This window comes from Dyella choica, from assembly GCF_003977665.1.
Taxonomy (GTDB): domain Bacteria; phylum Pseudomonadota; class Gammaproteobacteria; order Xanthomonadales; family Rhodanobacteraceae; genus Dyella_B; species Dyella_B choica.
The window spans coordinates 115,344-173,014 of sequence record NZ_RYYV01000010.1 but is presented as its reverse complement, the minus strand read 5'-3'; the positions used below and the strand labels follow the sequence as shown (position 1 = coordinate 173,014).

Here is a 57,671-nt window from a genome sequence, read left to right as displayed (position 1 = left end):
CTCTTCCATCAGCGCCACATGGGCATTGATCTGCGCAATCAGCGCTGCACAATCATCATCGGGGCACTGCTTGGAATCACCGGTGAGTCCTGCAGCGGCAGCACCGAGGGCTGCGCCACCTATCGCACCCGCGGCTTTCGAGCCACCTGAAGCAGCCGTTTGGCCATTACCTACCGCATCAGCGCAGGCTTCCGCACCGTATCGTACGCAATAGGCATCAACGGTGTTGTTGTCCTGCAATCCCAACGGATCAACATAAGTGAGTGGATTTCCGCTGGCGTAAAGGAACGTGCTTACCCCCGCTTGCAATCCCTTTGGATCACTCTCTATGTATCTCCCGGTAGCCGAATCGTAGTCTCGATGTAGGTTATAGCTAAGACCACTCTCGACATCATAGTACTGACCAGGAAATCGGAGGTTGTATGTGTAGCTATTGCTGGTCGGCTGAAGCTCTCCCCACTGATTTCCTTGATAGGGCCATGTCCATAATGTAGTTCCGCGCCCATCTGTCACGACTCGAGGAGTGCCCGAGTGGTCTGCACTAACATAAGCAATGGAAGTGAATGTTCCGTTGGTATCAATGTTGGCCACCGGAAGACCATCAAAATAAACGTACTCTCGATTGGTGGCACCATATTCGCTTAGCAACTGCCCGCCTGGGCCATAGTTGTAGCGCTCTGTAGAGTTACTTGAAATCTTTGCAACTCGTTCACCGTGTGCGTTGTACGTATATGCAGCAACTGTGCTCTGGTTAAGCTGCGTCACAACCATCCGGTTACGATCGTTGTAGCCAAACCCGTACGTGCTTCCGGCCTGGCTTATTGCGGTCGTATTGCCATTGGCATCCACGCTTCGCGCCGCATTGTCCGTCGCGATCAGCTGGTGCGTGCTGGGGTTATAGCTGTAGGTGCCCGTAGCCAGGCCACCGCCCGTCTTGCTGAGACGATCGCCTGTTTGGTTGTAGGTCACACTTTCCAGCGTGCTGCCATTGGCCTCAGTGATACTCGTGAGGCGGTACAGCGGGTCATAGCTGTAGGCCTCGGTTGCAGGGTTTGCTCCGGGACTATTGCCGATGCCCGTGATATCGCCCATCGCATCCCGTGCGACGTGCAAGGTAAACGCCGGGCTGGCGAGATCGGTCATCCGGTAATTGGCGTCGTACGTGCGTGTGATCGCCTGGCCGTTACCCAGCGTGTAACCGCTGATCGGCCCGAACGGCAGATAGGTCGCGTTGCTGACCAGAGTGGTCGTGCCACTTGAGGTGGCGGCGGTGACGCTGCTGATGCGGCCGTCGGCATCGTAGCTATAGCTGACTTGATTGCCGCTAGGATGCGTGATGCTGAGGATCTTGCCGCCGGGGCTGCGCGAGTAGCTCGTCACATCCGTGTGGCCGCTGACCGTTTGGCTCTTCTGGATCACATAGCCCTGGGCGTTGTAGCAGAACACCGTGGTGACGGCGTTTTCGACAACACGAGTCAGATGGCCGATGGGGTACGAGGTAGTGCAGCCGGTGACTGTGCCGGGCTCATCGTAGGTGTAGGCGATGTTCTGGGTGCTGTCGGCGTAGCTGGCGCTTAGGCGACGGTCCTGGGCATCGTAAGTGTAAGTAACCGTGTTGCCGTTGGCGTCGAGGGCGGTCAGCACGTTGCCAGCCGCGTCATAAGTCTTGGCTGTGATGCCGGTATCGGGACTGGTGAGTTTCGTCTCGTCCGACAAGCCGTCGTACTGGTAAGTCGTGTTGAGACCGCTGGGATCGGTGACCTGAGTCAGGCGGTCCAGGGCGTCATAGGTGTAGATGGTCTTGGTGTTGGCGGTCTGGGCCGCGACCGGTGCGGCAACGATGGCCATCGCCATACCAAGCGCAAGGCCGGCCAGCGGCTTCCTGATCATCATCATGCGCGCCCCTATCTCCGTCGCCTTTCCTAGTACCGTATTCGTGATTGCAATCACACCGGCCGAGCCGTTCACTGCTTGTCCTTGCTTCATGGCTGGCTCCCGGTCAGTTCGTGCCGTTGTAGTTGTCGAGGGTCTGAACCAAGCGATTCAGGGCGTCGTAGCCCTGCTGGCGCTGGATACCCAAGCCGTCGGCGCTTTGCACCAGGTTGCCGTTGGCGTCGTAGCTGTTGCTGGCGCTGGCATCGAACACGGTGTGACTGAGGCCGTCCATGACCTTAGTGAGCTGACCCAGGGGGTTGAAAGTACGGCTCAGGCTCTTGTGCAGCGTGCCCGTCGAGTCATAGACCTGCTCGGCGGTTTTGTTGCCGGCGTTATCCAGGGTGTATTGGAGGTAGTTGCCTTGCGCATCGGTGATCTTCACCAGGCGGTGCGCGGCGTCGTAGCCGTAGGTGGTGGTGACGCCATCGGGATCGGTGACTGTTTGCACTGCGCCGTAAGCCGTGTAGGTGAACTTGCTGGTGGCTCCACCGACGTTGCGCGAGGCGACCCAACCGCGCGGGGTGTAGGTCGTATCCGTGTTGAGGCCGTTGGCATCGGTCAGGCGGGTGACGCGGCCATCGGCGTCGTAGGAGGCAATGGTGGTGACGTGGCCAGCGGGGTCGGTGATGGTGTGCAGGTCGCCGGCCTGGTAGCAGGCGGCGCCTGGGGTACCGCAGCTGGTCGCGCTGCTGGTCAGGTAATAGCTGTAGGTGGTGGTCTGGGTGGTGTCGGTGCGCGGGCCGGTGGCCGTGAGCATCAAGCCCACGATCGGGCACTGCGTCGTATCGACCGCGGCGCAGTAGGTAGTGGTCCAGCGGCGCACGCCGGCGGGGACGGTGCCGGTGTTACTGCAGGTATAGCCGGTAGCGGCGCTGTTGCTGGGATCGATCTCGCAGCGCACCAGTGTTTGACCACCGCTGTTGTAGACCCACTGGCTGTTGCTCACCGTGTTGCCGTTGGCATCCAGGACCGTGCGCGTCAGCGGCACACGCAAGGTGGTATTCCAGGTGGTGTTGGTGGTGCGCTGACTGGTCGTACCCGATGCGTCGATTTGCTGATTGAGCAAGCCATGGACGTCATAGCTGGTCTTGGTCACGTTGCCGTTGAAGTCGGTGGCAACCGCCGGGTACCCATTGGCGTCCAGCGTCTGCGATTGGTACTGCTGATCGCATTGCGCACCGCAACGGGCACTCATATTGCTGATGACGGCCGTGCCTTGTGGCGCAATGAATGTGGCCGTGGCTTGCTGGCCGAGCGGATAGGTGACGGTGGAGGCCGTACCGCTGCTGGCGTAGCTGATCGTAAGCAGACCGGCGCCATTGCCTTGCTGGGTGGAGATGGCGCGACCGTCGGCCTGGTAGCCAAAGGTGTTATAGCGGGTACTGCTCTCGTCGATGGTGCCGGTGAGTTTGCCTTGGTTGCTACCCGCCGCGCTATACGCGGACTCGTCATAGAGGTACTGGCGCTGCTTGCCATCCGGATAGGTGACGCCGATCAAGTTACCGGACGTGTCGTAGCCATAGCCCAACACGCCGCCATCGGGCTCGGTCACGGATACCAGGTTCAACTGGCTGTCGTAACCGAAGGTCAAGCTCCGACCTCTGGCGTCGGTGACTTTCCGCAGCAAACCACCCGGCAGTACTGTACCTGTCGAAGATTGTTGCGTGGTGCCATCGGTGTACGTCAGCGTAAGAAGGGTGTGCGCGCCATCGCTAACCGAGAGCAGTGAACCCATTGGCGAATAGGTTTCGTACTGTCGCGTGGCCGAGACGAACAAGGTCCAGGACAGCACGTAGCCGCTGCCGTCGTCCGTCTCCGTTAAAACGTTGCTGACATCCGCATCGCCTTGCCAAACCCCATTGGCCTTGTTGAATGTCAACTCCTGACCGTTCTGGCGTTGCACCGTCACCTTGGTCGGCGAGCTTGGACGACCGCTGAGGGCATCGATTCCCGACGAGTTAAACGAAAGACTCCTGTCATAGTTCGTCAGCCACTGCACCCCATTATGGCCGCCGCGTACATTAGGGTCGCTGTTGTAATAGCGAGTCAGTGCAAGGTCGCCCTGCGTGAAATCGTCTTGCTCTGCATAGGTGTTTCCGGTTATCAGATTAACCGGGTCGCCATCCATGGGCTTATTGGCGCCTTGCGTGCAACTACAGCCCAAATTTTTAGGTGGATTGTATTTGCCACATGACGCTGGTGGATTGGCCACTGAACAGGGAAGCAAGTATGAAACATCAAACACCCGCATCGATACGTAACTGGTTTGCGAATAGGGCGGATTACCAGGCGCCACGATGACAACCGCGGGGCTTACATCCACAAGATTGGGATTTTCTAAGGGATCGATTCTTTCCTCACAATACGTTCTAATGACGTAGTCCGGAGGCGGAAAGGGGCGGTTGGTGCCAGTAAAATATTCGACGGCAGATTGCATATTTGCCTCGCAGGCATGAAACGCCACCGCGCGGCTAGGGTAGTTGGTAGATGGGTACGGTGGTGTAATCGTTTGAGCTTGCACGGACGCGCAAGAAACGACACACAAAAAGATGCACAGCTTCAGCACAGAAGCACTGATACGACTCATTCCCCTTTCCCCTGCAATAGCGTTTTTCATCGTCATATTCCCTTTTCTATTTTCTCCGTGATGCCTAAGCGACGAGACACCTGTGTCAGTTCGTGCCGTTTTAGATGTCGAGGGCTTGTACCAAACGATTGAACGCTCAGAGACTCAACAGCTGTTGAGTGCCCAATTCATAGGCACATGGCCTCAGATCGCCGCTGATATTGCGACTGTCGCTCATGTCAGCACCGAAGAGATGTGATTGAGACTGCTTTTGACCTTGGCGCGCCGGATCAGCGCGTCGAATCTGCACGCTAAGCTTTTGAGCAGCGATATAGCTTGCAGCATGAACCTGCTCAACGGCTTGCCGGCTGGCAGCATCCGGGGCATCACCGCGCCGGACACATTGAGAGAGGCAGTCATCCATGCAATTCCCCTGATCTTCCCTGTGAGGTATTAACCCAGAACGATGCTAGCGCCGCAAGTACCTACTGCGATGTGTCGTAGTCGACGAACTGCAAGAAGGTGCAAGATTCCGCAAAGACGGTACCGAGTACCTCAAACAGCCCGTCCCATAAGTCACTAACATCCCTACCCGGCGAGACGGCCAAACCGGTGAAGATGCAAGCATGAAAACATGAGGGCGTCTCAAACTCTGAGCCAGCTTGGCTTGGACAGCATAAACACCGGAACCGAGAAGCTTTTCGACAGCCAGCCCGCTGACCTTGTGCCGTCTGCCTGTTGTGATTCTTCAATGTGACTGGCGATCGCTTTCTTTAAGGCGGCAAGCGTGTCCTGTATCGCTTCCGGCTCCCAAAGCAGGTTACCTCTTGCCGCCTACTCCGGGCGATTGGCCAGCTCAGCCGCACAATGCGCACCCAGCACGAACGCCACGCCCTGCACGCGATGCGCAAAGTGGGCCATCGAAAGCTTGTCATGCTCGGCCAAGGCTTGCTCAAACGCCTGGGTTTCCTTCACCAGGCAGGCCTGGCTGGCTTGGTACCACGGGTCCGAACCGTACCGAGCGGTCGCCGCGGGCCGGACCTACTTCAGCCGAAACCTGACCGACCCTACCTGCCCTATCAACCCCGTTCATTGGAGTAACGAGCTCGGCAAGGATCTCGGCGACGAGTGGTCGGACGCCTTCAAGCTTTCCGCAGGGGAACATGAGGTGCTGCGCTGCATGCTCGATAGCATGTCCATCACGGCCATCGCCAAAAAAATTTTCCCGATCAGTCACCACCATCAGCGCGCAGAAGCATTCGGCCTTCCGTAAGCTGGGGCTATGTAACGACCACGAATTGTTTAAGGTGCGGCATCAGCGCGGGTGAGCAGGCTCAGCATAGGCTCAAAAACAGTGGGGTGTTGGGGGCTCGCCCCCAATCTATGCTGTGCGATACGGTGCCAACAACATAGGATCGTCAAACAGACCCGCCGGCAGCAAATAGCGCGGATCACGCCCCGCCGCCAACAACTCGCGAATGCGCGTAGCGGAAACCTCCAGCGGCGTCACCACCAGCTCGATCACCTTCCCCGCCGGCTGCGAACGAATTACGCCGGGATCATCCGTACGCCGTGCCGCAACTGCGCGCTCCACTTCCGCCGGCATGCACGCGTCGATACCAGGGCGGTTGATCACGCCGATATGCGCGACATCGAACAGCTCACGCCAGCGATGCCAGCTGCGCAAACCCGCGAAGGCATCCGCGCCCAGTAGCAGCACCAGCGGCCGCTCGCCGACTTCGCGGCGCAACTCTGCCAGCGTATCGAAGGTATAGGACGGGCCATTGCGTTCCAATTCGCGCGTATCGAGCGTAAGGCGCGATTGACCGCGCAGGGCCGCACGCAGCATCTCCACACGCTGTACTGCGGTGGCCGTCGGCGACGGCCGATGCGGCGGTACGTTGGCGGGCAGCAGGCGCACTTCGGCGTCGAGCAGTTCCGAAGCTTCCCAGGCCACGCTGAGGTGACCGATGTGAATCGGGTCGAAGGTGCCGCCAAAGAGGGCCAGCGGTCTCATGGTTCTTCTCGCTTAGATCAACGCCTGCGCCGCGCGCGGCTCCGCGATCGCGGCAATCAGGCGCTGCGTTTCCAGCCAGGCATCGCCGGCTTCACGGCCCTTGGCGATGCGGTCGATGCGCGCCGCGCGGGCCAGGCATTGCATCCAATGCTCGCGTGGCGCACGGCGCAATGCCTTGCGGAACAACTGCTCGCGCGCAGGCCACAAACGTTCCGTCCGCACCTGCGCGGCGAAGTCCTGCGCATTGGCCAGGCGCAACGCCAGCTGCAATTGATTCACCAGCCAGCCCATCAGCGCGATCAGCTCGTCGCCTTCCGCGCGCAGGCCTTCGAGGATGCGCAATGCGCGCGCGCCGTCACCGCCCAGCGCGGCATCGGTGAGCTTGAAAGCGTCATAACGGGCGCTATCGGCCACCAGATTTTCCATCTCGGCCGCATCGATCTTGCCCTGCCCATGCAGGACCGCCAGCTTGTCGATTTCCTGCGCGGCGGCAAGCAGGTTGCCCTCCACGCGTTCGGCCAGCAGGGCCGCGGCATCCGACGTGGCGGCCAGCCCACGCGAGGCGAGGCGGGCGCCGATCCAGGCTTGCCATTCATTCGGGCGCGGTGCGTTGAAGACCACCAGGCAACCGGCGCTGTCGACCTGTTTGGTCCATGCGCCTTCGTGTTTGTTGCTCCATTCCACCGCTGTGATTAGCAAGCTCACGTCCGGCGGCGGATTGGCGCAGAACTCTGTGATCGCCTTGGCGCCTTCCACGCCCGGCCGCCCGGTGGGCAGGCGCAAATCGAGCAGGCGACGTGAAGCGAACAGCGACATGCCAGCCGCCGCGCGCGCCAGTTCATCCCAGTCGAAATGCGCGCCTACGTCCAGGACCTGGCGCTCGCTGTAGCCAAGCTTGCGCGCTTGCGCACGCAAGGCATCGGCGGCTTCCAGCACCAGCAATTCTTCCCCGGCCAGCAGATAGACCGGGCTGAGGCGATCCGCAGCCAGCGCCTTCTGCCACTGGACGTGATTGAGCGGCATGGTCTTGGGCCCGGCTCTAAGGCCTCAGTTGCCGACCGGCGCCGACATGGACTGCGGCGGCTGCTGGGTGCTGCTGGCATTGGCCGGCATGGGGCCGACGGCCTTCGCCGCTGCGGCCTCACCGTTGCGGGCTACGGCCTGCAGGCGGAACAGCATGGATTGGATGGCATCGTCGATCAGGCTGCCCTCGATCTGCTCCATCTGCGATTGCGTACCCACCGGCTGGCTGGCGTCGTAGCTGAATTCACGCTGCAGGTCGATGCTCTGTTCCGGCACGATGACCTTGCCGTCCGGAGCCACCGCAGTGAACGCCGCGTGGAAACGCACGGCAAATTCCGTCACCTGCGCGGCACCGTTGATGGTGAGCGATTGCACATTGAAGGTCTGCGCCGGTACTCGCAGCTCGGCAATATCAGGACCAGACTGGTCTTCCAGCGTGACATTGGAAGCGAGCAAGGCGCGCGCCAGTTTGCGCTGGAAATCACCGCTACCGCTGACCGAGAGATGCACGCGCTGCATGCCTTGCGGCATGGCGGCGCTGCCACGCAGATGGAAGCCGCAAGCCGCCAGGGCGAGCATCGGCAGCAGCGCAATCAGTTTCAGCAGAGGGTGGTTCATGAACTCATCCTGCGACGATGTTGACGATCTTGCCGGGCACCACGATCACCTTGCGCACCGCCTGCCCTTCCAGGAAGGCTGCCACATGGGGATGTGCGCGCGCCAGCGCTTCGGCTTCCTCCTTGGGGGCGCTGGCGGACACTTCGATCGTGCCGCGCAGCTTGCCGTTCACCTGAACGGCCAGGGTGAGCGTGTCGCGCACCAGGGCGGCCGGGTCCGCCTTCGGCCAGGGCTGGTCGTCCAGCACGGCCTGGCGGTGGCCCAGGGCCTGCCATAGCGCGTGGCTCACGTGCGGCACCACCGGATTGAGCAGCAGCACCATGGTTTCCAGCGCTTCGTGACGCACGGCGCGGCCCTGCTCACTCTGGTCGGTGAACTTGCCGAGCGCGTTGAGCAGTTCCATCAGCGCTGCAATCGCGGTGTTGAACGCATGCCGGCGGCCGAAGTCGTCGCTCACCTTCTGGATCGTTTCATGCAACTGGCGGCGCAACGTCTTCTGCCCCGCATCCAGCTGGGACGGATCGGCTTGCGGGTGATCCGGCTGGCCGACGTGCGTGATCACTTCACGCCAGAAGCGGCGCAGGAAGCGCGCCATGCCTTCCACGCCGGCTTCGCTCCACTCCAGCGACTGTTCCGGCGGCGCGGCGAACATGGAGAACAGGCGCACGGTGTCGGCGCCGAATTTCTCCACCATCGCCTGCGGATCGACACCGTTGTTCTTGGACTTGGACATCTTCTCGGTGCCGCCGATCAGCACCGGCTTGCCGTCGGCCTTCAGCACCGCGCCGACCACGCGCGCCTTTTCGTCGCGCTGGATTTCCACGTCGGCCGGGTTGATCCAATCCTTCGAGCCGTTCGGGTTGTCACGGTAGAAGGTTTCGGCGATCACCATGCCCTGGCACAGCAGGTTGGTGGCCGGTTCGTCCGACTGCACCAGCCCCGCGTCGCGCATCAGCTTGTGATAGAAGCGGAAGTACAGCAGGTGCAGGATCGCGTGCTCGATACCGCCGATGTACTGGTCGACCGGCAGCCAATAGTTGGCGCGTTCGTCCACCAGGCCATTCGCGCCGGGACTGGTGTAGCGCGCGTAGTACCAGCTCGATTCCATGAAGGTATCGAAGGTGTCGGTTTCGCGTTCGGCCGGGCCGCCGCAATGCGGGCAGCTGGTCTTGCGCCACTGAAGGTCGGCCTTGATCGGCGATTGCACGCCCGAGAAGGCCACATCTTCGGGCAGAACCACCGGCAGCTGGTCTTCCGGCACCGGCAAGGCGCCGCATTTCGCGCAATAGATCACCGGAATCGGGCAACCCCAATAGCGCTGGCGGCTCACGCCCCAGTCGCGCAGGCGCCAGTTGACGCGGCGATGCCCCTTGCCGGCCGTCTCCAGCTTGCCGGCGATGAAATCGAATGCCTCGCGGTAGTTCCTGCCGTCGAGATCGCCCGAGTTGACCACGCGCATGTCCGAGCGCGTCTTGTCGGCGTACCACTCTTTCCAATGCTGCGCATCGTAGGCGGCATCGTCGCCGCCCACCGCGATCACCTGCTTGATCGGCAGCTGGTACTTGTGCGCGAATTCGAAGTCGCGCTCATCGTGACCGGGCACCGCCATCACCGCGCCGGTGCCGTAGCCCATCAGCACGAAGTTGGCCACCCATACCGGCACTTTGTCGCCGGTGACCGGATGGAGCGCGTTGAGGCCGGTGGGCATGCCGCGCTTTTCCTGCGTTTCGAGCTCAGCCTCGGATACACCGCCGTGGCGCAGCTCCTCCAGGAACGCGGCCAGCTGCGGGTTGCTTGCCGCAGCTTTCTGCGCCAGCGGATGTTCGCCGGCGATCGAAACGAAGGTGACGCCCAGCAAGGTATCCGGGCGCGTAGTGAACACGGTGAGCGGCTCCACCTCGCCTTCCACTGCGAAATGGATGTCCACGCCCTCGCTGCGCCCGATCCAGTTGCGCTGCATGGTCTTCACCGCATCCGGCCAGCCGGGCAACCGGTCCAGGCCGTCCAGCAGCTCTTGCGCGTAATCGGTGATCTTCAGGAACCACTGCGGAATCTCGCGCTTTTCCACCGGCACACCGGAGCGCCAGCCGCAGCCGTCGATCACCTGTTCGTTGGCCAGCACGGTCTGGTCGACCGGGTCCCAGTTCACCACCGCATTCTTGCGGTAGGCCAGGCCCTTGCGCATTAGCCGGGTGAACATCAGCTGTTCCCAGCGGTAGTACTCCGGCCGGCAGGTGGCGAACTCGCGGGTCCAGTCGATGGCGTAACCCAGCGACTTGAGCTGCTCGCGCATGTGGTCGATGTTCTTGTACGTCCACTTGGCCGGCGCGGTGGCGTTCTTGATCGCGGCGTTCTCGGCCGGCAGGCCGAACGCGTCCCAGCCCATCGGCTGCAACACGTTCCTGCCGTTCATGCGCTGGTAGCGGCTGATCACGTCGCCGATGGTGTAGTTGCGCACATGCCCCATGTGCAGCGCCCCGGAGGGGTACGGCAGCATGGCCAGGCAATAGAACTTCGGGCGGGAGGGATCCTCCTTCACCTCGTACGCGCGCTGCGCGGTCCAATACTGCTGGGCGGCGGCTTCCACCACCTGCGGGCTGTAGTCGTTGGGAGAACCTTCGGTCTGATTGTCCTGCATGATCCGGTGCCGTTATCCGTTGCGGGCGCACCGGAAAGCAAATCCGGGCACCGCGTTGAACCCGGCAGACTAGCAGAAATGGCCACCGCGCTTCCTCTCCCTGTGGCAGGAAACGCGTAGGCTGGGATGACAATCGTAGGCTGGGTTGCAAAACCCAGCATTGCCATGCAGCAGTACGCGCGATGCTGGGATTGTCATCCCAGCCTACATCCTCATCCGCGCGGGCACTCCGGCACACGCCCGTCCGCCATGGCCGGCGCGACGCCGGCAATCTGCCCGGCCAGTGTCGCCAGCGCCTGTTGATGCCCGGCCACCAAAGCGGCGTAGCCCGGTCCTGCGCTTTCGCTCACGCGGCTGCTGCAGGTGAGCACGGCCTGGCTGCTGAGTTCGCGGATCGTCCAGGTGGCGTCGATCAGCGCGTAGCTGCCGGGCGCGGAGTCGAAACGGCGCAGGTCGACCTTGATGCGCAACACCGGCTTGCCATGGGTGGGAGCGGCGCCGCTAATGTCCTGCGCGTGGGTGCGTTGCGCAAGCTCGACCGCCAAGGCGCCACGCACTTCGTCCGCCAGAGGAGCAGCCCAGCGTTCGCCATTGAGCAAGGTCACGGCCTGGCCGCCTTCGCGCACAACCAGTTGCGGTACGTCATCCTGGGCCGGAACGCCGACCGGCATCAGCTCGAACTGAAAGTTCGGTGGCGTCGAAGCGGTTTCTGCTGGCGTTTCAGGCGCCGGAACCAGGGTGTAGTAATGCACGGGTGCCGACGCGCAAGCCGCGAGCGCTGCCGCGCCGCCTATCGCCATCAGGTGTCGCATACGAATCATGGCTTGCTCCCTTGCTGCGTCGGGGCGCTGGACGGACCGGTGTCCGTCGGCGCTGCATCCCTCCCGCGTCCACGGATCAATGAGCTGGGCTGGGTGTTCAGGTAATCGGTGAGCGCGCGCAGCGAGCGGGCCATGCGCTGCAGTTCCTGCAACGTGCCGGCGAGGTTCTGCTGCAACGGCGAATCAGACGCGAGCGCGTTGTTTGCCGTACCCAGCGTCTGGTTGGCGCCCTTGAGCGTTTCATGGACCTCGGGCAGCACGCTGCCGTTGATCTGCTTGAGGGTGCCGTCCAGGTCGGCCAGCGTGTGGTTGAGGTTGTTGCCGATCGCATCGAACGGAATCTTGTTGATCTTGTCGACGATCTCGGCCATCTGCTCCTGCAGTTTGTCGAAGCTGCCGGGGATGGTGGGAATTTCCAGCGGGCGCGCGTCGGGGTTGTACGGCACCTTGGGCGCATTCGGCACAATGTCCAGCGAGATGAACAACTGGCCGCTAAGCAGGTTGCCGACCTTGGCCTGCGCGCGCAGGCCCTGCTGGACCATGCCGGCCACCACCTGCTCCACGTCTTCGCCCCCCCTGGACTTGGCGATGGCCTGCAGCTTGGAGTGCGCCCTTCCCAGGCGCTCCGGATAGATCAGCGCGCCCACATAGATCGGGAAACGGTTGGTCTTCTCGTCGTAGTCCATGCGGATGGAGACGACGTGACCGAAGTTGATGCCACGGAATTCCACCGGCGAGTCCACCGCCAGGCCGCGCACCGGCTGGTCGAAGCGCATCACGATGTAATGCGGTTCGCCGTTCGGCGGCGCCATGGCGTTGCTTTCGCTGTCGAACAGCGTGAACCTGGCGTTCTCATCGGCCGGCTTTTCGTTGGGATGCGGCCCGGGCGCATCATTGAAGGCCACGCCCCCGGCCAGCACCGTGGCCAGCGATTGCGTATTGAGCTTGAGGCCTTCGGCGCCGATCGATACGTCCACGCCGCTGGCATTCCAGAAGCGCCCTTCCGTGGTCACGAACTGATCGTACGGGCTGTCCACGAAAATCTGCAGCGTGACGCCCTTGCCGTCGTTGTCCAGCTTGTAGGAAGCCACGCGCCCCACCTGCAGACGGCGGTAATAGACCGGCGAGCCGATATCCAGCGAACCCAGGTCGCCGGCATGCAGGGTATAGCTCCTGCCGCGCGAGTCGTGCAGCACCGAAGGCGGGGTCTCCAGGCCGACGAAATCGTTTTGCGGCTGCTCGGACTTGCCCACGTCCACCCCGATGAAGGAGCCGGACAGCAGGGTATCGATGCCCGATACGCCACCCAGCCCGATGCGCGGACGCACCACCCAGAAACGCGAGTCGGATACCGCGATATCGGCCGCGCTCTTGTCCAGCGACACCTTCACGATCACCTTGCTGTGATCCTGGCTCAGGCGAATGCCGGTGACCTTGCCGATCACCACGTCCTTGTATTTGACCACCGTCTTGCCCGATTCCAGGCCCTGGGCGGTCTGGAAGCTGAGGGCGATGGTGGGGCCTTGTTCCCGCCACGCGTTGATCACCAGCGACAGGCCGATCAGCGCCGCCACCGCGGGGACCAGCCAGATCCAGGACGCGTTGACGCGACGGCGCTTGACTACCGGCTCGGGCAGATTGCCGCCCGCGTTGGGGGTGTTCTGATCAGTCATCTTCGTCCTGGCAATCCCATATCAGGCGGGGGTCGAAACTCTGTGAAGCCAGCATGGTAAGTATCACGGTAAGGCCGAAGTACACCACTCCGGGCAAAGGCGCCACCTCGCTGAAGAAGCCGAATTGCACCAGCGCGGTCAGCAGCGCCACCACGAACACGTCCAGCATGGACCAGTAACCGATGAATTCCACCAGCCGGTACAGCATGGCCCGCTGCCGGCGCGCCCAGTTGCTACCCCGGTGTGCGCTCAACAGCAGCGTAGTCATCACCAGGAACTTCATCATCGGCACCATGATGCTGGCGGTGAACACGATGATGGCCAGGTCCGGCGAACCCTTCACCCACAGCTCGACCACACCGCTGAGAATGGTGTTGTCATCCACGTCGCCCAAGCTGGCCGTACGCATGATCGGCAGCACATTGGCCGGGATGTAGAACAGGAAGGCGGCGATCAACAGCGCCCAGGTGCGCGCGCAGCTTTGGGGTTTGCGCCGGTGCAAGGCACTGCCGCAGCGTGGGCAGGCCGGGTCCTCCACCTGGTTGTCGCGGCAGACCAGGCCGCAGACATGGCAACCGATCAAGCCCAGCTCATGCGCCCGGGGCAGCGCGCTCATGGCGAGGGCTCCGCCGGGATCTCGTCCCACAGCTGGCGCAGGTCGATGCTTGAAAAGACGGTGATCAGCAGCGCCAGCGCCGCATAGGCAAACGCACCGATATTGGGCATCACGTCGAAATACATCTGTGCCTTGACGATCGACACCAGTACTCCAAGCACGAATACCTCGCTCATCGTCCATGGCCCGATGTAGTGAAGGACGACCATCACCGAGACAAAGCCGGGGGCGCGCCGCCCGCTGCGCCCGAAGATCAGCAACCAGCCCAACGCAAACATCTTGCATAGTGGAAAGAAGAACAGCGTGGCCGCCGCCAGCACAGCAACCACCTGCGAGTGCTGCTTCCACATCATGATGATAACGCCCCACAGGCGGGCGTGGATTTGTTCGCCGCCGAGCCCTAGCGTCATGATCGGCCACGCGTTCGCCAGCACGAACACCACCATCACCGTCGCGACCAAGGCCAGCATCGCATCCAGGCCGATGCGCTGATGGCGCTCCAGCACGGCGTTGCAGCGTGCGCAGCGCGCCACCTCGCCGCGCGCCAGCGGCCGGCGACGGTAGACCGTGTCGCAGTGCTCGCAGATCAGCAGATCTGACATCGGCGCCTTCTGCGCGTGTTCCATGCTGGCCGGGGGCGTAGTGCTCATGCGTTTGATTCTCGCAAATCCCACGCCAATGCGCCTGCTGTCGACCGGCTCTTGATATGCTGCGCGGCGCCCCGATCTGCACCGACTAGTCCTTGATGGAGCCCACCGTGAACGCCGCCGTCTCTCCGCACATCTTCGAAGTCGATCAGTCCAACTTCGAAACCGAGGTGCTCGAAGCCTCGCTCACGACACCCGTGCTGGTGGACTTCTGGGCGACCTGGTGCGGTCCGTGCAAGTCATTGGGCCCGCTGCTGGAAAAGCTTGCGGTCGAATACAACGGCGCCTTCCGCCTGGGCAAGGTCGACGTCGACCAGAACCAGGAGCTGGCCGGCGTCTTCGGCATTCGCAGCATTCCCACCGTGATCCTGGTGAAGGACGGGCAGATCCTCGACGGCTTCGCCGGCGCCCTGCCGGAAGGCCAGCTGCGTCAATTCCTTACGCGCCACCTTGAGCCGCTGGCAGACGAGTTCGAACAGGAGCCCGAAGAAATCGCGCCCGAATCGCCCGAGCAGGCCATCAACCGCCTGCAACAGGAAATCGCCGCCGACCCGAATCGCCCCGAACTCAAGCTCGATCTGGCGATCGCCCTGGCCCATGCCGGCCAAGCCGCTGCCGCGGAAACCGAGCTCGATGCCCTGCCCGCCAACCTCGCCACCGACGCCCGTGCTGTGCGCCTGCGCAGTCAGCTCAATCTGGCCCGCTCGCTCGAAGGCACGCCGCCGATGGAAGTGTTGCAACAACGCCTCCACGCGAACCCGCAGGATTGGGAGGCACACGATCTGCTCGGCGTGCGCCTGCTGCTGGGCAATGATCCGGCTGCCGGCCTCGAGCATTGGCTGCTGGTGCTGGAGAAAGCGCGCGACTGGAACGACGGCCAGGCGAAGAAGCGCCTGCTGGCGGCGTTCAACACCCTGGACGATGCGGAGCTGGTGGGCCGCTATCGCCGGCGCATGGCTTCGTTGTTGTTCTGACCGCTCTTGTAGGCTGGGATGCCAATCCCAGCATCGCGCGGTGGCGCGCATGGCAATGCTGGGTTTCGCAACCCAGCCTACGATTGGCATCCCAGCCCACCAGGTTCCATACGCATAAGTATGGTAGATTGAAGGCCCCTCCGGAGCCTTCCATGCGTGCACCCACGTTCCGTCGCCTGCTCAATCTGTGGCCACCCTTCCTGTTCAGCGGCGTCCGCGTGCTGAATCTGGATGATGACTACACCGAGGCCCACGTGGCGCTCAGGTTGCGCCCATGGAACCGGAATTACGTGCGTACGCAATTCGGCGGCAGTCTGTTTGCCATGGCGGACCCGTTCTGGATGCTGCTGATCCTGCACCACCTGGGCAAGGATCATTTCGTATGGGACAAAGCCGGAAGCATAGACTTCGTTGCACCGGGCCGCGAGGACGTCTACGCGCATTTCAAGCTGGAACCCGGCCTGCTGGAGGAATTGCGAGCCGCGGCGGCCAACGGCGAGAAAGTGCTGCGCTGGTTCGAGGTACCGATCAAAACGGCGGCGGGCGAGGTGGTCGCGCTGGTTCGCAAGCAGCTGTATGTGCGCCTGAAGCCGAAACATCGCTGAGCAGCGCTCACTCCTGCTTGAAACGCGCGATCTGCTCAAGCATCACTTCGGCCTTTTGCACACCGCCGCCCGCAAGGCTGTTTTCGAACCTGCGGCGATAGCCCGTGCGACGAACCAGCCAGGCCACAAGGGCCACCAATCCCAACGAAGCGAAGCCGGACAACAGCAGATAGCCCAGCAGCTTGGGAGCGACCACCTGCGGATCGATACCGCTGCTTGCCATCGCCATTAGCACCAGCGGTATCCACACGAACGAACACGTCACCGCATACAACGGCGCCTCCACCTGCACGCGCCAGGCGCGCAAGCGGGCGATGCGCCGCTGGATGTCCAGCACCGGTGCGGCGTAATCGATCTGCTTGATCAGATGAAGGTTGCGCGCCGCCGTCACGATCATCAGGATGCCGAAGGCGTGCACGAGCAGGCCCCACGTCAGAAAGTGGAGCACGCTCGTGCGCGGGAACCAGAACGAGACCGCCATCAAGGTGACCAGCACACCGACGAAGATCTGCAGCACCTGGCCCCAGAACAGCGGCCGCAGGCCGTGACCTACCTTATCCAGGCGCCGCTCGGTCAGCAGTTGGATGCTCAAGGCCTGCTGTGCTTCCCCTTGCCGACCCAAGGTCTGCCAGGCGAGTTTCATCTCATCCAGTTCCATAGCTCTCTCCCGCGGGCGGGCCGCCCGTCATCCGGCTGCGAAGTTTCTGTTTGATGCGACTGATCTTGGTGGCCACGTTGGTTTCGCTGATGCCCAGGATTTCGGCGATCTCGCCGTAGCCGCGGTCTTCCAGATACAACAGGATCAGCGCTCGATTGAGAGGATCAAGCTCGGCGATGAATCGGTGCAGGGCCGCAAGGCGCTCATCGGGCTCGGCAATGCCTGCTGATCCTTCGAACGCATTGAGCTGCTTGTGCTCCAGCGATGGCTCCGGGCGCGACCGCCGCTGATGGGATATCGCTACATTCAACGCCACCCGATACATCCAGGTGGAGAAGCGTGCGCGCCTTGCATCGAAGCCGGCAAAGGAGCGCCACAGCTGCAGGCAGATTTCCTGCGTCAAGTCGTTGCGATCTTCCGGATCGCGGGCATACACCGACGCAACCTTGAACACGATGCGCTGGTGTTCCCGCAATAGCTTCTCGAACGCCTGCTGTAGTTCCCGTCCGCGCATGAGCCGTCCCCGTGGTTACCCCTGTTATTCGCGGCGCGCGCGAAAAAATCACAGGCTGACGGGCCGCTGCCTACAATAGGCCTACCTCACCCTGTTCCGAGCCGCCCATGCCCCCGCTACGCCTGAAACGCTACCTCATCACCGGCCTGCTCACGTTCATGCCGCTATGGGTGACTTGGCTGGTGTTCAAATTCATCGTGGGATTTCTGGCCGATCTCGGCGCACCGCTGGTGGCCGCGTTCGTCGGCGCGCTGGGCTGGGTGTCGCCCGAGGCGGCCGGCCAGCTCAGCCACAGCTGGATTACCTATGTGCTGGCGCTGCTACTCACCTTGATCACCTTGTACCTGCTTGGCTTCCTGGCCAATCGCGTGATTGGCCAGCGCATGCTGCGTGCGTTCGACGACGTTCTGCAACGGATCCCGCTGGTGCAGACCATCTACGGCGGCACCAAGAAACTGATGGCGGTACTGCAGAACAAGCCGGGCGGGATGCAGCGCGTGGTCCTGGTCGACTTTCCCCGCCAAGGGATGAAGGTGGTGGGTTTTGTCACCCGCGTGATGACCGAGGAAGGCAGCGGCCGCGAGATCGCGGCGGTCTACATCCCCACCACGCCCAACCCCACCGGCGGTTACCTTGAATTGGTGCCCGTGGACGAATTGACGCCCACTGACTGGACCATGGACCAGGCCATGGCTTTCATCATTTCCGGCGGGGCAGTGGCACCGGACACCTTGCCGGCGTCGCCGGCCGCCTTGCCGACGCAAGGGCGGGCCTGATCAAGCGTCGCTGGCCTGCCATGGAGGGGCAATAGCTACAACAGCGTCGCCACAGCAGTCGCCCCTTGCATGCTCAAATGGCCTTGAATACCTGCGCTGCGCAATTCCATAGCGCCGCGTGAGGCAGCAAGCGCTCGGCGCATCCGCGCGTACTTTCAAGCTCGGGCGTAACGACTTACCCGACTGGCTTTCATCACGCCAGCACGACTGCTTACGCCGAATTTTCAAGCCGCGCATCTTCTCTACTGGCTTCATCCCGATGTTGGCGCCGTCGGGGCAGACCTGGGATGCCATGGATGCAATGCGTCGAAACAATTTCGACGCTGCTTGAAACACCGCATAAATGCTTTTCTTTGATGATTACGCCTCAGATAGACCAACCCTAGACCATGAAGAGACAGGCACCAACGATGCTTATGCCTATCTGGCCATCTGTCTTGATGGCAGGCTTGCCAAAGATAAAACCCACCCCTGGTTGTCACCCGTCAGAGTGGCGTGATTTTTATTGTGATATTTCAAAAGGACGAAAATATGAAAAAGGCGATCTATATAACCGCTCTTCCCATTGCCCTTTTGTCGGTAATGACGGCCAATGCTTACGCCGACGAGGCCGATTGCCAAGACGCAAGCACTTATTCTGGTTATGTAACCGTCATAAACACCAACCCTGGTTATAATAGAGACCATAGCGTCATAACAATAAGGACAGATGATAAAAAGGATTATACATTTTCCCTGGATGATATGATTGGCAATAGAACAGCCGTTGGAAAGATAACGTATGCAACGCTCTTAACTGCGGCGGTGTCAGGAAATAAAGTAACAATATGGTGCAATGCAAAAAATACAATTGGCGATGTAATCGTCAATTTTACCTATTGAGCCGTTATCTGATACGGAGCTTCACTTTATTTCCTCCATGCAAAACTGAGAATCCACATGGTACGGATTATGCGAAAGATAAAGAGAAATATGGCCCAGCCCGTAATCGGTGCGGCACTCGCCGCACCACTGGCACTCGCCATCTTTTCCGCTCCGGCTCATGCCCAGGCAACCGTATACAAGGGGGTGTACATAGTGCGACTTGACTACAAACACCCTGGTGACATAGCCGAGGGCAACCTACAGATCTACACCGAGGACCCAAAGACCAGCACCTCGCATATCACGCCACTGTGGTATATGGATTGGAGCACGGGCAACATGGACCGCGAGAACGACACTTACCTGTCCATGCTGCAGACGGCCTATTCGCAAATTCTCCCGGTCGATATCGAGGAAGATGCACACAAAGGCCTGGTCAGCGTCAGCCTGACCGCGGGTGACTAACCAGGAGAATATCCGTGCTTGCCACCATAAAAAAGATCCTGACCTTCACGCTTTTGGTGTTCGCCACGTCGGACGCATCGTCGGCGAATTACCCCTCTTATCAGCTTGATCACATAACAGTGACAAAATTGGTTTACGCGCCGGCGAATTCGACCACTTTGGTGTATGCCAAGGATAGTCAGTGGAACAACATCCCTGGTAATTTCCGGATTTACAATAATTACCCAATCGTGGGGGCATGTGATGGGCAACCAGGCGAAGAAAACAAATTCCGAATACTGGAGTTTGCGGAAGCGAATGATCTACCCGTCAGCATACGTCTCAACGCGATGCACGCCGGTGAGCCACTCACTTGGGTCGATAGCGTAGTGGTCACATCTACAGGGCAACTGCCTACCGGCGAAATTCGGCCCCAGGCCGTAACGACAGTTACGGGAGAACTGGTCGGGATAGAGGAATCCGGTACTAGTTATTCAACCTCGATATACGTCAAGGACGCATCAGGACAAATATATAACATGAGCAATTGGAACCCCTGTTATTCTAGTGAAGCGTCACGCACGGCTCAACGGCGCCTTCTTGGGATGGAGCTTGAAGCACTGAAAAACAATGCTCAGGTCACTATGAAAGGAAATGTCTTCCTAGATGAGCTGGACTTGCTCCCGTAACCATGTACGCCCTTCCGGTGGTCAGGCAGGCAGCACTTCAAACGGCCGCATCATCTCGTTCGCCTCATGCTCCAGCAGATGGCAGTGCCAGGCATAGCGCCCGGCGTAACCTTCGAAGCGCACGATGATCCGCGTGATCATGCCGGGCCAGGCCTGCACGACATCTTTCCAACCCGCCTCACCGGCTGACGGCGCTTGCGCAGAGCCGGTGTAGCGAACGGTTTGCGCATCCATCCAAGAGCCTGCATCGAACGGCCGGCGGTCCAGGATCTGGAACTTCACCAGGTGCAAATGGATGGGATGCGTATCGTCGGTGAGATTGACCAGGTTCCAGATCTCGGTGCTGCCCAGCACGGGCTTTTCCGTCACCGGCTCATGCCAGCGTTTGCCGCCCAGCAGCATCAGCATCGGTTCGGCCACGCAGTCCTGATAGGCATCCAGCGTCAGCATGCGCTGCTTGCGGGCGGTTGATTCGGGCATGCGCGGCACATCGCGCAGCACGGCGGGCACAACGCTCGCGTCCTGCACCCGGCCGCTGCCAATGCGGAACTGCATGATCGGCAAGACGTCATTGACCAGTTCGAGCTGCTGTCCGGCCAAAGCGGCAAAGTCGATGACGATATCTGCACGCTCGCCCGGTGCAATAAACAGATGGCGCAGCGATACCGGCGCTGCCAGCAGGCCCTGATCGCTGCCGATCTGCACAAACGGACGCCCGTCGCGCATTTTCAGATTGAAGAAACGCGCATTGGAAGCATTCAGCACGCGAAACCGGTAGCGACGTGGCTGTAGGTCCAGATACGGCAACAATGCGCCATTGACGAGCATGGCGTTGCCGAACACTTCCGAAACCCATGGTGCTTCGCTGTTGCCGGAGACTGGGTAGTACAACTGCGCCTCCGTGGTGAGCAGCCGATCGCTCAGGGTCAGCGGAATTTCCTGCTCGCCGTGCGGCAGACCCAAGGCGCGCTCGTGCTCGTCGCGCAGTATGAAGTTGCCGAACATGCCGGCGTAAATATTCAGGCGATTGATACCCATCGCGTGGTCGTGATACCAGAGCTGGGCCGCATCCTGCCGGTTCGGATAGGTGTGCACTCGCGATTGGCCGGGCACGTACCAGTCTTCCGGATAACCATCGCTTGCAGTCGGCACACAGGCCCCGTGCACATGCACCACGGCGCGTACTTCGGGCCGGTCTTTTTCGGCGCCATGAATGCGGTGATCGATCGGCAGAAAATGCCGGGAGGGGAGCGCATTGCGCCAGTCGATGCGCAGCGCCTTGCCGCTTTGCGCTTCGATACTGGGCCCCGGCATGCAGCCGCCGTAGGTCCACAGGCGCGTGGGCGGCAGATCGCGGTGCAGGCGCTGTTCGGTTTCACGCATGTCCACACGCAGGGTCTTGCCGTCCGCGCGCAGTACCGGCGGCAGCGGCAAGGGATCAACAAACGGCTTGAGCTGACTCGGATCGAGCAGACGCGGCTCGCTCGCCTGGTCTGCCACCGGATGCTTGCACAAGGGGCCGCCACTCATGTTGCTCATGCCGCGCAAGTCGTGTGCGCGCAGACGCGTTGAGCATGCGCCCGCGCCCAGCCCCAGCATCGTCCATTTCAGAAAATCGCGGCGAGTCGACACAGTGGATTTCTCGTAAGCAAAAAAGCATCGCCCCATCCAGTGGGGCGATGCGTCCAACCTTTTGACGTACCGATCAAGAACGCGCGAATTACTTCCCGGTCATCGGCTCACCCGTGCCTTCATCCAGGAACAGGCGACGGTTTTCGCCGAACGGATCATCGAAGTCGAACATATTGTTCAACTTGCCGGCCACGGCATCGAACGAACCGCCGCCAAGCCGCTCGCCGCGCAACCAGTTGTCTTCGATGAAGCGCGTGATCGAGCTTTGGTCGGTCACCGTGTGATCGACGTGATTGCGGCGTGCCCACGGCGAAATCACCAATAGCGGCAGGCGCGGACCGTAACCGCAGCGCCCCTGCACCGGCCGGGTGCTATTCACGCCCGGCAGCGTGCTGCGGCCATTGCACACGCCCGTAGCATTGAGCGCATCCTGGCTGCTTGCCGAAGCATTCACTTGCGGTGCGGCCTGGTGGTCATACCAGCCGTCGGAGTCGTCGTAGGCGATGACCACGGCGGTGTCGCGCCACTCCGGCCGCTGCTGCAGGAAGTTCAGCACGCGCACGATGAACTGCTGCTCGTCCAGCGGGTCCGAATAGCCGGCATGGCCATCCTGGTAGCCCGGCGCCTTGAGGAAGCTCACCGCCGGCATGTTGCCGGCTGCCACCGCGGCGTAGAAATCATTGAGGTCGTACTGGTGATTCGCCGCGTCGCCGGAGTGGCCGATCATCGCCACCGAAGTGGGACGCGCGTGCGTGGGGTTGGCGGTAGGGGCGTAATACTGGAACGGCTGGTGATGCGGAATGTAGTCCACCTTCTTGGCCTTGGTCACCGTAGAGGTGTTGCTGCGCTTGCAGCCGGTGCTGCCATTCGGGTTGACCGTGGTCAGATCGAAGCCGCCTTCGAAGAAGCCCCAGGTTATGCGCTTGGCGTTGAGCAACTCGCCGATGTTCTTGCCGCTCATGCGTACACGCGCGCCGCTGGAATTGGAGCACACGTCGTCGATCGGGTCGGCATCGCTGATCAGCGTGTAGCCGCCCTGGCCATCGGCCACCACATCGCCGCCGGCGGCCAACTGTTCGCTGATGCCGTTGGTCTGGCCGGAAATCAGGTTCAGGGCGCCCGGCGTGGACGGGCCAAAGGTGGTGTTGTAGCTGTTGTCGCTCATCGCGAAATGCTGGGCGTAATGCCACAGCGCGGTGACGGTGTTGCCGTCGTAGTAACCCATCACCTGGCCGTTACCGTCTTCCGCCCCAGTGCCGCCCGGCAGGGCCTCGCCCGAACCGGTGTACTTCGGGAAGAGGTCCATGGCGCCGTTGTCGAACGCCTGCTGCTCCGGCATGTAGTCGTGATCCTGGTCGGCCGTGGCGGCCTGCGCGCGCGACAGACGGAACGGATTGATCGCCCCCGTGCCATTGGCGGCGTTGTTCGCAGTGGGATTGCTGCTCAGCAATTGCTTGTTGAGACCGTTGACCTTCGGCGTGTCCGCCTTTGCATAGAACGGCGGCTCGCCCGGCGCGTTCGCGGCATAAGGATAAGTGCCGAAGTAGTGATCGAAGGAGACGTTCTCCTGGAAGATCACCACCAGGTGCTTGATCGGCGTGGCGGTGGGGACACGCTTATGACCATGCCAGGGGCTGGCATCGACGACCGGATCCGGGGCGGACAGCGCGACGGCAGACAGCGAGGTCAACAGGCAGGCAGCAAGACAGACGGCAAGACGTGAGCGCATGGCAGTCTCCAGTAACGGTCAGAGGGCACGCTCCCCTCGGCGCGATGGAAAGGACCTTACGGAATAGCCATGACAAGCGAATAACAGTCATGCGACGAGTACGGGCTTTCGATGCTCGTGTGGTCCGGCGTAGGCCGGGTCGACAATCGTAGGCTGGGTTGCAAAACCCAGCATTGGCATGGCGCGATGCTGGGGTTGTCATCCCAGCCTACGGGTCTATGCGGGATAACCATACAAACGGTCGCGCCCGGTGCTTACCCCACCCCTGACCTTTGACACTGGGTACACCATGACCTATGGCCTAGCGTGCGAGGTCATGGCCCGAATCGGCGTTGTACGCAGTGGATCGGCCAGCAAAACCCAAGGAGCGCCTGCGGGCGACTCCCACGACATCTTCTTAGAGGGATATCCATGACCTACAAGCATTTGAAGCCGCTGTTGCTCGCCGCGAGCGTCACCTTTGCCCTGGCCGCCTGCGGCAAGCAGGAACCAGCCCAGGCGCCGGCGCCGGCTCCGGCACCGTCGTCGAGCGCGCCGGCGGCCGCCGCCAGCGTCGCCGCCGCCAAGCCGGCCAGCGTGTTCGATGCCAGCGAGCTGGACGCGGCCGTCAACGCATGCCAGGACTTCAACAGCTTCGTCAATGCCAAATGGATCGCCGCCCACCCGATTCCGCAGGATCGCACCCGCTGGGGCGCGTTCGACGCGCTGGCCGAGCAAAGCCTGAACACTCAGCACGACATCGTTGAGGCCGCCGCCAAGAACATCGCGCAGGCCAAGCCGGCGTCGATCGATCAGAAGATCGGCTATCTGTACCAGGCCGGCATGGACCAGGACGCCATCAACAAGCTCGGCTACGATCCGCTCAAGCCGCAGCTCGCCCAGATCGATGCGCTGAAGACCCCGGCCGACATCGCCAAGTACATCACCGACCGCTTCGCCGACGGCGACAGCCAGGTGTTCGAGTTCGGTTCCGGCGCCGACTTCAAGGATGCGAAAATCCAGATTGGTTTCGCCAACCAGTCGGGCCTGGGCCTGCCCACTCGCGACTACTACTCCGATAAGAAGTACGCCGATATCCGTGCGGCCTACCAGGGCTATATCGCCAAGTCGCTTCAGCTGGCCGGCGTTGCCGAGGCCGACGCCAAGAAGCAGGCCGATGAAGTGCTGGCCTTCGAGACCAAGCTGGCGCAGTCCTCGCTTTCGCCCACCGAAATGCGCGACCTGGACAACCAGTATCACTTCGTCAGCGTGGCCGAAGCGAACAAGCTCACCCCGCACTTCAACTGGGGCGATTTCTTCAAGGCGCAGGGCGTGACCGTCGACAAGGGCTTCTCGCTGTCGCAGCCGAAGTTCTTCGCGCAATTCGACAAGCTGCTGGCCAGCGCGCCGGTTTCGCAATGGCAGGCTTATCTGCGCTTTCACGCCATCAGCAGCGCTTCGCCGTATCTGAGCACCGCCTTCCAGGACAACCGCTTCGACTTCTATGGCAAGACGCTTTCCGGACAGCCGGAGCAGAAGCCAGTGTGGAAACGCGTACTGGGCGCGGTCAACAGCTCCATGGGAGAAGCGTTGGGTCAGTTGTACGTGGCCAAGGAATTCACGCCGGAAGCCAAGCAGCGCTCGCAGGAACTGGTGACCAACGTGCGCGAAGCCTTGAAGGACCGCATCCAGCACCTGGACTGGATGAGCGACGCCACCAAGCAGAAGGCGCTGGACAAGTGGCAGAAATTCCTGCCCAAGATCGGCTATCCGGACCACTGGCGTAGCTGGGACAGCCTGGACATCAAGCAGGGCGACTACTACGGCAGCCTGATGGCCGCGGCCAAATTCAACTACCAGTGGGATATCGGCCACATCGGCAAGCCCACCGACCGCACCGAGTGGAGCATGACGCCACAAACGGTGAATGCCTACTATGATCCGAGCACCAACACCATCAACTTCCCGGCCGCGATCCTGCAGCCGCCGTTCTTCTATGCCAACGGCGACGACGCGATCAACTATGGCGGCATCGGCGCAGTGATCGGCCACGAATCCAGCCATGGCTTCGACGACCAGGGCGCGCAGTTCGATGGCGACGGCAACAAGGCCGACTGGTGGACGGCGCAGGACAAGTCGCAATTCAAGGCCCGCAGCGGCAAGCTGGTGGATCAGTTCAACACCTATGCGCCGCTCAAGGACAAGCCGGACCTGCACGTGAACGGCCAGCTGACCCTGGGTGAGAACATCGCCGACCTGGGCGGTGTGAACGTGGCCTACGACGCACTGCAGGATGCGCTGAAGAAGAACACCAGCGAAGCGCAGGACAAGATCGACGGCTATACGCAGGATCAGCGCTTCTTCCTGAGCTGGGCACGCGTATGGCGCAACAACACCCGCGAAAAGCAGGCGGAGCTGTATCTCAACATCGATCCGCACGCTCCGTCTTCGCTGCGCGCCATCGGTGCGCCGTCGAACATGCCGGCGTTTGCCCAGGCGTACCAGTGCAAGACTGGCGACGCGATGGTCCGCGACGGCGACAAGCAGGTGAAGATCTGGTAAGTCGCACCGCACTGCAACGGCAATGACAAAAGCCCCGCATTCACTGCGGGGCTTTTTTTCGTGGCTGGGATGCCCATCGTAGGCTGGGTTGCAAAACCCGGCATTGCCATGCGCGACGCTGAGATTGACATCCCAGCCTATCCGGCCACCCCACTTCTTCCACGCCCCTAGCCGCTAATACGGCAGATTTGGCTGCTTCACAGTTGCGTAACATTATGCAAGAATGGGAATGATTCGCATTTACAGAACGATCCTTACAGGCCGCAAGCGGGATTGAGTGGCATCGCCAGGCACAGCCGCGACGCACTCAAGCAGCCAGCCAAGCCCGTTCTGTCCCTCCCACCCTGCCGACTTCCTTCCCATGCCCGCTATCTTTTCCGCCGCGCCGCTGCAAACGGCCTTGCTGCTTGCCCTTACCCTCCCTGCCGCGCCATACGCACAAGGCACGCCTGCCCTAGCCGACACCTCCACTGAGCCGTCCAAGTCGAAAACCCTCGGTTCGGTGCAAGTAACTGGCAGCGTCATCGGCAATGACTACACCACCGACACATCGAGCATCGGTGCCAAGCTGCCGACCTCATTGCGCGACATCCCGCAGAGCGTGGTGGTGGTAAACCGCGATCTGCTCGACGCCCAAGGCGCTACCTCGTTGCAGGATGCGTTGCGCAACGTTCCCGGAATCACCATCGGCGCTGCTGAAGGCGGACAAATCGGCAACAACATCAACCTGCGCGGCTTTACCGCACGCACCGACATCTATCTGGACGGCTTCCGCGACCCCGGCCAGTACTATCGCGACGTGTTCGATCTGGACGCCGTCGAAGTACTGAAAGGGCCTTCTTCCATGCTGTTCGGCCGGGGCTCCACCGGCGGCGTGATCAACCAGGTCAGCAAAGAGCCCGAGTTGAAAGCGTTTGGGCAAATCAGCGCGACGGCGGGTACCAGCGACCGTTACCGCCTTACCGCCGACATCAATCAACCTCTGTCCGACAGCGCCGCCGCGCGCTTGAACATCTACGGCCAGAACATGCATGCCACCCGCGACGTCCTGAACAATCGCGACGGCGGCATCGCGCCGTCGCTGCGCTTCGGCATCGGCACCCCCACCCAGATCACGCTGTCGGCCTTGATCCAGCGCAACCACGACATGCCAGACTATGGTTTGCCGCCGGTCAACGGACGGCCTGCGCACGTCAATCCGAAAAACTGGTATGGCCTCACCGATGACCGCACCGTTCAAAGCGTCGATGAGATCAATGCACGCCTGCAACATGCGTTCTCGGACAAGTTGACACTGCGCACGCAACTGCAATTCAGCCAGTACAGGACCGATGCACGCGAAACCGCCGCCAACAGCATCGTTACCGCTGGAGGCGTGACGCTCAACCGAGCCCTTGGCAATCCCACCAGCCTGCCCCTGCAGGATCTATACGTACAACTGGCCAGCCACGACCGCGTCATTCACGACAAGCTGCTGGACAGCCAGACCGACCTGGTCAGCAAGTTCGACACCGGCAGTTGGCAGCACACGCTGGTTACCGGCGTGGAATTCGCGCGCGAGACGTACAACAACCAGACTTACACGCGTAACGGTTTGCCCCGCCTATCCTTGCTCGATCCGGTACAGCAAGCCACACCCGCCAACGTCACCACTACGGTGGGCAACTATGCGCAATCCGTCGGCAAGACGGCCGCTGTCTATGCCAATGACACCATCAAGCTCAACGAGCACTGGATGATAGTGGCCGGCGCACGCCGTGACCGGTTCGACGCGCACATCAGCAACACCTTTTCTGCGCCTGCTTATGCACAGCAGACGGTGTACTTCACCAGCGTACGCGGCGGCGTGATCTATCAGCCGAGCGAAAAGCAATCCTATTACGTCTCGTTCGGCACTTCGTTCAACCCGGTGTTGGAGCAACTCACGCTCACCAACGGCACGCAAAACCTCGCCCCCTCGAAAAACCGCTCCTACGAAATCGGCGCCAAGTGGAACCTGCTGGACGACATGCTCGGCATCAATGCTGCGCTGTACAAGCTGGAACAGACCAACGCACGCACGCAGACCTCATCGGGCGAATATACGCTCAATGGCAACATCCGCGTGCGTGGTGGAGAGCTTGGCGTAGTCGGACACCTCACCGACCACTGGCAGGTCTTCTCCGGCTACAGCTACATGGATGGAAAGATCGTAAAGGCGTTGGACGGCACCCAAGGCAATGTGCCCGCCAACACACCACGCAACACCTTCACCACCTGGACCACCTATAGCTTCGCACAGCACTGGGAAGCCGGTGGTGGCCCGACCTACCTGTCGCAACGTTATGCGGCGAATACCGACAAGACCAGCGTGGGCGGCTACACCCGTTGGGATGCGATGGTGGCGTACCACCAACCCCGCTATGACATCCGGTTCAATCTGTTGAACCTTGCCAACAAGCGCTATTTCGATGCGGTGATACCGTCGGATGGCGGGCGCGCCGTGCCTGGAGTTGGACGTACTGCACTGGCAACCTTCACCTACAAGTTCTAACAACGCGTGGGCTGGGTTGCGAAACCCAGCGTTACCATGCGTGCAACCCACGCAATGCTGGGATTGGCATCCCAGCCTGCGCGGAATCAGCCATCTCGCAAGGACGTCATCATGCTGGTCCACATTCCTGCCCTGCTCACCACCGGGCAAGTTGCGCACTTTCGTCAACGCCTGAACTCGGCCGACGCGCCCTGGGTCGACGGCCGCGTCACCGCCGGCCACCAGGGCACTCACGTCAAACAAAACCAGCAAATCGCCGAAGGCTCGCCGCTGGCCATCGAACTGGGCAACATCGTGCTCTCGGCCCTTGAACGCCATCCGCTCTTCATCAGTGCAGCGCTGCCCAACCGCATCTACCCACCGATGTTCAATCGCTATGAAAGCGGCATGCACTTCGGCAGCCACGTCGATGGTTCCATCCGCCTGCTGCCCGGCACCGCAGAAAAAATCCGCACCGACCTCTCCGCCACCCTGTTCCTGGCATCCCCCGAAAGCTACGACGGCGGCGAACTGCTGATCGAAGACACCTACGGCACCCAAACCGTCAAGCTTCCCGCCGGCGACATGATCCTCTACCCCGCCAGCAGCCTGCACCGGGTGAACCCGGTTACGCGCGGCACACGGCTAGCGTGCTTCTTGTGGGCGCAGAGCATGCTACGTGATGACGGACAGCGCAGCTTGCTGTTTGATCTGGATAACGCGATCCAACGGCTTACGGCCACCCATGCCGATGACGCAGCGCGAGTAACGCTAACTGGCATCTACCACAACCTGCTGCGGCAATGGGCGGATATCTGAGAAGCATTTCAGCCATGGTCTCAATGCTTACCAGCATTGAGACAATGTCCCAGTACCCGTGATATGCCGGGCGCCCGTCTGATCGATCCAGACCGTCGCGCAGGTCGTGTCTTTCAGTTGCAACGCCGAAGTAGGCGCAGCTTGTACGTTGTACGCTGATGTCGAGGCAGCTGCGGGCGCGAAGCTATAAGCGTAATTCTGCCCAGTCTGGCTAGCGGAAGAGCAATCGAGCACGGGCAAGGTGGCCCCCGAGTAAGTGAGTTGAGTCGTGTACAAACGCTCCATGTAATTGGCGTGCTCCGCCAGGCACGACTCTGCCGCCTTGCGATTGGTCTTGATGATGTACTGCTGATAGGCGGGCCACGCCAAGACGGCCAGGATCGCAATGACCGCCACCACGATCATCAGCTCGACCAAGGTGAAACCTGCCTGCCTAGCGCTGCTCACCTGCCCTTGCCGAGGCAATGGGCAGGCAACAGATTCGCAACGTTTTCCATGGCCCTTGCGTAGATTTATTTCGCTGTGCCTCATTGGTTCACGACCTCCTGCCAGGACACACGCTGCACACCCCCGGTCGAGCCCGAAGTCATCAGGTTGGAAGTATTGCCGTTGTCGAAGCTCATCAACATGTCGCTGCCCACGAAGATCGGATTGTTGGGCAAGGAACTGAAGCCCACACCAGCCACTGGCACGGACTTGCCACCGACGGTGACCATACCGCCGCTGCCATTGCCGGTGAAGAAAGCAGCCGTTGGATTGTCGCCGGTGAACGGATTGACTGCCATCACCCAACCACTACCGGACGGGGCGCAGACGTCCGTGACCACCGGGATGCGCGTGATGCCCAGCAGCAAGTTGCCCTGGAACTGATTGGGCGTGACCATGCGCTCGCCTTGCGCGTTGTAGCCGGTTACATTGCCGTTGCTGTCGAGAGTCGGCTGTTCCAAGTTCATATACCACCCGCGCCTGCCCGACATGTCACCGACCGCAGCGGTTGACACCACGCGCGCACCCAACGTTGGCGGGGTGGCGGAGGGGTTGCCATCCTGCTCATAGATGATCGAGCGCTGCACCAACTGGCTTTGCGTTGCCGGCAGCGCTGGGATGCTGCCGTCGGAGGTCTGTGCGATCACGCCGTACCAGCTCTCCACTTGTTTGTTGGGCAGGTCACCGGAACTCAAGTACTGACCGGTACCAAAGAACAGCCACACGTTACCGGTAACGGAATCCTTGCCTGCGAGCATGCCGGCCGTGATGGGTTGCGGATTACTACTGGCGTCCAGCGGCGTGGAAAAGATCAGCGAGCCTGCCGAAGTCAAGTCAGCAACGTAGCTGGTCGTCGCGCCGGAGCCATGGCCTACGGTCGTAACGTTATCCAACGGGAACGACCACACGTTGCCTAACAGATCACCGGCATAGGCCTCCATGCTGATGCCGTTGCCTGGGTTGTCCATCCATGCCACGGGCGCGGCAAGACCACTGCCAGTGCTAGAGGTATTGCCTCCGGCTCCGGCGCTGTGCACGCTGAGCGTACCGTTGTCGAGTTCAAACTCCAGCAGCGCAGCCGAACCTTTGGTGCTGTTATAGCCATTGCCAATCAGAACCTGCCAGTCCGTAACGGTACCGGCGTCCTGCACCTTGGCGATGACCGGCTTGCCCACCATCTGACCGATGTAGCCGCTATTGGTCTGGCCATCGCCGGTCGAACGTTCCCATAGTGGTTTGATGTTGGTCGGATCAGTAATGTCCAAGGCGTAGACAGCCTTGGCCAGGCCACGGCCCGTGGTACCCACCAGAATGGTGTGCCAGGACGAACCGTTGATCTGCGTAAGACTGGGCAGGTAGGCATCGGCAATGGTGAGTTCGCCGTCGTTGTAGTACTGGTGCGGCACCGTGCTGGTCGCCCCATAGTTGGGATCGCTCAGATTGGCAAGGCTTGCGGTAATCACCGCACCAGGTAAATAGGCATACACTTCCGCGCCGGTGTTGGCGTTGAACGCATGCAGCATGCCGTCATTGGCCGCCGCGAATACCAGCGGCGTACGCTGTGCCGCGGCGCTCGGCACCTCATTGCCGTTGGAATCGGTCGTGCCCGCAGCCCAGGCCACGAAGGAATCCGTGCCGGTGAAGGTCTGGTTTTCGTACTCGTTGGTGTTGGGAGCACCGGAGAACACTGGCTGAGAATCCACGATATCGCCCAGCGGGGTATCGCGATTGCGGAAGTTGCCGCTGTTCTTCTGCTCCAGCGTGTTGTCGCCGCGCAGGTAGTTGACCATATTCATCTGCGCGGTCGTAGTACTGCCCAATGCCGTCAGTTCGGCACTGGACAAAGTCGGCGCTGCGCTACCGCTGTTGATGAATGACACGAACTGTGAGCCTGCGGCGGCAGTGGGGTTGTACGTGACGATCTTGCGGTTGGGATAGGTGCTGACAGAGCCCGAAGATGTGGCGCTGCTATTTAGCACCGTCGCGGCGGTCCAGGTAGGCGTGGTACTGACAGCGCCACTGGTGACGTCGATCGGCAGCGATTTCAGGTCACCCTTCCACTTGGCTGTGTAGTAATTCGCCTGATAGGCAACCGTGCCATTGTTGAGCTGGGTGGAGTTGGCGGCCAGGCTGGCGCCCGTGCCCACACGCTCAGCGGCGCGCATCAGCGCATCGGTAAGGCCACTGGCAAACGTCTCCGGACTGGTCGCAGAATAAAAACCGCCATGGCCGTTCACGGCGGCGTGCGCGAGATCGGCAATGTTGTACAGCGAATTGCGCGAAGGCGTGGGCCAACTGAAATTGCTGATGGCCGGACCGGTGCCGCTGACCCAATTGAAGATCTGCTGCACTGTGGTGCCTGAAGGATTGATGCCGACCGGCGTGAAACCCAGGCCCATGGTGAACGTGGTCATGTGCTGCCAGAACGCCGGGTCGGCGGAATTGGTAGGCACTTCTGCTGCCATGGTTGGCTGCAAGTCGTTTTCCCAGTACTTCATGGCCACATCGGCCAAGGTATTGGAATTGCCGTCTGTATAAGGTGCAACCGGCTTGTAGGTGTATGTTTGCGCATTGGGCCCGTTGTTGGTGGGACCGTTACTGCCATCGGCATTGCCGGGAGGCCCTGCAGCGAGGGGGGCACCAGGAGCCGGCAGCGTGTTGGAGAAACTGGAATTGGACTCGTTCCAGAAACCGTCGGTGGTAAGAATGGTGTAGGCCTGTCGGCAAGCGATCAACGTGTTTGGGGACACCGACGATGGATCCGAGGACATCGTCTTCCAGGGCTGGGCGGTTTCGTAGTACCGGCCCATCTCATCCAATGCCACACGCAAGGGTGTACCGCCACTGGGTGACAAAGCGGACACCCAAGTCCAGAACGCGGATTTTTGCGTACTGCCAAAAGGTTGCACACTAGCGACCGTATTGGTGACCGACCCGCCATTACCACAGTCGTAGGTATCCGTGTACTGATAAACGGGCGACGAAGCGGAGTTCGGCACGTTGCTGGCATCGCCGTTGCATCCGCCATCGATGGAACCAAAGCCAACGCGGAACGACGAGCTGACCGTCGAAAACGCCGTCATCAAGCCACTCTTGGCCATCTGGATGCGCGTGTGGTAATACGCAAACCAGTTCGCGATGTTCAGCCCTGCATTCACGCCAACCGGAGCGACGGCACCGCTGGTATCGCTATCGGAGTAGCAATTGCTGATGGCGCCGCAGCCCTTGCCACCGGGCGATACGTAAAATTTGGTGTAAGGGCCTGCCGCCGGCCCGGTCGAATACTGAAAATAGTTGTAGGTCGGGTAGTACTTGAAACTACAGTTCCCTTTGCTATACGTATAACCACCAAAACTGTTCGGCGTGCTGCTATAGATATTAGAGCAAGCGTTATTGCTGGCTGCCGAACCGCTATAAGTCGACGCTGTCGAACTAGTGACCGAGGTCGAGTAGTACAAAGGGTAGTTGCCGTTCTCGGCCTCACCCGTAACGTCGTAACTGGTGTACTGAGTGAGGTCCGCATTGCCATTACCCGTATTGAACCCGTCAAGCGGGACCGAGGTAATGTTTGCACCCGTCAGCGGATAATTTGGATAGTACGTGCCATCGGACTTGACCGGCGCCAGATAAGTCACCTTGGGGTTGTAATAAAGGCCGTTGTTGCTTGCATCGATCAGCGCGTCATTGTTGGCGGACTGAAAATAGTCGACGCCCTGGCCATTGTTGGGATTGGTGCCGTTGTAGGTACCCGTACATGTCACACCGTACAGATAGCACATGTCCGGCATGAAGTCCCAGACCATGGAACCTGAGTCGTCGATCATCACCATGATGTTCGGCGGAATGGTCGGCTGCAGCGTCAATGGCTGCTGATCCACCGTCGGAACGGTAGTAGCCGCCATCGCCGGCGCGTTGGCGACACCCACCATCCAGACGACCAGTACGGTGCTCAGCAACCGGCCCAGGGTATGGCCAAAAATACGGCGCCATGGCGATGTCTTATTCATATCGGCTCCGTTTCGAGATGGTTCGGCGCCACTCGATGCGAGGTATTCTTGAGTGTGATTCATGCGCATATGCCATCAACCCTGCTTGATCACCGCTTGCAGTATCACTACGGCGCGGTCTTTCACTACGGACGGATCGCCACTGCGCGCTGTAATGCGGTAGTACACCGCAGTGGACGAGGAACCCTGCACGCCGTAGTTGCGCGAGTTGGCCGTGTTGCCGAAACCGGTATTAGCGTTCTGGTCGACCCAGTTGCCCATGTTTTCCACCACGTACTGCGGCTGATAGCCCGCTGTGGCGCCTGCGGTATAGGCACCGGCCGAGGTGCCGGCAGAAACCGGGTGGATGGCGCTGCTCGGCAAGGTGGAATCGTTGAATGGGTTAGGCAGGCAGGTTGTGCCAGCAGTTTGGCAGTTGTGCCAGACCAACGCCGGCTGGGTCGGAATCAGTACCGTGGCCGCACGAACCGCGGCCTCGGCGTTCTGAATCGCCACCTGGCGGTCGTACAAGTTGCTGGCCATTCGCTGCTGCATCATGGTGCCGCGCATGGCGGCCAGCCCTACAAGCGTGATCAGCAGCAGCAGGACCATAGCCACTATCAGTGCCATGCCGCGCTGCGCACGAGCGCCGATGGAACAGGAACGGGCTGGCGACCTGCGAAAAACATGTGGCGCTTTCATTTCATTGCACCCGGTTACGTACGGTAGTCGTAGAAGTGAAGGATCTGCTGAGCGCGGTGGAATTGGTCACGTCGGCACGCAAGTTGGCGCTCTTCACCGTGAGCTGGATTTGTGCGGCGTCGACCGCGGCCCAGTTGGTCATTAAGGCAGCCGTTTTGAAGGCAGTGTTGGGCGGCTGCAAATACTGAACCTTCATAACGGTGACATTGCGCACCATTTCCTGCGGCGCAGCCGCCACGCCCCCGGTACCATGCCCCACATTAAGGCGATACAGCGATTGGCCGCCCACTGGATTGGTGCCGATATACCAGGTGTTCGCGGTGAGCACCGCTATGCGCGCATTGCTCTGGAAGTCGTAATGGTTGCCGTTGGGGGTACACAGGACGGGGTAGCCCAGTTCCTTCGAGCAGTTGCCGATGCTGCCGGTACCCATATTGTGCACAACAGTTTGATTACCCGAATAGTTGGTGATCTGCAGGATCGTGGCGTGATCGAAATCGCACACCATGATGAGGTCGTTGGCAGCCAGCTGGCTGGTTCCCGCAGTGATGTGAATGTTCGCGGAGCTGCCTTGACCGCTGCCTGGCGTAAACGACACAGTCACGTCCGTAAGCGCGGTGCTGAGCACATGCACTGAACTATTACCGGCCACCGGCGCGCCAACACCGGTGAGACCGTTCAGCGCAGGGTCGGTACTGGCGTCATCGTAGCCATACAAGGCATCGTTCCAATTCGTGTACCACAGGGTGGAGTTGCTCAGTACGTTCGCGATGCGCCCGTTGGTGTTGTCGCAGCCGGTAAGACCAGCATTGCGTAGATCACGCGCAAGCAGCTCAAACGCAGTGCGCGACCCGTCCTCCACGTCACCGAGTGCATCGTTCGTACGGTAAGTCTGTTGACCGGCCAGGAACACACTAGTGACGCCACCGATGACGATCAGCCCCAGCAGCATCGCCACCATCAACTCGACGAGCGTGAACCCACGTCTACGGCGCATCGAGTTAGCCGCGTAGCGCCGTTGCTCGTTGCGTACCATCAATCGCGCGCTCATAGCATGGCCTTGGTGACGAATTGCTGTTGAGTGCTGCTTTGGCTAGTCGTTCCCGTATCGCCAGCACGGCTGTCGTCGAACTGGATGGTAACGGTGCATATCGCGGTCGTCGTACCGGCAGCAGCGGTGCACGCGATCGTGCTGATGGTGCTGGCAGTCAGACCAATCGGCAGCAGATCGATGCTGCACCATTGCTTCAACTGCGATTGGGCCAGCGTGCCCGAGGTGGTTGGGCAGGCATTTCCCTTGATGGTGCCGTTGTAATTGCCAGCCACTGCATTAGCCCTATCGGCGCGCATCGCATCCAGGATCGAATAGCTGGCGATCGTGGCCATGCTGCGTACCATCGCGCTGTTGTTGGTGGACAACGAACGTGCTTGCATCGCTGCCACGGCGAGAAAGCCGATCGAGAGCACCAATACAGCTATCAATACCTCGATCAGGCCAACGCCGGCCTGATGCCGGCCGCCGATCCGCGTGGATCGGATGGCTTTTGGATTGCGCATCATGGACATGTCGCAGTGCTCGTGGTCGAGGTGATGATCGAACCGGTCGCCAACTGGATCTTGATGTGATTGTTGCTGCTGAGCGCGGTAGTACAGATATCCGCCAACGCTGTCGTAGCGGTGTCGCTGTAGGGCGTGGTTGAACCCGGCGCATAACCCAGGCCATCGCCATGGAAGCGGATGGCGGCGAAAGTGCCGGAAATCTGCACCGGCAGCTGCAGATCCGGCGGTACCCCAAACACCGTCGCCGTGGAGGCAGGCGTCAACTGCACAAGCACTACGCCACTGTTGGTGTTGCACGCAGTGCCGAGCGTATCGGAGGTGTTGGTGGTTGCACTATTGCTGCAGAACTGCGTGTAGGCGTTGCGCTTGATCGCCTCCATGCGTGCGGTGTTGAGCCCGGCGACGATTTCGTTGGCGGCGGTGGTAAGCCGGTTCGCGTTGATCATGTTCTGGAAGCTGGGCGCGGCGATCGCCGCGAGAACGGCGAGCACAGCCAGCGCGATCATCAGCTCGACCGTGGTGAAACCCCTGGCACACCTGGGCGGCGCGCTTCGCAACGAAACATACATGAGACTCCCCCCTCCTGTACGTGGGTTTTAGTCTACGCAGGCGTTTGGCTCCGACCAGTACTTAGCCCCTTAAAAATAGGCGTTTTCTGATAAATGGCAGGGTTTTTCCGACGAGCGGACAGAACCGCCCCCGAAACTGAACCGCCGGATAGGTGAATTTTTTGTTCGATGCGGCGGTATTGATCGCCGTACAAGGAGCGGATCAATGACAAGGCGTCCCGTCGTAACTACTCATCGGCAAGCCAAGGCGTTCTGCATCAGCGGCTGCACGTTGCACTACCTGCCACGATCGGTACCACCTCAGAGCCTGTCGCTGAATCGCCGAATCGATGAACTGCAGCATGAGTATCTCTTCGTATGCAGTCGCATGCTGCTCGATGACTGACAGTGCAACTTGCTGCTTGACCTGGGCCACGCCACACACCCAAGGCGGATGAAGTGGCCCGAACGCGCCCCAACGGATTTATCAAAACTTCCTGAGGACGTGGCCGAATGCACGACCTCTTGCGGATCGAGCTTTTTTTTGATAGCCGCGCAGCATTTTTGATGACCGTCAACATTTTGCCGACAAACGGCGCCTTTCGTCCGACCAGCGGTCGTTCAATTCAGTGACCCCCTACAACATAATTGTCTGGACACTTATTGCTTAGTCCTAGCTGGCAGCTTACGCAATGCGGGCTGCCGGACGAGTTGCGGTCGTCAAGGGGAGCTGGATGGGGTCCGGCAGACATGAACAAGCGCAATCCAATGCGATACGGGGGCAGTCCATGAGCAAGGTGCACGCACATCGCCGACGGGCAAGAGGGTTCACACTGGTGGAACTGGCGGTCGTGGTCGCGATAGTCGCCATCGTGCTGGTCTACAGCACTTCTTCCTACAAAAGCATTACCACTCAAAACCGCATGGCCAGCGAGATCAACGACATCAGCACGGATGTCGAATTGGCCCGTTCTGCGGCGATCAAGCAGGGCTTGCCAGTAACCATTTGCCCATCGGCCAACGCGTCGACCGCCACTCCCAGCTGCAGCGGCAGCGCCAGCTGGAATACGGGATGGATCGTGTTTATTGATACCACCGGCAATCAAACCTTCGATAAGACAACCGGGGATACGCTGCTGCGCATGCATGCAGGATTGCAGGCCGGGGATACCTTGGCAGGTTCGACCGGAACCTCGGCGACCGGTACGTTTTCCGGTTCGGTCAGCTATCTGACCTTCAATCGCATGGGTGGCACGTCGATCGGCGGAGGGACCAACTTCGCGGCGCTCAGCCTGCATGACAGCGCCAGCACTTCAGCATTCACGCGCTGCCTGATCGTGTCGTTCACCGGGCAGGGCACCATCGACACCCAAATATCGAACGCAGGGGTTTGCCCATGAACGCAGCACGATCTTCTCGCCCGCGTGGATTCAGCTTGCTGGAAGTGCTGATCGCCCTGGTAGTGCTTTCCATCGGCCTGCTGGGCGTCGCAGCCATGCAGGCGTCAGCGCTGTCGAGCACAGGTGGATCTCAAGTGGAGTCCATGGTCGTGATGGAAGCCAAAAGCCTGGCCGATGCCATGGTCGCCAACTCGGCGTACTGGGCAAGCGGCACCCAACCCCCTGTCGTCACCATAGCCGCGCCCACTTCAGGGACGACACCCGTCATCACCGGCCTCTCCGCTAGCAGCACCGATTGCACCGCCAGCGCTTGTACGGCAAGTCAAGTCGCTGGCTATGACGTACAAAATTGGGGCAAGCAACTGCTCACCCAGGTACCTGGCGCCGGCGCCAGCGTGAAATGCGTAGCGGGTGCCCCAGTGGCGTGCACGATCGTCATTACGTGGTCGCAGAAGTCAGCTGCCGCGGTCAACAGCGGAACCGGCAACGCAACGGCTTCCACCTCCCAATCGTACACACTCGTCAACCAGATCTGAGTCCCATGACCCGCTCATCTTTCAAGCAACGCGGCTTGAGCCTGATCTCTCTAATGATCGCGCTCACCATCGGCGTCTTCCTGCTCGCCGGGCTATTCACGGTATGGTTTCAGACGCGCCAGACCTTCCAGACGCAAGGCCAGCTGACGCAATTGCAGGATAGCGAGCGCATGGCGCTCACCCTCATGGCCAATACGGTGCAAACCGGCGGCTATTTCCCCATTGCAGCCAATTACTCCAGCACCCCACCCAGCACACCTTACACGCAAGGCAACGTCTTCACGGTTACCTCGCCGTTTACGGCGGCGGGCCAGTTCATCTATGGAACGCATTCGTCGACGGGCAATGACACGCTCACCATTCGTTACATGACTGACAGCAATACGCTCGATTGCCAGGGGCAGACCGAACCCAACGCCACGCTGGTCACCAACACGTTCCAGATTGACACCAACGGCAACCTGACCTGCACCGTCAGCTATTCCAGCACCACGAAAACAGCACAGCTCATTTCAGGCATTGCCAGTTTCACCGTCCTTTACGGCGTCTCCACCACAAACAGCGGTTCCACTACGCAGTACATGACGGCAGACAAAGTCAGCGCGCAGTGGCCCAGCGTCCGCTCGATCAATTTGCAGCTGCAGTTTGCCAATCCCTTGGCCGGACAGCCCGGCCAGAATGCCCTGCCCGTCATTTCCCGCCTTGTCGCGGTTACGCAGACCAAGTCAACGTGATGAATGCCCTTTCACCGAGAACAGCCATGTCCTGCACGCGCACTACTACGTCTTATCGAAGCGAACGAGGCTTCGTGCTGATCGCAAGCCTGTTGATGCTGGTCATCCTCAGCCTGCTGGCCATCAGCATGTATCACAACGTCGCCATCCAGGAGAATGTGGCCTCCAATACCAAGGAAAAAGGGCGCGCCTTTCAGCTGGCCCAAAGTACTCTGCAGTACGCGGAATACTCCTTGCTCAATAACAGCAGCACCAGCTCCGGACTTCCCGCCGCCGTCGCTTGTCCCAGCGGAACAGCGCTTACCAAGTACGCGATTTGCAACAACGCCGCGGACATCACCACTCCCAGTACCGCGAACGCCGCCATGACGATCAGCAACGGCATGACTTATAGCGGCATTCAGGGCGTGCAAATATCGTCAACCGGGGGTGCCAGCACCTTCTATAGCAACCCCGTATACCAACTTCGCTACCTCGGCCCCGCCCCCGGAGGGGTGGGCCAAATCTATCAGGTCACCGCGCTTGGCTATGGCGCAACGGCCAATGCCGTTGCCGCGGTTCAAAGCACTTACGAATTGTCATCCGGCGTGAAAAACCTGGGGGGACTGTAATGAAATCGCTCCGCTTGATCACTGTGGGAGCCATGCTCGCATGCTTCGTCATGGGCATGGCCACTGAGGTTGACGCACAGACCTCCAATGTCGTGCAGGACAGTTTCACCGGGACCTCCGCCAACCTGAATTGGACACCCTTCAATGGCGCCTGCCTTACTGCAGGCGACGGCACCGGGACCGTTCCGGCCTGTAACGGCTTGAGTTACTACGGAAGCCAGACCCAGGCTGGCTTGACCGGCAACGCGGACACGGCGGGCTCGGGCGCTTTGCGCTTGACCAATGGTTGTGCAGGCGGCTCCGGTGGCACGTGCTACTTCAGCCAGAACGGCGCCATCGTTTCGCAGACGCCCTTCCCCTCCAACCAGGGTATTCAAGTCACCTTTACGACTTACACGTATAGCGGAAACCAGGGCGGTGGCGCTCAAGACGGCGCGGACGGCATTGGCTTCTATCTGATCAACGCCGACAAGACACCTACCCAGAGCGTCAACGGCAAGACCGTCTACCAACCCGCTATCGGCTCCTGGGGTGGCAGCCTTGGTTATAGCTGCTCGAACACCAACCCCAATTATGACGGCATGCTCAATGGCTATATCGGCCTTGGCATGGATGAATTCGGCAACTATCTCAACGGCGCCTATACATCCGGATACACCGGTGACAATACGAGCACGGGCCAGCAAGCCACCAACAACAACGGCGGCAATGGCCAGGAGTACCAACCGGAGCGTATAGGTCTTCGAGGCTACGGCAACATCAACCTCGCCACCCTCCAACAGTACAACTCCAATGCCACTGCCCAGGACGTGCAAAACACCTGCATGAACGGCGGCACCTATAGCTACACGAATTCTTACTACACGTTTACGTATTCCTATCCGGCAGGCGGAAACTACACCAACCGGACCGTCACCAAGGTCTCAGGTTCGCCTATCGACAGAAACCCAACCAGTAAAAATATTCAGGCATGCAGTACGCTCAACTCCTCGACCACCACGGGTGGACCGGGCCCTTCTGGCGGTACGCCGGTGGCCTATGGTGCCGCTGCGTCACAACCACTCTTTCAACAGAGCTCGACCGTCGCAACGCAGTCTTCGACAATCACGAAGTCGGTAAGCTATAAAAGCGGGACGTATTCGTGCTCGCAAAAAACCACCACCGCCACGACCACGTATACATACACGCAACAAGGACAGACGGTCACTACGGGCTCCGCAGCCAATAGCAATGGATACACCGGCAGCGGGACACCGTTTGGCGTGGACACCAGCGGCAACTATTACCCGATTTCCTGGTCATCCACTCCGCAGAGCAACAGCCTTACGCAGACACTTCCTGACTACGCTGCCATTCCCAACGCCTTTGTAAATCTGCCCACGTCCACGCCCATCGCCAGCGAAAGCGCCACAACCAGGGCGAATGCCACGCCGATTTCCTATAAGCTGCAAATTACCCAGGACGGGCTGTTGAGTCTTTGGTACAGCTACAACGGGGGCAATTACACGCCCGTGCTTACCAGCCAAAGCATTTCCTCCTCCAACGGCAGCATGCCCAACAACTTCCTGTTCGGCTTCGGCGGCTCCACTGGCGGCAGCGACAACGTCCACGAAATCACCTGTTTCCAGGCCACCCCGGCGGACCTTTCGGCCAGCTCGGCCGGCATCAACGTGCAGCAGACGGGTCAGGTTCAAACGGGCACGCAGGTCTACCTGGCCTACTACCATCCGAATAACTGGTGGGGCGAGCTGACCTCGCAGAACCTGGTCTACAACACCGCCACGAATACCGTCGCAATTTCCTCGCAGGCCAACTGGGATGCCTCTTGTGTGCTAACCGGCGGCAACTGCACTGCCACCAACGCAACCGGCATGACTGCGCAATACTCCTCCACCACGGGTCGCACCCTGATGACCTGGAGCGGTGGCCCGACGAATACGCCCAACTCTACGCCGGCAGGCATACCGTTGACCTGGGGACGTCTGAGCGCACAGGAACAGGCATGGCTCCAGGGCACCGATACTCTGCAGGTAGCGCAGAATCGCCTCGCTTATCTGTCCGGCGATCGGACCAATGAAATCAATACCTCAGGCACGGGCGAATTCAGGAATCGCAGCAGCATACTGGGCGACATCATCAATTCCAGCCCGACCTGGGTTGGGCCGCCCGCCTCGCCTTATCCTGACACGTGGAAAGACTTGCTCTACCCCACCCTGTCCCTCAATGAAAACGTCACCGGCGTACAGGCCTATTCGACCTTCGCCTCCGCCGAAGCTACTCGCATGAACGTCGTCTTCGATGGCGCGAATGACGGGTTCATGCACGCCTTCCGCAGCGGCTACTACAATGCCGATGGTACCTACGCAGGCACCACCGACTCGGGCGGCAATTTCACTGGAACCTATAACGACGGCCAGGAATTGTTCGCCTATATGCCGGAAGCCGTATTGGCCGCGATTCACAATACCAGCGACCCGACGCTGGATTACTCCTCGTCCCACTATGCGCATAATTATTATGCGGATTCGACCCCTGGCACGGGCGACCTTTTCTACGGCGGCAAGTGGCATACCTGGCTGGTAAGCGGCCTGGGCAACGGCGGCAATGCGATCTTCGCACTGGATATCACCGACCTCGGCAACACGTCGACCAGTGCCGCCCCTGGCGTCGGCAACGTCAAAGGAGAGTGGAGCACTGCGGTCACCACTTCAGGTAGCGCTACGACCGTAGCCACGACGCTGACTTGCTATGGCGATACGACAAGCAGCGGATGCGGCAGCAGCCTCGGCCAGACCTTGGGGACACCGCAAATCCGCCGCCTGCACAATGGCCAGTGGGCAGTGATTTTTGGTAACGGACTGAACAGCTACAGCGGGGACGCCGGCATCTACGTCATGACCATCAACGGCTCCGGCAGTCCTTCTACGGTCTATTACCTGAGCACCGGCAAGGGCACTGCCACCACCCCCAATGGGATTGCTTACGTCACGCCGGTGGATCTCGATGGCGATCACATTACCGACTTCGTGTACGCAGGCGATGTGTACGGCAACGTCTGGCGCTTCGACCTGACCAGCAGCGACCCCACCCAGTGGGGGGTGTCCACCTATGGCAATGCTTCCGGAACGCCGCTGTTCACGACGCCAGTCACCACCTACACGGACGGGACAACCGGCAACCAGCCGATTACCACCCAGCTCGTTGCGGTTGCCGTTGCCGAATCAGGCACCAACACTCCTTACGTCCTGATCGAATTCGGCACCGGCCAGGTCACGCCGGCCACGCCTACCACCCCCATCGCCTATGCGAGCGGACAACAAGCGCTGTATGGCATATGGGACTGGTACATGGGCCAAGCGGGAACGCCCGGCTCCAGCTATACAGGGCTGATCGGCTCATCGTCCGCACCCACCACCACGGCCCCCATCAGCTTGAGCCAGTTGCAGCAACAAACGGTGACCAGCGAGACTTCAGCCACCGGCTCGGGCTCCGGGCAAGGCTATCGCACGGTCAGCAACGCATCGATTTGCTTCGTCGGCACGACCTGCACCACGCTCAGCTCAAGCGGTACGCCGACGACGACGGCTGGCTCCCAATTCGGGTGGTATATGAATCTCCCCGGCCACTCGAGCGGGACCAGCGTGGGTGAAAACAAACAGACCGAACAAGTGGTGTTCAGTCCGATCGAATCCGAAGGGGCATTCATCGTCAACACGACCATACCCGCGAACAATTCGCCGCTGACCTGTACGGTCAACAGCGCCCTGGGCTGGACCATGGGATTGAGCCCGGCTACCGGCGGTGCCTTCTCACAGTCGTTCTTTGCCAGCGCCAGCGGGCAATTCATAACGGTCAATGGGGCCCCAGTCAGCGGTATCGCCCTGAATGCAACCGGCAGCCCTTCGGTGGTGACCGCGAACAACGAACCGTTCATGGTCAACCAGACTGTGACCGGTGCCGGCATAGTGAACCAGCTCAATCCGCCCACCGGCTCGACCGGCAAGCGCTTGACCTGGCTGCAGCTGCGCTAAGGAGAAGAACCATGCAAAAGTGGCCCAGGGAATTTGCTTCAAGCCCAAGCCGTCCACCGCGACGGCAGCGCGGCTTCACCTTGATCGAACTCATGATCGTCGTCGCGATCGCCGCTATTCTGGCGGCGATCGCCTTGCCGCAATTCAGGAAACAAGTGCAGAAGTCCAATCGCACCTCTGCGAAGTCAGCGCTGCTGGATCTCGCCCGACGCGAGGAAACGTTTTACTCCACCAACAACGCCTATGCGACGAAGCTGACAACACTCGGTTATACCGGCATCACCAGCAACACCATTCAAGTACCCAACAATACCAACGAGGCGTATTACAACGTAACGATCACTCAACCCGCCTCCGGAGGCACCACCGCTTCGGCCTACACGGCAACAGCCACTCCGACAGGCGCGCAATCGGATGACAGTTGCGGTACCTATTCGATTGACTATCTGGGCAGCCAGCAAGCCACTGGGACAGCCAACAGCGCTACCGGTTGTTGGTAGAAACCAGCCCAGGCCCCTAAGGCTCGACTTGATATAGCCTTCCTTGCGGCTACGCCTTCGGGCGTAGCCAGCGTCCTTCATTGCGCGGATAATCGATTCCCCTCGAAACCATGCATTGCAGGCAAGATGTACATACCCGGTCAACGCTGGATCTCCACCGCCGAACCCGAACTCGGCCTGGGCACCGTGCTGCGCGTCGAAGGGCGCGGGGTGCAGGTGCTGTTTGCCAAATCAGGGGTGTTGCGCCCTTATGCGACGGATTCCGCGCCGTTGGTGCGGGCGGAGTTCCGGGCCGGACAGCGGGTATCTGGCAAAGGCATCGCCTTTCTGGTCGAACGGATCGAGGAGCGTGAAGGCTTGCTGGTGTACCGCGGCGAGGGCCGTGAGCTGCACGAGGGCCAGCTGGACGACGAGCAGAGCGTCAGCCAGGCGGACGATCGGCTGATCGGCGGGCGTACCGACCCGGTGCAGCATTTCGAATTGCGGCTGGAGAGCCTGAAGCGCCGCGCCGAAGCGCGACGCTCGGCAAGCTGGGGCCTGGCTTCGGCGCGGATCGGCCTGGTGCCGCACCAGTTGCGCGTGGCCGGCATTGCCGCAGCACGCCGCCCGCCACGCGTGCTGCTCGCCGATGAAGTGGGCCTGGGCAAGACGATCGAGGCCGGCATGGTCATCGCACGCCAGATCGCGGCCGGGCGCGCCTCGCGGGTGCTGGTGCTGCTGCCGGATACGCTGGTGTATCAGTGGTTCGTGGAGCTGCTGCGCCGCTTCAATCTGAACTTCGCGATCTATGACGAGGAGCGCTGCGAGGCTCTGGAACAATCGGGCAGCGACGCCAATCCGTTCGACGACGAGCAACTGGTGATCGCCGACTTCGGCTTTCTGGAACACAACCCCAAGCGCGCGCAGCAACTGCTGGATACGAGCTGGGACCTGCTGGTAGTGGACGAGGCCCATCACCTGGCCTGGACAGCGGAAAACGCCAGCCCGCGCTACACCTTGGTGGAGCAGCTGGCTGCGGCGACGCCTGGCGTGATCCTGCTCACGGCTACCCCGGAACAACTCGGCCGAAGTGGCCACTTCGCTCGTTTGCGCCTGCTCGACCCACAGCGCTACCACGATCTTGACGCCTATCTGGCCGAGTCCGAGCAGTTCCAGGCGCTTTCACATATCGCCGACAAACTACTGGAACGCACGCCGCTCGCTGCTTCCGAGCTTGAGCAGCTGCGCAAGGCTTTCGAGGGCGACGCCATGTTGCAGGCCGGCCTTGCCGATACCACCAAGCCCGAACACAGCCGCGACCTGCTGGCGGCACTGATCGATCGGCATGGCACCGGCCGCTCGATGTTTCGCAACCGCCGCGCCAACATCGGCGGCTTCCCGAAACGCTTGCCGGTGTGGGAACTGGTGGAAGCCGAACGCCTGGACGAAATCGCGCGCCAGGCGCTGCTGGCGGAATTCCACGCGGATGTCCAGCAGCCGGTGCCGGTGCTTGAGCTGGATTATTCCAGCGATCCACGCATCGACACCCTGGTCGCTCTGCTCGATCGTTACCCGCAAGACAAGTTCCTGCTGATCTGCCGCAGCCAGGCCAAGGTGCTGGCACTGGAAGAAGCCTTGCGTACGCGCACCGGCGCCGGCATTGCGCGCTTCCACGAAGGTCTGGGGATCGTGCAGCGCGACCGCAATGCCGCCTACTTCGCGCAGCCGGCTGGCGCGCGCCTGCTGATCTGTTCGGAGATCGGCTCGGAAGGCCGCAACTTCCAGTTTGCGCATCGTCTGGTGCTATGGGACCTGCCGCTGGATCCGGACCTGCTCGAGCAACGTATCGGCCGGCTGGACCGCATCGGCCAGAAGCACGACATCAGCATCCACATCATCGCTGCTGAAGACAGCGCACAGCACGTGTTGGCGCGCTGGTACGACGAAGGCATCGATGCTTTCCGCACCAGCCCCGCCGACGGACGCGAACTGCTGCGCCGTTTCGGCGAAACGCTGGCGGAACTTGCCGAAGAACATGCGCGTGGCGACGATCAGCGCGATCAGGAACTGGACGTGCTGCTCGCCGAAACGCAAGCTGCACACGAACAGATGGCGGAGCTGATCCGCGCGGGCCGCGACCACCTGCTTGAGCTTGCCGCCAGCCGCGATCTTCACGCCGACGAGTTGGCACAGGCGTTTCGACGTGAAGACGACGATCCGGCGCGGGATGTATTCCTGCAACGCTTGCTGGAGTCCTTCGGCATCCACGCGGAAGAGCTCAGCAGCCATGTCCTGCTGCTCGACCCTCAATATCTATCCACCGACGCCCTGCCCGGCTTCGCCGAAGGCCCGGTGTCGGTCACTTTCGCGCGCGATGTCGCACTCGCGCGCGAGGAGCTGCCGCTGCTGCGCTTGGATCATCCGATGGTCGCCAGCGCCATCGACCTAGTGCTGTCCAACGAACGCGGCAATGCCACTTTCATGGTGGATGATGCGCTACCGCCGCGCAGCGCCCTGTTGCAAGCCGTCTATGTACTGGAATGCATCGCCGAACGCGGTCTGGATGCGGAGCGCTTCCTGCCCACGCAACCGATCGTGACGGCGATCGACACCAAGCTCACCGAGCGGCCCAGTTTCCAGCCCAGCGATGGCGCCGTGCGCAAAGCCGCCGATCGCACTATCGAGGTGCCGCGCTATCGCAAATTCCTCACCAAGCTGGTGCCGCCGATGCTCGAAAAGGCCGAGGCCGCAGCAAGCTTGCGTGCGCAAAGCAGCATGGCCAACGCGGTAACGGAGGCAAGGGAAACACTGGATGCGGAGCTGGCACGCCTGCGGGCGCTGCGCGCGGTGAATCCGTCGATCAGCGAAGCGGAAATCGAGCGGCTGGAAGATGAGCGTTCGGCGCTGCTGGCAGCGCTGCCGCAGGCGCGTTTGCGTCTGGATGCGGTGCGGTTTGTGGTGAGCCCGGATTTTCTGGCGTTACGCTGAATTGTAGGCTGGAATCGTAATCGTAGGCTGGGATGAAAATCCCAGCATCGCGCGGCTTACACATACGGCAATGCTGGGTTTAGCAACCCAGCCTACGGGTCACCTATTCACCCGCGGAGACTAGATCGACCGCTCCCGGCGCCACCGCCCAATCCACGGGATACCTGCCGCCCGCAACATGGCGATGAAAGGACGAATATGGCCAGTCCGCAACACGAGCTACATAACCGTGCTTGATGGGATTGAAGTGGATGTAGTCGAAATGCTGCCTCATATCGCGGTCGTCGCAAATCAGATGTTCCCAATAGCGGCGCTGCCAAATGCCCCGCTCACCCTTGCGCAGCCGACTTGGAGATGGCGTCTCATTGGCGGGAATCATTCGTGAGAATCGAGCCTTGATCAAGCGCCAGCGCAACGGAAAATCATGATCGTTGGCTGGCAGCTTCCAAAGGCAATGCAAGTGCTCAGGTAACACCACCACAGCTTCGACGACAAATGGATGTTCTTGCCTAGTCACGCGAAAAGCCTCGCGCAAGGCATCGATATGCCGGGTGAGCAGATCGTTGCCATGTCGCTCAGCCAGAGTGACGGTGAAGAAGTACGTGGCACCCGGAATACGGGCACGGGTGTAGGTTCTCATCGGCTTGGGGAAGCTGGGATTGTCATCCCAGCCTACGCTCAATCGGTAGGCTGGGATGTAATCCCAGCCCTTGGTTCCAGGCCAGAAACGGGAGCCCGCAAAATCAAGCCGCGTTCACATCCACCGCCGCAAGCGTCATACGCTTGCCGATACCGAAAGCGAAGTACGCGATGGTCAACAACGCCACCCACCCCAGGCCCACATACAAGGCCACGCGCGTGCCCGGGTCATAGCCCAGCATCACCACCACGAACAGCATGAATGCCAGGCAGACCACACTGGCCAACGGCCAGCCGCGCAGCGGGAATGCCGTCTTGCCAAAGCGACGGCGGAAGCTGAAGTGTGCGATCAGCACCATCGACCACGTCCACACGGTGTTGAACGAAAGGATCGACATCATCATCCCGAAGATGTTCTTGGGCAGCTCGTAGTTGAGCACCACGCCCACCATCAGGCAGGCCAGGGTCACCAGCACGCCGCGGATCGGCACGCCGTGCGCGCTTACCTTGGCCAGCGCCGCCGGCGCCTGCCCCTTGTTGGCCAGGCTGTAGAGCATGCGGCTGCCACTGAAGGTGGTGCTGTTGAAGCCTGACAGCGCAGCGGTGATCAGCACGAAATTGATCAAGCCGGCGGCCTGCGCAATGCCAAGCTTGTCGAAGGTGGTCACGAATGGGCTGCTCTGCGTGGTGAGCTGATCCCACGGATAGATCGCCATGATCACGAACAGCGCGCCCACGTAGAAAATCAGGATACGCCACAGCACCGAATTGACGGCTCGCGGGATAGTGCGCTCCGGCTGCGAGGCCTCGCCTGCCGCCATGCCCACGGTTTCTATGCCGCCGAAGGAGAACACTATCACCGGCAACGCCAGCACTGTTCCCATCAACCCCTTGGGAAACCAGCCGCCGTGGCTCCACAAATGAGACAGGCCCAGCGGCCGTCCGCCGTTGCCCCAGCCCAGCCAGATCATGCCGGCGCCGCCCAGGATCATCAGCACCACGGTCACCACCTTGATCATGGTGAACCAGAATTCCATCTCGCCGTACACCTTCACCGCCATCAGGTTCAGCGAGCCGATCATCAGCACGCTGGCCAACACCCAGACCCACTGATCCACGTGCGGAAACCATAGCTTCATGTAGATGCCGACCCCGGTACTTTCGGCCATGCCCACGCCCACCATCAGCAGCCAGTAGTTCCAGCCGGTGACGTAGCCGGCGAACGGCCCCAGGTAGCGATGCGCGTAACTGCTGAACGAGCCGGCCACCGGATCGTGCACCGCCATTTCGCCCAGCGCGCGCATGATGATGAAGATCATCAGGCCGCCGAACATGTACGCGAACAGCACAGACGGGCCGGCTATCTGGATGGTGCTGGCCGAACCCAGGAACAGGCCGGTGCCGATGGCCATGCCCAGCGCCATGAAGGTGATGTGGCGCGGCATCAGCCGGCGCTGCAGGTGTTGGGTCATGCTTTCCCGCCCTTATACGTTTTGTTCAGCGCAGCAAACGGCGCTTGGGTTTGATCGGAAACTTGCCGCGCCAATACTGGATCATCAAGAAGCCGCCCAGCATACCCCCAAGATGGGCGAAATGCGCAACGCTCGCCTGCCAGCCGCCCACGCCCAGCACCAGCTCCAAGGCGCCATAGCCGATCACGAACAGCCAGGCGGGGATCGGAATGGGTAGCAATATCAGCATCAACCGCTCTTGCGGGTACAGCATGCCGAACGCCAGCAGCAGCCCGAAGATCGCACCAGATGCGCCGAGCGTAGGCTCAAAGCCATGCGTGAAGTAGTACACCACCAGCAATTGCGTCAGCGCAGCGGTGAGCAGGCAAACGAAGTAGTACAGCGTGAAATTGCGCGGACCGAAGGTCTCCTCGATGGCGCGACCAAACATGTACAGCGCGAACATGTTGAACAAGATGTGCTGCAGGTTGCCGTGCATGAAGGCATAGGTGACGAGCTGCCACGGCCGGAAGCCGATCGCCGTCAGGCTGCCGTCCGGCAACTGCGTCCAGTGATCAGGCCCCCATGGCCATAGGGCGAAATGCACAACCAGGGTGTAGTGCATTATCTGCTGCAGAAGAAACACTGCGACGTTGGCGATGAGCAAGTTGCGCGTGACTGGCGGGAGGCGGGTGGGCATGGTGATGAGGGTCGTGAGGTAGGCGTATAGGGCGGAGCGCGTGTGAGTAGGCTGGGATGACAATCCCAGCTTTCCATTCGGCATTCCGAATGCGGGGATTGTCATCCCAGCCTACGTGCTAGGTAAAACACCCAACAAAAAAAGGCCACCCAAAGGTGGCCTTTGACAATCGAAAGTGACTTGGAACATCAACCGTTGTGCGTGCCCGCATTGATCTGGGCCATGGCATCCGGGCGACGGGCGCCGGCAAAGCGCTTGGCCCAGTAGCTGTCGGCGAGATTGTCCACACGCACCGATTCACCACGACGCGGGGAATGGATGAAACGGCCTTCGCCGATGTAGATCGCCACGTGCGAGATGCGACCGTTGCCATGGCGGCCGCCAGCGGTGCGGAAGAACACCAGATCTCCCGGCTGCATGTCATCGCGATGAATGATGTGGCCGACCAGGTATTGCGAAGCGGAATTGCTCGGCAGCTGTAGGCCAATGGCGCGTTCGAAAACGTAGCGGACAAAGCCGCTGCAGTCGAAACCGGTGGAAGGATCGCGGCCGCCGCGCACGTAGCGCACATGGCGCAACTGCATGGCAAGGCCGATCAGCATGTCGCGCAGGCCCTGGCTGGTCTTGACGTCGCTGAACTGTTCGCTGCCGTCATCCGCCTGGCCGGCGGTGTTGTCGACGGCGCTGTCCTTGGCGTGCGCCAGCGCGGCAATCGGAAGCTGGGTGGGGAGCGTGGACTGGGCCATGGCCGCCGCGGGAGTGAAAGCGGCGAGCGGACTCATCAACGTGGAGGAGAACTTTCCGGAAACCTGGGCTTGAATACTGCTGCCGTTGTCGGCGGCGAAAGTGCTGCCTGAAAAGCACATAGCCGTGGCGAGCGCGGCGAGTACAAGTCGCGTGTTTGGCATTCGGTGATCTCTGGGCGGTTACCGATCCGGCCGTCGCCCCCGCGGCGGCCGTGACGAAGCAGTGAAAGTAACAAAGCCTCGCCGCTGACTTGTTCGGATGAGGTTAACTGAACTCTATCGTTCGGAAAGCCGGATCACACCTCATATCACGTCCAATGCTTTGATTTTTCTAATAATTGAACAGAAACGCAGGTTCATACGTAAGCAACCGCTGAAAAATTTTTCGCCCGCTTTACGCTCGGGACGGCGAAAAACCTAGGCGGCGGGGTGCGAGCGGTGACCAAAAATGGCGGTTCCGATCCGCACCTCAGTGGCACCTTCGGCAATCGCCAGCGGGAAATCCCCGCTCATGCCCATGGAAAGACGCGGCAACACATGCCCCTCGGCGGCGCACTGGTCGCGTAGTTCGCGCAGCTGGCGAAAGCAGGCGCGCACCTCCCCGGCATCTTCGGACAGGGTGGCTAGCGTCATCAGGCCTTTGACGCGCAGCCTGGGATAGGCATGCAGACGGTCCAGGAAGCCCGGCAGGTCCGCCGCGTCCAGGCCATGCTTGCTCTCCTCGCGCGCCGTCTTGACCTGGACCAGCACGTCCAGGACGCGGTTTTCAGCCTGCAGGCGCCGCTCCAGCGCCTCGGCCAGTTCCAGCCGATCCAGCGACTGCACCTCGCTGGCAAGCCTGGCCACTTCCTTGGCTTTGTTGGTCTGCAGGTGGCCGATCACCACCCAATCGATCGCCTCTCCGGCCAGAGCAGCGGACTTGTCCCGGATCTCCTGCGCCTTGTTCTCGCCGAAGCGATTCAGGCCCAGCACCAGCGCGGCGCGGATCACTTCCGGGCCGAAGGTCTTGCTGACCGGCAGCACCGTGACTTCAGCCGGGTCGCGGCTTGCCTGGCGGCAGGCCTCGTCGACCCGACCGCGCACGGCCGCCCAATTGGCAGCGATATCGATCATCGCGAGTGCGGTTGAAAATGCCGTGCGATCACCTCGGCCACCACCATCGATACCTTCTTGCCGGTGGGGATGTGCAGGAACTCGTTGGGACCGTGCGCGTTGGAATGCGGCCCCAGTACGCCAGTGATCAGAAACTGGGCCTGCGGGAACTTCGCTCCCAGCATGCCCATGAAGGGAATGGAGCCGCCCTCGCCCATGTAGGCTGCCGGAGCTCCGAAGTACTGCCGGGAGGCCTCAGCGACCGCCTGCTCCAGCCACGGCGACAAGGGCGGCGCATTCCATCCGCTGCCGTCCTTCTCAAGCTTAAAGCTGACCTTGGCGCCGTACGGCGGGTCCTGCTCCAGCAGTTGCTTCACGAACTCGCCGGCCTTCGCGCCGTCCAGCGTTGGCGGCACGCGCAGGCTGAGTTTTACTGAAGTCTTCGGGCGCAATACGTTGCCGGCGCTTTCCAGCGGAGGCAGTCCGTCGACGCCGGTCACCGCCAATTGCGGACGCCAGGTGCGGTTGAGCACGAGTTCGGTGAGGTCCTCCGTCACCGGCTGCATGCCCTCCACGAACGGGAATTTCTGGTAGATCGCCTTGCCGAGCACGCCCGCTGCGGACTTGGCCTGCTCGATCCGCTGCTGCGGGATGTCCGCATAAAGCTCGTTCGGCTTGATCCGTCCGGTTTCAGGATCTTCCAGGCGCGACAGCAGCTCGCGCAGGATGCGAAAGCTGGAAGGCACCACACCGGACGCATCGCCCGAATGCACGCCCTCCTCCAGCACCTGCACGGTGAGTTCGCCGCCAGTCATGCCACGCAGCGAAGTAGTGAGCCACAGCTGGTCGTAATTGCCGCAACCGGAATCCAGGCACACCACCAGCGAAGGATTGCCTATGCGCGGCGCAAGATGGTCGACGTAATACGGCAGGTCGTAGCTGCCCGATTCCTCGCACGCTTCGATCAGGATCACGCAGCGCGCGTGCGGAACGCCTTGCTCGCGCAAAGCCAGCAACGCAGCGAGCGAACCGAAGATCGCATAGCCATCATCGGCGCCGCCGCGGCCGTAGAGCTTGTCCCCCTTCTGCACGGGCGTCCACGGCCCCAATCCCTCGGACCAGCCGGTCATTTCCGGCTGCTTGTCGAGGTGGCCATACAGCACCACGGTGTCGTCGCCTTGTCCTGGCACCTCGATGTAGATCAGCGGAGTGCGCCCTTCCAGCCGCACCACCTCCAGCGTGGCTCCCGTCAGTTGCGAGAGCTTGCTGCGCGCCCAGGTCTCCATCAGCTGCACCGCCGCGTCCATGTAACCGTGCGCGGCCCAGTCCCGGTCGAACATCGGCGATTTGTTCGGAATGCGGATGTATTGGACCAATTGCGGAACGATTTCGGCGTCCCATAGATCGCTGATGTAACGAGTGATGCGCGCGCTATCCATAGGGACTCCGGGGTAAAAGGGAAAGTGCGATGTTACCAGCGCAAGCCATTGCAACTCTTGCTGCAAGGGAACATACGCTTTCAGCAAACTGCATGCGCAGGAAAGGAATCCGGGAGATTTTGGCCAGGGCGGCACATACATCGACGCTCACAAGTCTGGCGGCATCTGGATGACACTCACGCTGGCGTAATTGAGCCATTGCGGTACGCGCTTCACCGACTGGGCTGCCACCCATGCAACAACGCAAAGTGAATACGCGGCGCGCACCTGCCGCTAACTCACTCAGGGAGATCATCATGTTGAAGAAGCTTGCCACCATCGCCGGCCTGACGCTGGCGCTCGTCTTGCCGGCATTCGCAGCAACGCCGGTGAATATCAATACGGCAGACGCCGAAACGATTGCCCAATCCCTGGACGGGATTGGGTCGGCCAAGGCGAAAGCCATCGTGGCCTACCGCGATGAACACGGCCCCTTCAAGAGCGTGGACGAATTGTCGCAGGTCAAGGGCGTTGGCCCCGCCATGCTGGAACGCAATCACGACGCCATCCTGCTCGGCAGCGAAGGCAGCAAGGCCAACGCTGGTCCGGCAGCCAAGCCCAAGCGTGGCGGGAAGTCCGCAGCGACCAGGGAACCGGACGCCCAGGACTGATCCGGCCCAAGCACCGATGCGGCACGCGCTCGCGGGCCGCATCCTTGCGCTACACTCCGCGGCGCCGAAATCCCATCCACCGTCGCCCATCCTCATCATCACCATGATCCTGCCCCGCTACCGTATCGACGCGTCCACCATCCGTGGCGCCGGCAAGGGGTTGTTTCTGGAGGAGGATGTCTACGCGGGACGCATCATCACAGCGCCCGACGCCATCGAGCACACCTACCGGCTGGACGAGCTGCTGGTCAAGCGGGACCTGCTGTATGCCAGCGCCCGCTGGTTTGAAGATCGCTACACGTTGTCGCCGGAATGGCCGGACGAGTGCTATCTCAACCATAGCTTCGATCCAACGGGCCTGTGGCATCTGGGCTTCGTTTTCGCCCTGCACGACCTCCCGGCCGGTACCGAGGTCACCGTGGATTACCGTCACCTGCTGCCCCCTGGGCAGGAAGAGGACTTTATCGACACCGCCACCGGTGAGAAAATTGTAGGTCTGGCGTGGGAAGAGAGCCTGATGACCACCACCCGCGCCCTGGCCAGAGTGTTGGATAGCGCGAGCCAAGGCGACTGATCGGCTTATGATCGACATTCCCATCCTTGCGACCGAACGCCTGCGCCTGACGGCGCTGGCCGAACGTCATTTCAACGATTACGCGGTGATGCTCGCCGATCCGGACAGTACCCGCTGGATCGGCGACGGCCAGCCGCTGGACCGCACCAACGCGTGGCGATCGCTGGCCATGCTGATCGGCCATTGGCAATTGCGTGGCTACGGCATGTGGGCGCTGGAACTGAAAGCCACCGGCGAGTTCATCGGCCGCGCAGGGCTGTTGCATCCGGAAGGCTGGCCGGACGTGGAAATGGGCTGGATGCTCAAGCCGGAGCATCGCCATCACGGCTACGCCACCGAGGCGGGCCTGACGATCCTGGATTACGCCTGGAACCAGCTGCACCTGCAGCGCGTAATCAGCCTGGTGCGGGTCGGTAACGAAGCTTCCGATCGGGTAGCCGAACGCCTCGGCGGCGAACACATCGAAGACATCGATTTCTTCGGCAGCGACAACCACGTTTTCGCCTACTATCCCCCGCATCGCGACTTCCGCCGCCACGCTTTTGCATGAACCGCTTGCGCCAGGTTCCCACCGAAGCGTTGAAAACGCAGGCGTGGGCGAATGGCGCCGGGATCACCACCGAGATCGCGTGCGGGCCCGGCGACGCCTGGCGTTGGCGCTTGAGCATCGCCGAAATCACCCAGGCGTGTGAATTTTCCAGTTTCCCCGCCACGCGCCGGCAATTCGTTGCATTGGATGCGCCGGTGCGATTGCGCTTCGCTCCGGAACGCGAGCTTTCCCTGTTGCGCTTGCAAACGATCCTGTTCGATGGTGCTGAAGCGCCTTATATCTCACTACCGGAGGGTGCCACGCGCGCCTTCAACCTGATGCTGCGTGACGACGCACAGGGCGAATTGATCGCACGGCCGTTGACCGGAGCCATGTGGTTGCCGGCACGCGCATCGTGGCGTTGGTTCGTGCATGTCTTAAGCGGCCACGCCGGTATTCAAGTGAATGATGAGCATGCCGAGTTTGTGGCCGGCGCCAATGTCTGGATCGACGCGCAGCCTGGTGAGCGCCTGCGCGTCGAGGGTGGTGGCGAGCTGCTGCTGGTACATCTCGCCACGTAGGCTGGGATGACAATCCCAGCATCGCCCTCAGAACAGAAAGCTGGGATTTTCATCCCAGCCTACAGGCTATCTTGAAGCACGTGCGACTTCCGCCAGTGCAAACAACCGCGCCGTACGCATCCAGCCGATCACGAGCACGATCAGCTGGCCAAGCAACAAAGCCAACGCGGTGCCGGCCACGCCAACCGCGGTCACGCGAATCCGCAGCAGACCAAACACGGCAGCCAGCGCCAGGCCCAGCAGTGTCACCACCAGATAGAACAGCAAAGTCTTCACCGGCTGGCGGAACAATTGCTTGATACCTCGCCCCAGTGCGCGCGTGGCCGACCGCAGCGAAGGATCGGCAATAAACGCCGCACGCGCCGATTCCACGATCGACTGCATCAATACCAACACGATCAGCAGCACCCAATGCGCTACGCTGGCGTATCGATCTGCCTGCGATTCCAGCACAGCCTGCTCCGCCTGCTTGTCCGCCATGTGCGAACCCAGCAGGTGCACGGCGATAATCAACCCGTAGGGAACCAGCGACCACAACAGCAAACGGAACATGCGGCCGTATTCCAGCAGGCCGCTTTGCAGCAAAGCACCGAAACCCAGCGCACGCCCCGCCTTGCCGCTGCCGATCACCATGCCGGTCAGGAACGGGGACAGCAGCAAAGTCGACGCCTGCGCAATGGCCATGCCGGTGAGCAACCACTGCGGGTGATCGAAAAAGCTGGTGATCACATCACTGAACATGAAGTCATTGAAACCTTGCGCCCATTCGGCGGAGTGCACCGAGGTGTCGAGCACGCCGCCAAGCATGACCCACAACGGCAAAGCCACCAGCGCAGCCGGAATCAGCATGATCAACAGCCATAGCAACAGCAAACGCCATTGCACTGCGGCACCCATGCTGGACAGCACCGCCGCGAAACTTGGGGAACGAGACATGGTTGCGGCCCTCACATGGTTGCCAGCAAGGCGTAGAAACTCTGCAGCAGCGCCGCAACGTCTGCGGTCCAGCGTCGCGATGCAGCACCGTTCGGCTCGGTGGCCTGGCTGTTGTTGAACCGATCGCGATCCAGCAGGTTGTGCCGATCCGGATCGAGCTCCGCCGACACCACTTTGGCGGGCTTCACGAAATCGAAGCGCGCCCAGCGGCGGTCGTCGTCCCAGCTGATGTCCTGGCGGGTGCCGTCCTCGAAGCTCACGCGCAGCAACTCCGGCGCGGATACGCCATCACGCCGCACGGTCACCGTGCTATGCCACGGAAAGGGCCCCGCTGCGCCAGGCTTCGCGTCCTTGTGCGCTTTTTCCCAATCGCTGCGCTGCTTGTCGATCTGCTTGTCGAGTTCGTTGGCATCGACTTCGGTGCGCTTGCCGTCCTTCCAGGTCACGCCAGCCTGCGGCAACACTTCATAGCTGTCGATATCGGCCACGTTGTCGTCGATGAAGGCGGTGCCGTAGACGTATTGATTGAAAATGGCATCCACTTCCTTGGCATTGCCTGAACTGTCGATCAGCGCGGCGCGGAAATCCGCGACCGAAGGATGACGGAAATGCCAGCGCTGATAGTAGAGCTTGAATGCCTTTTCCAACGCAGGCCGGCCAAGCCGTTCCTCCAGGTCATGCATGGCCGTGGCGGTGCGCGAATACACGGTGCCGTAGCTGGTGCCGGAAAGGCGGTCCCAGCTGTTTTGCGCCAATGGATCAGCCGGATGGAACAAGGTCGCGCTCAGGCGTTCGAAAGCAAAGCCGCTGAGGTGCGGCGTAATGCCCAGCCATCGAGTGAAGGGCGTGGCAAGCACCAGGTCCTGCTTGCGCTCGCGCAGCATGCGGTTGTCCCAGTATTCGTTGAGCCCTTCGTCCAGGATCGGTTCCTCGAATTCATTGGACGCGAGAAGGCCGTAGAA

Annotated in this window: 51 protein-coding genes (2 of these 51 cut by a window edge); 21 read left to right on the top strand and 30 right to left on the bottom strand. The window is 61.0% G+C overall.

Annotated features, from left to right (window positions below):
* From EKH80_RS14675 to EKH80_RS14625, 12 genes are all read right to left on the bottom strand, one after another.
* On the bottom strand, positions 1–1,986 hold the 5' portion of the coding sequence (locus tag EKH80_RS14675; protein WP_126685517.1) for an RHS repeat-associated core domain-containing protein. 243 nt of this gene lie to the left of the window's left edge; only the first 1,986 of its 2,229 coding nucleotides appear in the window; the start codon lies at positions 1,984–1,986; its stop codon lies beyond the left edge, outside the window.
* A 13-nt stretch (positions 1,987–1,999) separates the two neighbouring features.
* Positions 2,000–4,063, bottom strand: coding sequence for an RHS repeat protein (locus EKH80_RS14670; RefSeq protein WP_158628845.1), 2,064 nt, complete (start codon positions 4,061–4,063; stop codon positions 2,000–2,002).
* A 672-nt stretch (positions 4,064–4,735) separates the two neighbouring features.
* Positions 4,736–4,921, bottom strand: a complete 186-nt coding sequence (locus EKH80_RS14665) for a hypothetical protein (RefSeq protein ID WP_126685515.1) — start codon at positions 4,919–4,921, stop codon at positions 4,736–4,738.
* Positions 4,922–5,335: 414 nt separating this feature from the next.
* Entirely contained in the window at positions 5,336–5,476 is a 141-nt protein-coding gene (locus tag EKH80_RS23845; RefSeq protein ID WP_158628844.1) for a hypothetical protein, read from the bottom strand.
* Between the two features lie 406 nt (positions 5,477–5,882).
* The gene (nadD, locus tag EKH80_RS14660; RefSeq protein WP_126685514.1) at positions 5,883–6,518 is read right to left on the bottom strand and encodes a nicotinate-nucleotide adenylyltransferase; all 636 of its coding nucleotides are present in this window, start codon (positions 6,516–6,518) and stop codon (positions 5,883–5,885) included.
* A 12-nt stretch (positions 6,519–6,530) separates the two neighbouring features.
* Positions 6,531–7,541 carry a DNA polymerase III subunit delta gene (gene holA / locus EKH80_RS14655; protein WP_126685513.1) on the bottom strand — a complete coding sequence of 337 codons (1,011 nt, stop codon included), beginning with the start codon at positions 7,539–7,541 and terminating at the stop codon, positions 6,531–6,533.
* Between the two features lie 24 nt (positions 7,542–7,565).
* The gene (locus EKH80_RS14650) at positions 7,566–8,159 is read right to left on the bottom strand and encodes an LPS-assembly lipoprotein LptE (protein ID WP_126685512.1); all 594 of its coding nucleotides are present in this window, start codon (positions 8,157–8,159) and stop codon (positions 7,566–7,568) included.
* Between the two features lie 4 nt (positions 8,160–8,163).
* Complete coding sequence (gene leuS / locus EKH80_RS14645; RefSeq protein WP_126685511.1) at positions 8,164–10,797, bottom strand: leucine--tRNA ligase; 2,634 nt, start codon at positions 10,795–10,797, stop codon at positions 8,164–8,166.
* Between the two features lie 212 nt (positions 10,798–11,009).
* On the bottom strand, positions 11,010–11,618 hold the full coding sequence (locus tag EKH80_RS14640) for a PqiC family protein (RefSeq protein ID WP_126685510.1): 609 nt from the start codon (positions 11,616–11,618) through the stop codon (positions 11,010–11,012).
* On the bottom strand, positions 11,615–13,291 hold the full coding sequence (locus tag EKH80_RS14635; RefSeq protein WP_126685509.1) for a PqiB family protein: 1,677 nt from the start codon (positions 13,289–13,291) through the stop codon (positions 11,615–11,617). The genes EKH80_RS14640 and EKH80_RS14635 overlap by 4 nt, the downstream gene beginning before the upstream one ends.
* On the bottom strand, positions 13,284–13,907 hold the full coding sequence (locus EKH80_RS14630) for a paraquat-inducible protein A (protein WP_126685508.1): 624 nt from the start codon (positions 13,905–13,907) through the stop codon (positions 13,284–13,286). The genes EKH80_RS14635 and EKH80_RS14630 overlap by 8 nt, the downstream gene beginning before the upstream one ends.
* A complete protein-coding gene (locus EKH80_RS14625; protein ID WP_230473698.1) occupies positions 13,904–14,557 on the bottom strand; it encodes a paraquat-inducible protein A in 654 nt (217 codons plus the stop codon). Before EKH80_RS14625 ends, EKH80_RS14630 begins: the two co-directional genes overlap by 4 nt.
* Positions 14,558–14,664: 107 nt before the next feature.
* Here EKH80_RS14625 and trxA point away from each other — a divergent pair, with 107 nt between their 5' ends.
* Both trxA and EKH80_RS14615 read left to right on the top strand, forming a co-directional pair.
* Entirely contained in the window at positions 14,665–15,528 is an 864-nt protein-coding gene (gene trxA, locus EKH80_RS14620) for a thioredoxin (RefSeq protein ID WP_425481151.1), read from the top strand.
* A gap of 152 nt (positions 15,529–15,680) precedes the next feature.
* On the top strand, positions 15,681–16,133 hold the full coding sequence (locus EKH80_RS14615; protein ID WP_126685507.1) for a DUF4442 domain-containing protein: 453 nt from the start codon (positions 15,681–15,683) through the stop codon (positions 16,131–16,133).
* Between the two features lie 7 nt (positions 16,134–16,140).
* On the opposite strand, the gene EKH80_RS14610 is transcribed toward EKH80_RS14615, so the two are convergent.
* Together EKH80_RS14610 and EKH80_RS14605 are read right to left on the bottom strand one after the other, a co-directional pair.
* Positions 16,141–16,791 (bottom strand): hypothetical protein, encoded by a 651-nt coding sequence (locus tag EKH80_RS14610; protein WP_126685506.1) that lies wholly within the window; start codon positions 16,789–16,791, stop codon positions 16,141–16,143.
* On the bottom strand, positions 16,778–17,305 hold the full coding sequence (locus EKH80_RS14605; protein ID WP_126685505.1) for an RNA polymerase sigma factor: 528 nt from the start codon (positions 17,303–17,305) through the stop codon (positions 16,778–16,780). The genes EKH80_RS14610 and EKH80_RS14605 overlap by 14 nt, the downstream gene beginning before the upstream one ends.
* A gap of 107 nt (positions 17,306–17,412) precedes the next feature.
* Here EKH80_RS14605 and EKH80_RS14600 point away from each other — a divergent pair, with 107 nt between their 5' ends.
* The 4 genes from EKH80_RS14600 to EKH80_RS14585 all read left to right on the top strand — a co-directional run bounded on the left by EKH80_RS14600 (position 17,413) and on the right by EKH80_RS14585 (position 20,078).
* Positions 17,413–18,081 carry a DUF502 domain-containing protein gene (locus tag EKH80_RS14600; protein WP_126685504.1) on the top strand — a complete coding sequence of 223 codons (669 nt, stop codon included), beginning with the start codon at positions 17,413–17,415 and terminating at the stop codon, positions 18,079–18,081.
* A gap of 531 nt (positions 18,082–18,612) precedes the next feature.
* The gene (locus EKH80_RS14595) at positions 18,613–18,963 is read left to right on the top strand and encodes a hypothetical protein (RefSeq protein ID WP_126685503.1); all 351 of its coding nucleotides are present in this window, start codon (positions 18,613–18,615) and stop codon (positions 18,961–18,963) included.
* Between the two features lie 90 nt (positions 18,964–19,053).
* The gene (locus EKH80_RS14590; protein ID WP_126685502.1) at positions 19,054–19,410 is read left to right on the top strand and encodes a hypothetical protein; all 357 of its coding nucleotides are present in this window, start codon (positions 19,054–19,056) and stop codon (positions 19,408–19,410) included.
* A gap of 14 nt (positions 19,411–19,424) precedes the next feature.
* On the top strand, positions 19,425–20,078 hold the full coding sequence (locus EKH80_RS14585; RefSeq protein WP_126685501.1) for a hypothetical protein: 654 nt from the start codon (positions 19,425–19,427) through the stop codon (positions 20,076–20,078).
* A gap of 21 nt (positions 20,079–20,099) precedes the next feature.
* On the opposite strand, the gene EKH80_RS14580 is transcribed toward EKH80_RS14585, so the two are convergent.
* On the bottom strand, positions 20,100–21,710 hold the full coding sequence (locus tag EKH80_RS14580) for a multicopper oxidase family protein (protein ID WP_230473697.1): 1,611 nt from the start codon (positions 21,708–21,710) through the stop codon (positions 20,100–20,102).
* An 88-nt stretch (positions 21,711–21,798) separates the two neighbouring features.
* Positions 21,799–23,439 (bottom strand): phospholipase C, encoded by a 1,641-nt coding sequence (locus EKH80_RS14575; RefSeq protein WP_126685500.1) that lies wholly within the window; start codon positions 23,437–23,439, stop codon positions 21,799–21,801.
* A gap of 411 nt (positions 23,440–23,850) precedes the next feature.
* Between EKH80_RS14575 and EKH80_RS14570 the strand changes: the two genes are divergently transcribed.
* From EKH80_RS14570 to EKH80_RS14560, 3 genes are all read left to right on the top strand, one after another.
* Positions 23,851–25,980: a M13 family metallopeptidase gene (locus tag EKH80_RS14570; RefSeq protein WP_126685499.1), complete on the top strand. Its 2,130-nt coding sequence runs from the start codon at positions 23,851–23,853 to the stop codon at positions 25,978–25,980.
* 361 nt (positions 25,981–26,341) lie between these two features.
* Positions 26,342–28,513: a TonB-dependent receptor gene (locus EKH80_RS14565; RefSeq protein ID WP_126685498.1), complete on the top strand. Its 2,172-nt coding sequence runs from the start codon at positions 26,342–26,344 to the stop codon at positions 28,511–28,513.
* Between the two features lie 111 nt (positions 28,514–28,624).
* A complete protein-coding gene (locus EKH80_RS14560) occupies positions 28,625–29,311 on the top strand; it encodes a Fe2+-dependent dioxygenase (RefSeq protein ID WP_126685497.1) in 687 nt (228 codons plus the stop codon).
* Between the two features lie 27 nt (positions 29,312–29,338).
* Here the strand turns inward: EKH80_RS14560 and EKH80_RS14555 are convergent, their stop codons facing one another.
* From EKH80_RS14555 to EKH80_RS14530, 6 genes are all read right to left on the bottom strand, one after another.
* Positions 29,339–29,758, bottom strand: a complete 420-nt coding sequence (locus EKH80_RS14555; protein ID WP_329955486.1) for a type IV pilin protein — start codon at positions 29,756–29,758, stop codon at positions 29,339–29,341.
* An 80-nt stretch (positions 29,759–29,838) separates the two neighbouring features.
* Positions 29,839–33,804 (bottom strand): pilus assembly protein, encoded by a 3,966-nt coding sequence (locus EKH80_RS14550; RefSeq protein WP_126685495.1) that lies wholly within the window; start codon positions 33,802–33,804, stop codon positions 29,839–29,841.
* A gap of 75 nt (positions 33,805–33,879) precedes the next feature.
* Entirely contained in the window at positions 33,880–34,413 is a 534-nt protein-coding gene (locus tag EKH80_RS14545) for a pilus assembly PilX family protein (protein WP_126685494.1), read from the bottom strand.
* A gap of 73 nt (positions 34,414–34,486) precedes the next feature.
* The gene (locus EKH80_RS14540; RefSeq protein WP_126685493.1) at positions 34,487–35,482 is read right to left on the bottom strand and encodes a prepilin-type N-terminal cleavage/methylation domain-containing protein; all 996 of its coding nucleotides are present in this window, start codon (positions 35,480–35,482) and stop codon (positions 34,487–34,489) included.
* Between the two features lie 50 nt (positions 35,483–35,532).
* Entirely contained in the window at positions 35,533–36,051 is a 519-nt protein-coding gene (gene pilV / locus EKH80_RS14535) for a type IV pilus modification protein PilV (protein ID WP_329955485.1), read from the bottom strand.
* A complete protein-coding gene (locus EKH80_RS14530; RefSeq protein ID WP_126685534.1) occupies positions 36,042–36,614 on the bottom strand; it encodes a GspH/FimT family pseudopilin in 573 nt (190 codons plus the stop codon). The genes pilV (EKH80_RS14535) and EKH80_RS14530 overlap by 10 nt, the downstream gene beginning before the upstream one ends.
* Positions 36,615–36,819: 205 nt before the next feature.
* Here EKH80_RS14530 and EKH80_RS14525 point away from each other — a divergent pair, with 205 nt between their 5' ends.
* The 8 genes from EKH80_RS14525 to rapA all read left to right on the top strand — a co-directional run bounded on the left by EKH80_RS14525 (position 36,820) and on the right by rapA (position 47,372).
* Positions 36,820–36,999 (top strand): hypothetical protein, encoded by a 180-nt coding sequence (locus EKH80_RS14525; RefSeq protein WP_126685492.1) that lies wholly within the window; start codon positions 36,820–36,822, stop codon positions 36,997–36,999.
* 382 nt (positions 37,000–37,381) lie between these two features.
* Entirely contained in the window at positions 37,382–37,993 is a 612-nt protein-coding gene (locus EKH80_RS14520; RefSeq protein ID WP_158628847.1) for a GspH/FimT family pseudopilin, read from the top strand.
* Positions 37,990–38,529, top strand: a complete 540-nt coding sequence (gene pilV / locus EKH80_RS14515; protein WP_126685490.1) for a type IV pilus modification protein PilV — start codon at positions 37,990–37,992, stop codon at positions 38,527–38,529. Before EKH80_RS14520 ends, pilV (EKH80_RS14515) begins: the two co-directional genes overlap by 4 nt.
* A 5-nt stretch (positions 38,530–38,534) precedes the next feature.
* Entirely contained in the window at positions 38,535–39,263 is a 729-nt protein-coding gene (locus tag EKH80_RS14510; protein WP_158628846.1) for a PilW family protein, read from the top strand.
* A gap of 26 nt (positions 39,264–39,289) precedes the next feature.
* Positions 39,290–39,874, top strand: a complete 585-nt coding sequence (locus EKH80_RS14505) for a pilus assembly PilX family protein (RefSeq protein ID WP_126685488.1) — start codon at positions 39,290–39,292, stop codon at positions 39,872–39,874.
* Complete coding sequence (locus EKH80_RS14500; RefSeq protein ID WP_126685487.1) at positions 39,874–43,905, top strand: PilC/PilY family type IV pilus protein; 4,032 nt, start codon at positions 39,874–39,876, stop codon at positions 43,903–43,905. The genes EKH80_RS14505 and EKH80_RS14500 overlap by 1 nt, the downstream gene beginning before the upstream one ends.
* Before the next feature lie 11 nt (positions 43,906–43,916).
* A complete protein-coding gene (locus EKH80_RS14495) occupies positions 43,917–44,405 on the top strand; it encodes a type IV pilin protein (protein ID WP_126685486.1) in 489 nt (162 codons plus the stop codon).
* A gap of 126 nt (positions 44,406–44,531) precedes the next feature.
* Positions 44,532–47,372: an RNA polymerase-associated protein RapA gene (gene rapA / locus EKH80_RS14490; protein WP_126685485.1), complete on the top strand. Its 2,841-nt coding sequence runs from the start codon at positions 44,532–44,534 to the stop codon at positions 47,370–47,372.
* Between the two features lie 103 nt (positions 47,373–47,475).
* Here rapA and EKH80_RS14485 read toward each other — a convergent pair whose 3' ends face one another.
* The 6 genes from EKH80_RS14485 to EKH80_RS14460 all read right to left on the bottom strand — a co-directional run bounded on the left by EKH80_RS14485 (position 47,476) and on the right by EKH80_RS14460 (position 53,439).
* Positions 47,476–48,012, bottom strand: a complete 537-nt coding sequence (locus tag EKH80_RS14485; protein WP_126685484.1) for an REP-associated tyrosine transposase — start codon at positions 48,010–48,012, stop codon at positions 47,476–47,478.
* Positions 48,013–48,115: 103 nt separating this feature from the next.
* A complete protein-coding gene (locus EKH80_RS14480) occupies positions 48,116–49,483 on the bottom strand; it encodes an amino acid permease (protein ID WP_126685483.1) in 1,368 nt (455 codons plus the stop codon).
* Between the two features lie 25 nt (positions 49,484–49,508).
* Positions 49,509–50,162, bottom strand: coding sequence for a rhomboid family intramembrane serine protease (locus EKH80_RS14475; protein WP_126685482.1), 654 nt, complete (start codon positions 50,160–50,162; stop codon positions 49,509–49,511).
* Positions 50,163–50,350: 188 nt separating this feature from the next.
* Positions 50,351–51,070 (bottom strand): C40 family peptidase, encoded by a 720-nt coding sequence (locus EKH80_RS14470; protein ID WP_126685481.1) that lies wholly within the window; start codon positions 51,068–51,070, stop codon positions 50,351–50,353.
* A 255-nt stretch (positions 51,071–51,325) separates the two neighbouring features.
* Positions 51,326–52,021, bottom strand: a complete 696-nt coding sequence (locus tag EKH80_RS14465; RefSeq protein WP_126685480.1) for a YggS family pyridoxal phosphate-dependent enzyme — start codon at positions 52,019–52,021, stop codon at positions 51,326–51,328.
* Positions 52,018–53,439: a M20 family metallopeptidase gene (locus tag EKH80_RS14460; RefSeq protein ID WP_126685479.1), complete on the bottom strand. Its 1,422-nt coding sequence runs from the start codon at positions 53,437–53,439 to the stop codon at positions 52,018–52,020. The genes EKH80_RS14465 and EKH80_RS14460 overlap by 4 nt, the downstream gene beginning before the upstream one ends.
* Before the next feature lie 296 nt (positions 53,440–53,735).
* On the opposite strand from EKH80_RS14460, the gene EKH80_RS14455 reads away from it, so the two are divergent.
* The 4 genes from EKH80_RS14455 (at position 53,736) to EKH80_RS14440 (ending at position 55,773) form a co-directional block, all read left to right on the top strand.
* The gene (locus EKH80_RS14455; protein WP_126685478.1) at positions 53,736–54,089 is read left to right on the top strand and encodes a ComEA family DNA-binding protein; all 354 of its coding nucleotides are present in this window, start codon (positions 53,736–53,738) and stop codon (positions 54,087–54,089) included.
* Positions 54,090–54,192: 103 nt separating this feature from the next.
* Entirely contained in the window at positions 54,193–54,663 is a 471-nt protein-coding gene (locus tag EKH80_RS14450; protein WP_126685533.1) for an SET domain-containing protein, read from the top strand.
* Between the two features lie 7 nt (positions 54,664–54,670).
* A complete protein-coding gene (locus EKH80_RS14445; protein WP_126685477.1) occupies positions 54,671–55,213 on the top strand; it encodes a GNAT family N-acetyltransferase in 543 nt (180 codons plus the stop codon).
* Positions 55,210–55,773 (top strand): HutD/Ves family protein, encoded by a 564-nt coding sequence (locus EKH80_RS14440; protein WP_126685476.1) that lies wholly within the window; start codon positions 55,210–55,212, stop codon positions 55,771–55,773. Before EKH80_RS14445 ends, EKH80_RS14440 begins: the two co-directional genes overlap by 4 nt.
* A 66-nt stretch (positions 55,774–55,839) precedes the next feature.
* On the opposite strand, the gene EKH80_RS14435 is transcribed toward EKH80_RS14440, so the two are convergent.
* Together EKH80_RS14435 and EKH80_RS14430 are read right to left on the bottom strand one after the other, a co-directional pair.
* The gene (locus EKH80_RS14435) at positions 55,840–56,709 is read right to left on the bottom strand and encodes a hypothetical protein (RefSeq protein WP_126685475.1); all 870 of its coding nucleotides are present in this window, start codon (positions 56,707–56,709) and stop codon (positions 55,840–55,842) included.
* 11 nt (positions 56,710–56,720) lie between these two features.
* Positions 56,721–57,671 carry the 3' end of a M1 family metallopeptidase gene (locus EKH80_RS14430; RefSeq protein ID WP_230473695.1) on the bottom strand. It continues 1,272 nt past the right edge of the window, so 951 of the gene's 2,223 nt are visible here — the last part of the coding sequence; the start codon falls outside the window, past its right edge; the stop codon is at positions 56,721–56,723.

Excerpts from the sequence above, each read along its gene's own strand:
- EKH80_RS14670 (WP_158628845.1), bottom strand. The coding sequence starts at position 4,063 with ATGGATGGCGACCCGGTTAATCTGATAACCGGAAACACCTATGCAGAG.
- EKH80_RS14665 (WP_126685515.1), bottom strand. The coding sequence starts at position 4,921 with ATGACTGCCTCTCTCAATGTGTCCGGCGCGGTGATGCCCCGGATGCTG.
- nadD (WP_126685514.1), bottom strand. The coding sequence starts at position 6,518 with ATGAGACCGCTGGCCCTCTTTGGCGGCACCTTCGACCCGATTCACATC.
- holA (WP_126685513.1), bottom strand. The coding sequence starts at position 7,541 with ATGCCGCTCAATCACGTCCAGTGGCAGAAGGCGCTGGCTGCGGATCGC.
- EKH80_RS14650 (WP_126685512.1), bottom strand. The coding sequence starts at position 8,159 with ATGAACCACCCTCTGCTGAAACTGATTGCGCTGCTGCCGATGCTCGCC.
- leuS (WP_126685511.1), bottom strand. The coding sequence starts at position 10,797 with ATGCAGGACAATCAGACCGAAGGTTCTCCCAACGACTACAGCCCGCAG.
- EKH80_RS14640 (WP_126685510.1), bottom strand. The coding sequence starts at position 11,618 with ATGATTCGTATGCGACACCTGATGGCGATAGGCGGCGCGGCAGCGCTC.
- EKH80_RS14635 (WP_126685509.1), bottom strand. The coding sequence starts at position 13,291 with ATGACTGATCAGAACACCCCCAACGCGGGCGGCAATCTGCCCGAGCCG.
- EKH80_RS14630 (WP_126685508.1), bottom strand. The coding sequence starts at position 13,907 with ATGAGCGCGCTGCCCCGGGCGCATGAGCTGGGCTTGATCGGTTGCCAT.
- EKH80_RS14625 (WP_230473698.1), bottom strand. The coding sequence starts at position 14,557 with ATGAGCACTACGCCCCCGGCCAGCATGGAACACGCGCAGAAGGCGCCG.
- EKH80_RS14615 (WP_126685507.1), top strand. The coding sequence starts at position 15,681 with ATGCGTGCACCCACGTTCCGTCGCCTGCTCAATCTGTGGCCACCCTTC.
- EKH80_RS14610 (WP_126685506.1), bottom strand. The coding sequence starts at position 16,791 with ATGGAACTGGATGAGATGAAACTCGCCTGGCAGACCTTGGGTCGGCAA.
- EKH80_RS14605 (WP_126685505.1), bottom strand. The coding sequence starts at position 17,305 with ATGCGCGGACGGGAACTACAGCAGGCGTTCGAGAAGCTATTGCGGGAA.
- EKH80_RS14600 (WP_126685504.1), top strand. The coding sequence starts at position 17,413 with ATGCCCCCGCTACGCCTGAAACGCTACCTCATCACCGGCCTGCTCACG.
- EKH80_RS14595 (WP_126685503.1), top strand. The coding sequence starts at position 18,613 with ATGAAAAAGGCGATCTATATAACCGCTCTTCCCATTGCCCTTTTGTCG.
- EKH80_RS14590 (WP_126685502.1), top strand. The coding sequence starts at position 19,054 with ATGGCCCAGCCCGTAATCGGTGCGGCACTCGCCGCACCACTGGCACTC.
- EKH80_RS14575 (WP_126685500.1), bottom strand. The coding sequence starts at position 23,439 with ATGCGCTCACGTCTTGCCGTCTGTCTTGCTGCCTGCCTGTTGACCTCG.
- EKH80_RS14570 (WP_126685499.1), top strand. The coding sequence starts at position 23,851 with ATGACCTACAAGCATTTGAAGCCGCTGTTGCTCGCCGCGAGCGTCACC.
- EKH80_RS14565 (WP_126685498.1), top strand. The coding sequence starts at position 26,342 with ATGCCCGCTATCTTTTCCGCCGCGCCGCTGCAAACGGCCTTGCTGCTT.
- EKH80_RS14560 (WP_126685497.1), top strand. The coding sequence starts at position 28,625 with ATGCTGGTCCACATTCCTGCCCTGCTCACCACCGGGCAAGTTGCGCAC.
- EKH80_RS14550 (WP_126685495.1), bottom strand. The coding sequence starts at position 33,804 with ATGAATAAGACATCGCCATGGCGCCGTATTTTTGGCCATACCCTGGGC.
- EKH80_RS14545 (WP_126685494.1), bottom strand. The coding sequence starts at position 34,413 with ATGGCACTGATAGTGGCTATGGTCCTGCTGCTGCTGATCACGCTTGTA.
- EKH80_RS14540 (WP_126685493.1), bottom strand. The coding sequence starts at position 35,482 with ATGCGCCGTAGACGTGGGTTCACGCTCGTCGAGTTGATGGTGGCGATG.
- pilV (WP_329955485.1), bottom strand. The coding sequence starts at position 36,051 with ATGTCCATGATGCGCAATCCAAAAGCCATCCGATCCACGCGGATCGGC.
- EKH80_RS14530 (WP_126685534.1), bottom strand. The coding sequence starts at position 36,614 with ATGTATGTTTCGTTGCGAAGCGCGCCGCCCAGGTGTGCCAGGGGTTTC.
- EKH80_RS14525 (WP_126685492.1), top strand. The coding sequence starts at position 36,820 with ATGACAAGGCGTCCCGTCGTAACTACTCATCGGCAAGCCAAGGCGTTC.
- EKH80_RS14520 (WP_158628847.1), top strand. The coding sequence starts at position 37,382 with ATGAGCAAGGTGCACGCACATCGCCGACGGGCAAGAGGGTTCACACTG.
- pilV (WP_126685490.1), top strand. The coding sequence starts at position 37,990 with ATGAACGCAGCACGATCTTCTCGCCCGCGTGGATTCAGCTTGCTGGAA.
- EKH80_RS14510 (WP_158628846.1), top strand. The coding sequence starts at position 38,535 with ATGACCCGCTCATCTTTCAAGCAACGCGGCTTGAGCCTGATCTCTCTA.
- EKH80_RS14505 (WP_126685488.1), top strand. The coding sequence starts at position 39,290 with ATGTCCTGCACGCGCACTACTACGTCTTATCGAAGCGAACGAGGCTTC.
- EKH80_RS14500 (WP_126685487.1), top strand. The coding sequence starts at position 39,874 with ATGAAATCGCTCCGCTTGATCACTGTGGGAGCCATGCTCGCATGCTTC.
- EKH80_RS14495 (WP_126685486.1), top strand. The coding sequence starts at position 43,917 with ATGCAAAAGTGGCCCAGGGAATTTGCTTCAAGCCCAAGCCGTCCACCG.
- rapA (WP_126685485.1), top strand. The coding sequence starts at position 44,532 with ATGTACATACCCGGTCAACGCTGGATCTCCACCGCCGAACCCGAACTC.
- EKH80_RS14485 (WP_126685484.1), bottom strand. The coding sequence starts at position 48,012 with ATGAGAACCTACACCCGTGCCCGTATTCCGGGTGCCACGTACTTCTTC.
- EKH80_RS14480 (WP_126685483.1), bottom strand. The coding sequence starts at position 49,483 with ATGACCCAACACCTGCAGCGCCGGCTGATGCCGCGCCACATCACCTTC.
- EKH80_RS14475 (WP_126685482.1), bottom strand. The coding sequence starts at position 50,162 with ATGCCCACCCGCCTCCCGCCAGTCACGCGCAACTTGCTCATCGCCAAC.
- EKH80_RS14470 (WP_126685481.1), bottom strand. The coding sequence starts at position 51,070 with ATGCCAAACACGCGACTTGTACTCGCCGCGCTCGCCACGGCTATGTGC.
- EKH80_RS14465 (WP_126685480.1), bottom strand. The coding sequence starts at position 52,021 with ATGATCGATATCGCTGCCAATTGGGCGGCCGTGCGCGGTCGGGTCGAC.
- EKH80_RS14460 (WP_126685479.1), bottom strand. The coding sequence starts at position 53,439 with ATGGATAGCGCGCGCATCACTCGTTACATCAGCGATCTATGGGACGCC.
- EKH80_RS14455 (WP_126685478.1), top strand. The coding sequence starts at position 53,736 with ATGTTGAAGAAGCTTGCCACCATCGCCGGCCTGACGCTGGCGCTCGTC.
- EKH80_RS14450 (WP_126685533.1), top strand. The coding sequence starts at position 54,193 with ATGATCCTGCCCCGCTACCGTATCGACGCGTCCACCATCCGTGGCGCC.
- EKH80_RS14445 (WP_126685477.1), top strand. The coding sequence starts at position 54,671 with ATGATCGACATTCCCATCCTTGCGACCGAACGCCTGCGCCTGACGGCG.
- EKH80_RS14440 (WP_126685476.1), top strand. The coding sequence starts at position 55,210 with ATGAACCGCTTGCGCCAGGTTCCCACCGAAGCGTTGAAAACGCAGGCG.
- EKH80_RS14435 (WP_126685475.1), bottom strand. The coding sequence starts at position 56,709 with ATGTCTCGTTCCCCAAGTTTCGCGGCGGTGCTGTCCAGCATGGGTGCC.